Source organism: Halomonas koreensis, from assembly GCF_031451675.1.
In the GTDB taxonomy this organism is placed as follows: domain Bacteria; phylum Pseudomonadota; class Gammaproteobacteria; order Pseudomonadales; family Halomonadaceae; genus Halomonas; species Halomonas koreensis.
This window is the reverse complement of the sequence record NZ_JARWAK010000012.1, coordinates 54,516-109,852: the sequence shown is the minus strand read 5'-3', so window position 1 is coordinate 109,852 and position 55,337 is coordinate 54,516. Positions and strand designations below refer to the sequence as shown.

General features: G+C 70.5%; 54 protein-coding genes and 1 tRNA gene (2 of these 55 cut by a window edge). 26 read left to right on the top strand and 29 right to left on the bottom strand.

What is annotated here, in order from left to right:
- A protein-coding gene (gene rluD, locus QC818_RS14010; RefSeq protein ID WP_309653478.1) for a 23S rRNA pseudouridine(1911/1915/1917) synthase RluD crosses the window boundary here: on the bottom strand, positions 1-280 show its start. Its footprint begins 680 nt before the window's first position; only the first 280 of its 960 coding nucleotides appear in the window; the start codon lies at positions 278-280; its stop codon lies off the left edge, out of view.
- Between the two features lie 158 nt (positions 281-438).
- Here rluD and QC818_RS14005 point away from each other — a divergent pair, with 158 nt between their 5' ends.
- A complete protein-coding gene (locus tag QC818_RS14005; protein WP_309653477.1) occupies positions 439-1,248 on the top strand; it encodes an outer membrane protein assembly factor BamD in 810 nt (269 codons plus the stop codon).
- A 158-nt stretch (positions 1,249-1,406) separates the two neighbouring features.
- Here QC818_RS14005 and QC818_RS14000 read toward each other — a convergent pair whose 3' ends face one another.
- Positions 1,407-3,038, bottom strand: a complete 1,632-nt coding sequence (locus QC818_RS14000; RefSeq protein WP_309653476.1) for an NAD+ synthase — start codon at positions 3,036-3,038, stop codon at positions 1,407-1,409.
- 99 nt (positions 3,039-3,137) lie between these two features.
- On the opposite strand from QC818_RS14000, the gene QC818_RS13995 reads away from it, so the two are divergent.
- On the top strand, positions 3,138-3,395 hold the full coding sequence (locus QC818_RS13995; protein ID WP_309653475.1) for a PP0621 family protein: 258 nt from the start codon (positions 3,138-3,140) through the stop codon (positions 3,393-3,395).
- Positions 3,396-3,542: 147 nt separating this feature from the next.
- Here the strand turns inward: QC818_RS13995 and thiO are convergent, their stop codons facing one another.
- Complete coding sequence (gene thiO / locus QC818_RS13990; protein WP_309653474.1) at positions 3,543-4,643, bottom strand: glycine oxidase ThiO; 1,101 nt, start codon at positions 4,641-4,643, stop codon at positions 3,543-3,545.
- 94 nt (positions 4,644-4,737) lie between these two features.
- Between thiO and QC818_RS13985 the strand changes: the two genes are divergently transcribed.
- Complete coding sequence (locus QC818_RS13985) at positions 4,738-5,292, top strand: GspH/FimT family pseudopilin (protein ID WP_309653473.1); 555 nt, start codon at positions 4,738-4,740, stop codon at positions 5,290-5,292.
- Between the two features lie 31 nt (positions 5,293-5,323).
- On the opposite strand, the gene QC818_RS13980 is transcribed toward QC818_RS13985, so the two are convergent.
- The 18 genes from QC818_RS13980 to rplU all read right to left on the bottom strand — a co-directional run bounded on the left by QC818_RS13980 (position 5,324) and on the right by rplU (position 23,196).
- The gene (locus QC818_RS13980) at positions 5,324-7,417 is read right to left on the bottom strand and encodes a PilX N-terminal domain-containing pilus assembly protein (protein WP_309653472.1); all 2,094 of its coding nucleotides are present in this window, start codon (positions 7,415-7,417) and stop codon (positions 5,324-5,326) included.
- A gap of 38 nt (positions 7,418-7,455) precedes the next feature.
- On the bottom strand, positions 7,456-8,154 hold the full coding sequence (locus QC818_RS13975) for a prepilin-type N-terminal cleavage/methylation domain-containing protein (RefSeq protein WP_309653471.1): 699 nt from the start codon (positions 8,152-8,154) through the stop codon (positions 7,456-7,458).
- Positions 8,155-8,177: 23 nt separating this feature from the next.
- A complete protein-coding gene (gene pilV, locus QC818_RS13970; RefSeq protein ID WP_309653470.1) occupies positions 8,178-8,684 on the bottom strand; it encodes a type IV pilus modification protein PilV in 507 nt (168 codons plus the stop codon).
- A 10-nt stretch (positions 8,685-8,694) separates the two neighbouring features.
- The gene (locus QC818_RS13965) at positions 8,695-9,138 is read right to left on the bottom strand and encodes a GspH/FimT family pseudopilin (RefSeq protein WP_309653469.1); all 444 of its coding nucleotides are present in this window, start codon (positions 9,136-9,138) and stop codon (positions 8,695-8,697) included.
- Between the two features lies 1 nt (position 9,139).
- A complete protein-coding gene (locus QC818_RS13960; RefSeq protein WP_309653468.1) occupies positions 9,140-9,598 on the bottom strand; it encodes a type IV pilin protein in 459 nt (152 codons plus the stop codon).
- A gap of 345 nt (positions 9,599-9,943) precedes the next feature.
- Positions 9,944-10,897, bottom strand: a complete 954-nt coding sequence (gene ispH, locus QC818_RS13955; RefSeq protein WP_374710094.1) for a 4-hydroxy-3-methylbut-2-enyl diphosphate reductase — start codon at positions 10,895-10,897, stop codon at positions 9,944-9,946.
- A 144-nt stretch (positions 10,898-11,041) separates the two neighbouring features.
- Positions 11,042-11,497, bottom strand: coding sequence for an FKBP-type peptidyl-prolyl cis-trans isomerase (fkpB, locus tag QC818_RS13950; RefSeq protein WP_309653466.1), 456 nt, complete (start codon positions 11,495-11,497; stop codon positions 11,042-11,044).
- Between the two features lie 66 nt (positions 11,498-11,563).
- The gene (gene lspA, locus QC818_RS13945) at positions 11,564-12,088 is read right to left on the bottom strand and encodes a signal peptidase II (protein ID WP_309653465.1); all 525 of its coding nucleotides are present in this window, start codon (positions 12,086-12,088) and stop codon (positions 11,564-11,566) included.
- Positions 12,089-12,098: 10 nt separating this feature from the next.
- The gene (gene ileS, locus QC818_RS13940) at positions 12,099-14,933 is read right to left on the bottom strand and encodes an isoleucine--tRNA ligase (protein WP_309653464.1); all 2,835 of its coding nucleotides are present in this window, start codon (positions 14,931-14,933) and stop codon (positions 12,099-12,101) included.
- 9 nt (positions 14,934-14,942) lie between these two features.
- The gene (gene ribF / locus QC818_RS13935) at positions 14,943-15,965 is read right to left on the bottom strand and encodes a bifunctional riboflavin kinase/FAD synthetase (protein ID WP_309653463.1); all 1,023 of its coding nucleotides are present in this window, start codon (positions 15,963-15,965) and stop codon (positions 14,943-14,945) included.
- A gap of 105 nt (positions 15,966-16,070) precedes the next feature.
- Positions 16,071-17,054, bottom strand: a complete 984-nt coding sequence (locus QC818_RS13930) for a TPM domain-containing protein (RefSeq protein WP_309653462.1) — start codon at positions 17,052-17,054, stop codon at positions 16,071-16,073.
- Positions 17,055-17,056: 2 nt separating this feature from the next.
- A complete protein-coding gene (locus tag QC818_RS13925) occupies positions 17,057-17,668 on the bottom strand; it encodes a LemA family protein (protein WP_309653461.1) in 612 nt (203 codons plus the stop codon).
- A gap of 61 nt (positions 17,669-17,729) precedes the next feature.
- Entirely contained in the window at positions 17,730-19,253 is a 1,524-nt protein-coding gene (gene murJ, locus QC818_RS13920; RefSeq protein WP_309653487.1) for a murein biosynthesis integral membrane protein MurJ, read from the bottom strand.
- Between the two features lie 189 nt (positions 19,254-19,442).
- Positions 19,443-19,709: a 30S ribosomal protein S20 gene (gene rpsT / locus QC818_RS13915; protein WP_309653460.1), complete on the bottom strand. Its 267-nt coding sequence runs from the start codon at positions 19,707-19,709 to the stop codon at positions 19,443-19,445.
- A 433-nt stretch (positions 19,710-20,142) separates the two neighbouring features.
- The gene (gene proB / locus QC818_RS13910; RefSeq protein ID WP_309653459.1) at positions 20,143-21,282 is read right to left on the bottom strand and encodes a glutamate 5-kinase; all 1,140 of its coding nucleotides are present in this window, start codon (positions 21,280-21,282) and stop codon (positions 20,143-20,145) included.
- 37 nt (positions 21,283-21,319) lie between these two features.
- Complete coding sequence (gene cgtA, locus QC818_RS13905) at positions 21,320-22,507, bottom strand: Obg family GTPase CgtA (protein ID WP_309653458.1); 1,188 nt, start codon at positions 22,505-22,507, stop codon at positions 21,320-21,322.
- Between the two features lie 84 nt (positions 22,508-22,591).
- Positions 22,592-22,849, bottom strand: a complete 258-nt coding sequence (gene rpmA, locus QC818_RS13900; protein WP_309653457.1) for a 50S ribosomal protein L27 — start codon at positions 22,847-22,849, stop codon at positions 22,592-22,594.
- Between the two features lie 35 nt (positions 22,850-22,884).
- The gene (gene rplU / locus QC818_RS13895) at positions 22,885-23,196 is read right to left on the bottom strand and encodes a 50S ribosomal protein L21 (RefSeq protein ID WP_309653456.1); all 312 of its coding nucleotides are present in this window, start codon (positions 23,194-23,196) and stop codon (positions 22,885-22,887) included.
- 295 nt (positions 23,197-23,491) lie between these two features.
- Here rplU and ispB point away from each other — a divergent pair, with 295 nt between their 5' ends.
- Positions 23,492-24,499, top strand: coding sequence for an octaprenyl diphosphate synthase (gene ispB / locus QC818_RS13890; protein WP_309653455.1), 1,008 nt, complete (start codon positions 23,492-23,494; stop codon positions 24,497-24,499).
- Between the two features lie 84 nt (positions 24,500-24,583).
- Positions 24,584-24,660: transfer RNA gene (locus QC818_RS13885), tRNA-Pro, on the top strand.
- Positions 24,661-24,715: 55 nt separating this feature from the next.
- Here the strand turns inward: QC818_RS13885 and QC818_RS13880 are convergent.
- Positions 24,716-25,057 carry a YbjQ family protein gene (locus QC818_RS13880; protein ID WP_309653454.1) on the bottom strand — a complete coding sequence of 114 codons (342 nt, stop codon included), beginning with the start codon at positions 25,055-25,057 and terminating at the stop codon, positions 24,716-24,718.
- A gap of 112 nt (positions 25,058-25,169) precedes the next feature.
- The gene (locus QC818_RS13875; protein ID WP_309653453.1) at positions 25,170-26,588 is read right to left on the bottom strand and encodes a sigma-54 interaction domain-containing protein; all 1,419 of its coding nucleotides are present in this window, start codon (positions 26,586-26,588) and stop codon (positions 25,170-25,172) included.
- Between the two features lie 178 nt (positions 26,589-26,766).
- On the opposite strand from QC818_RS13875, the gene speB reads away from it, so the two are divergent.
- From speB to QC818_RS13855, 4 genes are all read left to right on the top strand, one after another.
- Positions 26,767-27,717, top strand: a complete 951-nt coding sequence (speB, locus tag QC818_RS13870) for an agmatinase (RefSeq protein WP_309653452.1) — start codon at positions 26,767-26,769, stop codon at positions 27,715-27,717.
- 66 nt (positions 27,718-27,783) lie between these two features.
- Positions 27,784-29,163 carry a YjiH family protein gene (locus QC818_RS13865; protein ID WP_309653451.1) on the top strand — a complete coding sequence of 460 codons (1,380 nt, stop codon included), beginning with the start codon at positions 27,784-27,786 and terminating at the stop codon, positions 29,161-29,163.
- A 49-nt stretch (positions 29,164-29,212) separates the two neighbouring features.
- Entirely contained in the window at positions 29,213-30,832 is a 1,620-nt protein-coding gene (locus QC818_RS13860) for a 5-guanidino-2-oxopentanoate decarboxylase (RefSeq protein ID WP_374710093.1), read from the top strand.
- 21 nt (positions 30,833-30,853) lie between these two features.
- Positions 30,854-32,302, top strand: a complete 1,449-nt coding sequence (locus QC818_RS13855) for an aldehyde dehydrogenase family protein (protein WP_309653449.1) — start codon at positions 30,854-30,856, stop codon at positions 32,300-32,302.
- 64 nt (positions 32,303-32,366) lie between these two features.
- Here the strand turns inward: QC818_RS13855 and QC818_RS13850 are convergent, their stop codons facing one another.
- Positions 32,367-33,128, bottom strand: coding sequence for a UTRA domain-containing protein (locus tag QC818_RS13850; RefSeq protein ID WP_309653448.1), 762 nt, complete (start codon positions 33,126-33,128; stop codon positions 32,367-32,369).
- Positions 33,129-33,421: 293 nt separating this feature from the next.
- Between QC818_RS13850 and QC818_RS13845 the strand changes: the two genes are divergently transcribed.
- Genes QC818_RS13845 through QC818_RS13820 form a run of 6 tightly spaced genes read left to right on the top strand, consistent with a single transcriptional unit; the run spans position 33,422 to position 38,892 of the window.
- Complete coding sequence (locus QC818_RS13845; protein WP_309653447.1) at positions 33,422-34,504, top strand: extracellular solute-binding protein; 1,083 nt, start codon at positions 33,422-33,424, stop codon at positions 34,502-34,504.
- Between the two features lie 58 nt (positions 34,505-34,562).
- On the top strand, positions 34,563-35,387 hold the full coding sequence (locus QC818_RS13840) for an alkaline phosphatase family protein (protein ID WP_309653446.1): 825 nt from the start codon (positions 34,563-34,565) through the stop codon (positions 35,385-35,387).
- Positions 35,384-36,217 (top strand): ABC transporter permease, encoded by an 834-nt coding sequence (locus QC818_RS13835; protein ID WP_309653445.1) that lies wholly within the window; start codon positions 35,384-35,386, stop codon positions 36,215-36,217. The genes QC818_RS13840 and QC818_RS13835 overlap by 4 nt, the downstream gene beginning before the upstream one ends.
- Complete coding sequence (locus QC818_RS13830) at positions 36,201-37,040, top strand: ABC transporter permease (RefSeq protein ID WP_309653444.1); 840 nt, start codon at positions 36,201-36,203, stop codon at positions 37,038-37,040. The genes QC818_RS13835 and QC818_RS13830 overlap by 17 nt, the downstream gene beginning before the upstream one ends.
- Positions 37,037-38,200 carry an ABC transporter ATP-binding protein gene (locus tag QC818_RS13825; RefSeq protein WP_309653443.1) on the top strand — a complete coding sequence of 388 codons (1,164 nt, stop codon included), beginning with the start codon at positions 37,037-37,039 and terminating at the stop codon, positions 38,198-38,200. The genes QC818_RS13830 and QC818_RS13825 overlap by 4 nt, the downstream gene beginning before the upstream one ends.
- The gene (locus QC818_RS13820; RefSeq protein ID WP_309653442.1) at positions 38,197-38,892 is read left to right on the top strand and encodes an HAD family hydrolase; all 696 of its coding nucleotides are present in this window, start codon (positions 38,197-38,199) and stop codon (positions 38,890-38,892) included. Before QC818_RS13825 ends, QC818_RS13820 begins: the two co-directional genes overlap by 4 nt.
- 12 nt (positions 38,893-38,904) lie before the next feature.
- Here QC818_RS13820 and QC818_RS13815 read toward each other — a convergent pair whose 3' ends face one another.
- A complete protein-coding gene (locus QC818_RS13815) occupies positions 38,905-39,501 on the bottom strand; it encodes a LysR substrate-binding domain-containing protein (RefSeq protein WP_309653441.1) in 597 nt (198 codons plus the stop codon).
- Complete coding sequence (locus QC818_RS13810; protein ID WP_309653440.1) at positions 39,468-39,785, bottom strand: LysR family transcriptional regulator; 318 nt, start codon at positions 39,783-39,785, stop codon at positions 39,468-39,470. Before QC818_RS13810 ends, QC818_RS13815 begins: the two co-directional genes overlap by 34 nt.
- A gap of 110 nt (positions 39,786-39,895) precedes the next feature.
- On the opposite strand from QC818_RS13810, the gene QC818_RS13805 reads away from it, so the two are divergent.
- The 6 genes from QC818_RS13805 (at position 39,896) to QC818_RS13780 (ending at position 46,927) form a co-directional block, all read left to right on the top strand.
- The gene (locus QC818_RS13805; protein WP_309653439.1) at positions 39,896-41,335 is read left to right on the top strand and encodes an aldehyde dehydrogenase family protein; all 1,440 of its coding nucleotides are present in this window, start codon (positions 39,896-39,898) and stop codon (positions 41,333-41,335) included.
- An 11-nt stretch (positions 41,336-41,346) separates the two neighbouring features.
- Positions 41,347-42,357, top strand: coding sequence for a dipeptidase (locus QC818_RS13800; RefSeq protein WP_309653438.1), 1,011 nt, complete (start codon positions 41,347-41,349; stop codon positions 42,355-42,357).
- 66 nt (positions 42,358-42,423) lie between these two features.
- Entirely contained in the window at positions 42,424-44,016 is a 1,593-nt protein-coding gene (locus QC818_RS13795; protein WP_309653437.1) for a BCCT family transporter, read from the top strand.
- On the top strand, positions 44,009-45,760 hold the full coding sequence (locus QC818_RS13790) for a hypothetical protein (protein WP_309653436.1): 1,752 nt from the start codon (positions 44,009-44,011) through the stop codon (positions 45,758-45,760). Before QC818_RS13795 ends, QC818_RS13790 begins: the two co-directional genes overlap by 8 nt.
- A complete protein-coding gene (locus QC818_RS13785; protein WP_309653435.1) occupies positions 45,757-46,524 on the top strand; it encodes a DUF3726 domain-containing protein in 768 nt (255 codons plus the stop codon). The genes QC818_RS13790 and QC818_RS13785 overlap by 4 nt, the downstream gene beginning before the upstream one ends.
- Before the next feature lie 16 nt (positions 46,525-46,540).
- Positions 46,541-46,927, top strand: a complete 387-nt coding sequence (locus QC818_RS13780) for a RidA family protein (RefSeq protein ID WP_309653434.1) — start codon at positions 46,541-46,543, stop codon at positions 46,925-46,927.
- A gap of 40 nt (positions 46,928-46,967) precedes the next feature.
- Here QC818_RS13780 and QC818_RS13775 read toward each other — a convergent pair whose 3' ends face one another.
- Both QC818_RS13775 and QC818_RS13770 read right to left on the bottom strand, forming a co-directional pair.
- Positions 46,968-47,420 (bottom strand): universal stress protein, encoded by a 453-nt coding sequence (locus QC818_RS13775; RefSeq protein ID WP_309653433.1) that lies wholly within the window; start codon positions 47,418-47,420, stop codon positions 46,968-46,970.
- Between the two features lie 185 nt (positions 47,421-47,605).
- Entirely contained in the window at positions 47,606-47,854 is a 249-nt protein-coding gene (locus tag QC818_RS13770) for a hypothetical protein (protein WP_309653432.1), read from the bottom strand.
- Between the two features lie 125 nt (positions 47,855-47,979).
- On the opposite strand from QC818_RS13770, the gene QC818_RS13765 reads away from it, so the two are divergent.
- A complete protein-coding gene (locus QC818_RS13765) occupies positions 47,980-48,780 on the top strand; it encodes a TlpA disulfide reductase family protein (protein ID WP_309653431.1) in 801 nt (266 codons plus the stop codon).
- A 257-nt stretch (positions 48,781-49,037) separates the two neighbouring features.
- A complete protein-coding gene (gene rapA / locus QC818_RS13760) occupies positions 49,038-51,971 on the top strand; it encodes an RNA polymerase-associated protein RapA (protein ID WP_309653430.1) in 2,934 nt (977 codons plus the stop codon).
- A gap of 88 nt (positions 51,972-52,059) precedes the next feature.
- On the opposite strand, the gene QC818_RS13755 is transcribed toward rapA, so the two are convergent.
- Positions 52,060-52,965: a TIGR01777 family oxidoreductase gene (locus QC818_RS13755; protein WP_309653429.1), complete on the bottom strand. Its 906-nt coding sequence runs from the start codon at positions 52,963-52,965 to the stop codon at positions 52,060-52,062.
- A 128-nt stretch (positions 52,966-53,093) separates the two neighbouring features.
- Between QC818_RS13755 and QC818_RS13750 the strand changes: the two genes are divergently transcribed.
- From QC818_RS13750 to QC818_RS13740, 3 genes are all read left to right on the top strand, one after another.
- Positions 53,094-54,137 carry an NAD(P)/FAD-dependent oxidoreductase gene (locus QC818_RS13750; RefSeq protein WP_309653428.1) on the top strand — a complete coding sequence of 348 codons (1,044 nt, stop codon included), beginning with the start codon at positions 53,094-53,096 and terminating at the stop codon, positions 54,135-54,137.
- Positions 54,134-54,508 (top strand): sirohydrochlorin chelatase, encoded by a 375-nt coding sequence (locus tag QC818_RS13745; RefSeq protein ID WP_309653427.1) that lies wholly within the window; start codon positions 54,134-54,136, stop codon positions 54,506-54,508. Before QC818_RS13750 ends, QC818_RS13745 begins: the two co-directional genes overlap by 4 nt.
- Before the next feature lie 99 nt (positions 54,509-54,607).
- Positions 54,608-55,337, top strand: partial view of a MerR family transcriptional regulator gene (locus tag QC818_RS13740; protein ID WP_309653426.1) — the 5' portion only. Its footprint extends 179 nt past the window's final position; 730 of the gene's 909 nt are visible here — the first part of the coding sequence; its start codon is at positions 54,608-54,610; its stop codon lies beyond the right edge, outside the window.

Sequence of the window (55,337 nt, the reverse complement as noted above, 5' to 3'; positions counted from 1 at the left end):
CCAGCACCTCGTCGTCCTCGTAGACCACGTCCAGCGGGATGTCCTCGGGCTCGAAGCGGGCATCGTCCTCGACCACGGCGGTCAGCGACAGCGTCTCGCCGCCGTAGACCTTGTCCTTGGGCCGCCCGGGGCAGCCGTCCAGGGTCAGGGCGCCATCCTTGATCCAGGCCTTGAGACGCTCCCGGGAGAAGTCGGTGAAGAGCTCGGCGGCGGCCTGGTCGAGGCGCTGGCCGGCCAGTTGCTCGGGGACGCGGTGCTGGGCTTCGAAGGTCTGGGACATGGGTGCGGCGATGGTCCGTCTGAGCTGTGAGGCGTTCCCCGGCGGCATGCCCCCGCGCTCGGCGCGATGACTGCGTTTTGCCACGAGGTGCTTTATAGTGGGCGGAATCGGGCCGATTCTAGCACGGCCATCCAGGGTTGTTTGACACGAGGATCACGATGCGCGTTATCACGACCGGACCCCGCCTGGCCGCCATGCTGCTGGCGAGTGCCCTGCTGGCCGGCTGTGCCAGCACCTCAGAGGAAGAGGCCCCCGAGCTCAAGGAGCGCCAGCTCTACGAGGAGGGGCGCGCCGCGCTGGAGGGCGGACGCTACACCACCGCCATCAACCGGCTCGAAGCCATCGACACCCGCTTCCCCTTCGGCGACACCGCCGAGCAGGCGCAGTTGGAACTGATCTACGCCTACTACGAGACCGACGACTGGGAGAGCGCCCGGGCGGCGGCCAGCCGCTTCATCCGGCTGCATCCGGACCACCCCCAGGTCGACTACGCCTACTACCTGCGCGGCCTGGCCGCCTGGCAGGCGGGCCGCTTCAGCCTCGAGGGGCTGCGGCTGATCGACATCTCCAAGCGCGACCTCGGCGCCAGCCGCGACGCCTACTCCGATTTCCGCGAGCTGGTGCAGCGCTTCCCCAACAGCCAGTACGCCCCGGATGCCCGGCAGCGTATCGTCTACCTGCGCAACGTCCTGGCGCGCCACGAGCTGCAGGTGGCCGACTTCTACCTGCGCAAGGGCGCCTACCTGGCCGCCGTGGAACGCGGCCGCTGGGTGGTCGAGCACTATCCGCAGGCCGAGGGCACCCGCGACGCCCTGGCGGTGATGGTCGAGGGCTACCTGGGCCTCGACATGGGCGAGCGCGCCCGCGAGACCCTCGAGGTGCTGATCGACAACGCCCCCGACCACGAGCGCCTGGACGGCCGCACCTTCGAGCCCCGCTACGTGGACGCCCCCGCGCTCTCGGCCTGACGGCTGCGGGCTGCGGGCTGCGGGCTGCGGGCTGCGGGCTGCGGGCTGCGGGCTACAAGTCTCCGGATAACCGGGACGATCGAAGCAACCGAAACACCCCATCGGCGTCGCCGATGGGGTGTTTTCTTACAGCTTAAAGCTTACGGCTTACGGCTTCGCTACTCGCCCGGCTGCCAACCGTTGACGATCGGGTAGCGCCGGTCGCGCCCGAAGCCGCGGCGGGTCACCCGCACGCCCACCGGCGCCTGGCGGCGCTTGTACTCGCAGCGATCCACCAGCCGCACCACCTTGTAGACGTCCTCGCGATCGAAGCCGGCGTCGATGATCGCCTCGGCGCTCATGTCGCCCTCGATGTAGCGCACCAGGATGGCGTCCAGGACGTCGTAATCTGGCAGCGAGTCGCTGTCCTGCTGCCCGGGAGCCAGCTCGGCGGAGGGCGGCCGCTCGATGACCCGCTCGGGAATCGCCGGCGACTGGGTGTTGCGCCAGCGGGCCAGGCGATAGACCCAGGTCTTGTAGACGTCCTTGATGGCGTTGTAGCCGCCCACCATGTCGCCGTAGAGGGTGGCGTAGCCCACCGCCATCTCGCTCTTGTTGCCGGTGGTCAGCACCATCAGGCCCTTCTTGTTGGAGATCGCCATCAGCAGCACGCCGCGGCAGCGCGACTGCAGGTTCTCCTCGGTGGTGTCCCGCTCGGTACCGGCGAAGCTGTCGGCCAGGGTCTCCATGAAGGCCTCGACCATGGACTCGATGGGCATGTTCTCGTAGTCCACGCCGAGCATCTTCGCCTGCTGGGCGGCATCCTCCCTGGAGATATCGGCGGTGTAGTGGTAGGGCATCATCACCGCCTGCACCCGCTGCGGTCCCAGGGCATCCACGGCGATGGCCAGCGACAGCGCCGAGTCGATGCCGCCGGACAGCCCCAGCACCACGCCCTGGAAGCCGCTCTTGTTGACGTAGTCGCGCAGCCCGGTGACCAGGGCGCAATAGAGGTTCTCCTCCGGCGAGACGTCCTCGTCCACCTCCCCGGCCTGGGGCACCCAGCGGCCCCGCTCGCGCACGAACTGCACCGGCATCAGGCCCACCGCCCAGTGCGGCGCCTGGACGCGCAGCTCGCCGCCGGCATCGACGCAGGCCGAGCCGCCGTCGAAGACCAGCTCGTCCTGCCCGCCGATCTGGTTGACGTAGACCAGCGGCAAGGCGACCTCCCGGGCGCGCTGCTCGAGCAGCGCGAGGCGCTCGGCGGGCTTGTCCTGGTGGAAGGGCGAGGCGTTCAGGGTCACCAGGATCTCGGCCCCGGCGTCCCTGGCCTGCTGGACCGGGGCCTCGGCCCAGATGTCCTCGCAGATCAGGATGCCGAGCTTGGCGCCCTTGTGCTCGATGACCAGCGGCTTGCGGCCCACCGAGAAGTAGCGCTGTTCGTCGAAGACCTCGTAGTTGGGCAGCGCCTGCTTGGCGTACTCGCCCAGCCATTCGCCGTCGTAGAGCACCCCGGCCAGGTTCCAGTTCTGCCCCTCGCGACGCCCTGGGTAGCCGACGATGACCATCACGTCGCGGGCCACCTTCTCGGCCAGGCGCCCGCGCGCCTCGCGCAGCCGCGTCTCCATGGAGGGGCGCAGCAGCAGGTCCTCCGGCGGGTAGCCGGTCAGGAACAACTCGGGCAGCACCACGATATCGGCACCATGCTCGATGCGCGCCTCGCGTACCGTCTCGATGGCTCGCTCGGTGTTGCCGGGAATGTCCCCGACCAGGGGGTCCAGCTGAGCCATCACCAGCGTCAGGTCTTGCATGGGCGTAGAAATCTCTCGAGAATCCTTTGATACCCGCATTGTCCCGCAAGGGCGGTCGAGTGGCAAAGGCGACCGACCCGCTTCAGGGAGTCACGAAGGATGAACCTCTTGCTGATCCGCCTGATCATCTTCGCCGTGCTGTTCTTCGCCGGCCTCAAGCTCTATCGCATGTATCGCGAGTGGAAGCTCGATCGCGAGCAGGCGGACGCCGCCGGCCCGGACGGCGGGCAGATGGTGCGCTGCGCCTGGTGTCAGGTACACCTCCCCGAAGATGACGCCCTGCGCGAGAAGGGCGAGTGGTTCTGCACCGCGGACCATCGCGACAAGTTCCTCGAGGAACGCAGGCGCGAGGACTGAGCGCCAAGCGGCCAAGCCGGATGGTGGCCGCGGCGCCTCCCGGGCAGCCAGGTGGGGGTTGTAGGAGCGCTCTTCAGAGCGCGATGGCGCCGCCCGGCGCCTGGCATGCCCAATGTGGCGTGATCCCCCCCGCACAACGCCTTTCCCCTAGCTCAGACTCACCCTCCCCTCCAGCCGATACGGCGCCGGATCGAGGATCGGCTCGCGCCCCAGCAGCTCGTCGACCAGCAGATGGGTCGAGGCCGGCGCCAGCACCAGGCCGTTGCGATAGTGTCCGGCGTTGACGTGCAGGTTCTCGAGGCCGGGCACGGCGCCGATGAAGGGCACGCCATCCGGTGAACCGGGCCGCAGCCCCGCCCAGTGGTGCTCCACCTCGCAGTCGGCCAGCCCCGGCACGATCCGTGTCGCCGAGGCATGCAGCGATTCCCGGGCCGCGTCGGAGGTCGTCTTGTCGAACCCCGCCTCCTCCAGGGTCGAGCCGGCCAGCACCCGGCCATCGGCGCGCGGAATCACGTAGCGACCGTCCATCAGCACGACGCGGCTCACCAGCCCCGGGGGCGCCTTGAACAGGATCATCTGCCCCTTCACCGGCCGCACCGGCAGCGCGACGCCGACATCGGCGAGCAGCGCCGCCGCCCAGGCGCCGCCGCAGACGATGACCTGATCGGCGGCCACCGGGCCTTGCGAGGTCTCGACGGCCGTGACCCGGTCGCCCGTCCGGCGGAAGCCCTGCACCTCGACGCCCTCCCGAAGGGTGACGCCCGGCATCGCGGCCAGCCGCGTGCGCAGGGCGCGGGTCAGGCGCGGATTGCGAATGCTGCCGAGGGTGGGCATCCACAGCGCCCCCTCGCAGCCCGGCGCGGCCCCGGGCTCCTTGGCATAGAGGAAGTCGGCCGATACCCGCTCCAGCGGCTTGCCCACCTCGCGCGCCCAGTCCATGGCGCGCGCCTCGTCGTCGACGCGCAGATAGAACAGCCCGCGCTGGCGGTATTCCGGATCCACCCGGGTTTCCTCGAGCAGCCGCAGGGCCAGCTCGGGGTAGCGCCCTTCCGACCAGCTGGAGAGCCGGGAAATCGGCGTGGAATACCGCCACGGATAGAGGGGCGAGACGATACCGCCCCCGGCCCAGGAGGCCTCGCGGCCGCAATGGCCGCGTTCGAACAGCGTGACCGAATGGCCGGCATCGGCCAGCTGCAGGGTCGTCATCATGCCGATGACGCCCCCACCCACGACGAGAAAATCGCTCACGAGGCGTGTCCACGTTGGCTGACAGTAGGAGTTCGGCGCCCGGCTAGGGTGGGAAGTACCAGAGGACGAAGCGGGATATCCGGGGAGGGCCACCATGCCGCCCGACGCCACCGAGGGGATTTACCTTACCCACAAGCCGGGCCGCTTGGCAAAGGCGCCCCCGCGCGGTTTCACCCTGATCGAACTGCTGGTGGCCCTGGCGCTGCTGGTCGTCCTCGCCACCTGGGCGGTGCCCGGCTTCCAGCGCCTGACCGCCCGCAACGAGGTCGCCGCCGAGGTGATGCGCATCAAGACCGCGCTGGCCCTGGCCAAGAACACGGCGGTGACTCGGCGGCAGGTCATCGCGGTCTGCCCCGTCGCCTCCGCGGGCGCCAGCGCATGCGAGCCGCATGACTGGTCCCGGCCGATCGCCATCGTCGATGGCCCCGCCCCGGCGGGCGATCTCAGCGGCACACGCATCCTGAGGCTGCTGGAGCCCAGCGACGGCCCGGTGATCACCTTCAACCGTGACTTCCCGGTCCGGTTCCGGGCCACGGGCTGGAGCCGGGGGCATAACGGCACCTTCACCGTCTGCGGCCGAGATCAGAGGGCCGTACGCATCGTTCTCAGCAACCTGGGCAAGACCAGGACCGAGCAGGCGACCTGCTGAGGCCACCCGCTCGGTCCCGGCCGAGAAGCGATCAGTTGACCAGGCGCTCCTCCCAGCCCTCCAGATAGTAGGAGTACTGCGTCGAATCGTTGCCGATGATCCAGGCTTCCCAGGCCTCCGTGGACATCAGCCCCAGCGCGGCATCGATGGCCTCCCGCTGGTGGATGGTGTCGTGATTGCCGCCGCCGTTGTTTTCGGCCCGGAACAGCTGGCACTGAAAGGCATCGTCGTCGGCATGATGGAAATAGGGGTAGACCACGCTAGCGCCATAGAAGTTATCACCGCCGCCACCGCCGATCGTATAGTCCCCCAGCACGATGATGATGCCCTTGAAGTCGGGATTGCCCTTGAACTGGGCATGGCCGTCGACGATCAGGATGCCACCCTTGTCCTCGTAGGCCTGAGCATCGTTCTCGGCCGTCAGCGTCCTGGCATCGGTGCTCGAGCAGCCCATGCAGTCGCGCTTGACCCCGATCACGTCGCTGGTGCCTCCATCGCCGTCATCATCGAGGGTCCCGTCATGGTTCAGGTCGACCACATCGTCGGTGTAGGCATCATTGGTCGGCGACGTTGTATCCAGATAGTAACAGGCCTCGGATGAGTCACTGGGGCAGACACTGATGAAGTCCCCGTCCGGGCTGGTGCCATCGGCCACGTAGTAATCCTGGCTGGAGGGAAAGTAGCTGGCGGCATACTCCACACCGATCGAGGCCGTGGTCGACCCGGAGGACGGGGCCACATGATACTTGGCGAAAAACCGCCCATCGTTCTCCATGACGCTGCTCGCATCCAGCTCCAGGTCGCTGCCCGACAGGCTGGCCGGGTTCACATCCTCATCAGGTTGTTCGCCAATGACACCTCCCATCAAGCCGACTTTATCGACCGATGATTCGTTTGTGCCATCACCATCACTGTCATAACTGAATGACTCGCTTCCGGTTGCGGCATCTTCGAACACGGCCGGGGCACGATAGACGATGCTGCCATCGCTCTGGTCGGCGGCGAAATTGGCCAGCAGGCTGTGATGGTCATTGGTGATGACATTGATGCCGACCGGCACCCCCCCTACGCCGTCATCATCATCGAAGGCGAAGTCGCGCGTCTCGGGGAAGACGAGGTTCTGTGCACTGAAGGAGGTGAAGTTGGCGTTGGGGTCGCGAAAGACCGCCGCGATGAAGTCATGGAAGGCCGCCGGATCGTTCAGGATGGCCGCCCCGGTATAGGAGGCCACCCCCCCCGTGTAGTTGCACATGGCATTGTTGTTGGGGCAGTTGAGGCCGTAGTCGACGGTCACCTCGTCATGATTGACCGCCAACTGGCTACCGATATCGCTGCCATCATTGGCGACCACCACATCCCGCGCATGATAGACGCCGACATCGGTGGCCCCACCGCTGTCGTCGGGGAAGTAGACGAAGATCACCTTGTCATCATCTGCATATTCATGCCCATCGACGGTATCCTTATTGAGAGTGCTGGTGTCGGACGACAGCAGGATCCCCTCGACCACCTCGTTGGCCTCCGCCAGGGAGCCCGTGTAGACCGCCGGTTCATAGGCGCCGTTGACTTCGACCACATCCTCGCCCTCGATCTCGCTGGAGTTCGAGGTCGCCTTGTAGGACGACACGCAGCCCGGGTTGAAGGCCGCCAGCTTGCCCAACCCATCGAGGCGCAAGAAGAAATCCAGCTCGCGCATGGCGACCAGCTCGCCGCTGTTGTCCCCCGAGTAGACGAGCCCCTGAGCCGTCAGCCTGCGCGTGAAGCCGACCGAGCCGGCGCCCGTGTCGACGATGATGCGAAAGTACACGCCGGGCTCGATCTCGTTCTCCCCGGACGTGAAGCAGACCGTCGCCCCCGCCTCGCACTCGAACAGCTCCGAGGCGAAGGTGCCCACGGTGGCATCGCTGAACTGCTTTTCCTGGATCTTGAGCGCCACCCGGGCGGCTCCGAACTCGGCCGCCCGGAGTGCTCGCTCGGCGGCGCGCTGATTGCCGGCCATGGCCTCTTCCAGCCGAGAGCTCTGCATGCTGGACAGGGATAGCATCAGAGCCATGGCGACCAGGACAAGCGATATGACCAGGGCCGCCCCTCTCTGCCTTTCCGGTACCTCTGCTCGATCACGCATGATCTCTCTCCCCATGGCGAAAGCGCTCGCCACCCGCCTCAGGTCCCGCCGGCGCCACTCGCGAAGACCGGCACCAGCTCCAGCCGGCTCATCAGTTCTTCCCGGCGAAAGGTGTTGAAGAGGAACTCCCGTTGCGACGCCGACGCCCCGGGCCATAGCTCTTCGGAAAGCGATACCCGGGTCTCCACCTGAAAGGTGCTCGTCGCCACCGAGGCCAGGTGTGCATAACCCTTCTTGGAAAAGGTCACGGCCTCGATCTCTTCCTGCAATACCTCGCTGCCGGAAGGAGTAACGGGACTGCCAGAGGAATCTTCTATGCTGGACACTCGATGGGCGCTAAGCACCACGTTGATGTCCTCGTCTTCTGCACCACACCAGAACGCGGTATCCAGCGCCTCGCTCGCCGTGTCGCCGCGATACCTCACCAGGTGCAAGTAGCTCCCCGAGCCGCAGTAGGGGTGATCCGGATATGACGGATCGAAGGAGATATAGATTTCCGGCTCCTCCTTCGTGGTGTCCGGATCGAGGCCATACACGACCGGCGAGACCCTCAGGTCGCGCGAAATGGAATCGGCGATGAAGCGCAGCGCCTCCTGACGCTCGGCTAGACGGTCCATGCGGGAGAAGGTGCTCTTCGCGGCCACGAAGATCTGGATCGCGCCGGCCACGACCAGCAGGCCGAGCACCAGGGCCACCAGCAGCTCGACCAGCGAAAACCCGCAAGAGCGCTTCTTCATTGCTAGAAACTCCCGTTCTCGGCCTAGCCTTCCGCCGGCAAGCCCAGGCGATATGTCAGCGTCGAGATATCCCCCTCGTCGCTTGCCAGGCGGTCATCGACCCATGACAGGGTGATGCGATACTCGCATGCCGACACTTCCGCGATATCGATCTTGGTGGCGTCGTCTTGCCATGGGATGGCCCAAGGCTTGGCGCCGGCCGGCGCCCACTCGGCTGCCCAGGCAGTCTCGATCGCATCCAGCTCCGAGTCCCCGGCATCATCGTCGGGACACTTGATCGCCCTGAGCGTGTTATCGGGCTCGCCGTAGTAGTCGTCGGAGGCCAGCAGATAGCCCCACAGCCTCTCGGCGACATCCTGGGCCGCCAGGGTCGCAATCGAGCGCTGATAGGAGACACTCGCACTCTGCAGGGCATTCACCTGCAGGGCGGCAAGCCCGAGCAGGCCCAGGCCCAGCACCACCAAGGCGATCAATACCTCGAGCAGCGTGAACCCTTCCTGTGATGCTGTCCGGCCAGAGGAGGACGTCATATCGAGCCTTTCAGTTGATATTGCCAGTCGGATAAACCTCGAGACTGTGGCTATCCCCTCCCAGCTGCACGGAAAGGGTACAGGGATCGGCACTACAGCTTTCCCGGCGACCCAGGGAGTTGAACACCACCTCATTCAAGCCGCTGAGGCTGACACGCCCATCCCTGGCTTCCCTGACCTTCAGGGTCTCGACCGCACTGCTGGCATCCGGCTGATACGTCACGCTGACGATCCAGGCTCCGGAAGCATCGCTGGAGACATCGGCGGTAACATCTTTCCGCCGCTTGGCGGCTTCACTCCGCGCGTAGTGTAGTGACGCCAGTATCTCGTTGTAGTCCGCCGCCAGGCGGTTGGTGGAGATCATCGAGTTGAACCCGGGCACCGCGAGCGTCGACAGCAACACCACCAGCGCCAGGGTGACCAGGAGCTCGATCAGGGTAAAACCGCGATTCATATCACTCCCAGCATTCGTCTTCGGTGGCCTCGGGCCCCTTGTCCCCGGTCTGATCCAGGGTGAATGACGGACAGGCTCCGTCACCGCCCTGGGGAGATCCCGAGGCCGGCTCGGCCTTGATCACGTAAGTACTGGCCGACGTGCTCGCGGCCACCGTATCGATCTCGTAGAAGCCTTCCTGTGACGTGACGGGGAAGGACACGCAGGCCGTGCCATCCGCCGCCGACGCATAGTTGTTGGTGACCGTGTAACAGCGTTCCAGACGCCCCGCCGTCTGCAACAGGCTGGACATGGCATCCGTCCGCCTGGCCTCCTGGACGTACCGCGTATAGCTTGGGTAGGCGATGGCGGCGAGGATGGCGACCACCGCCACCACGATCATCAGCTCGAGCAGCGTGAAGCCGCCCTGAGTCGCCGGCGGCCTGCGGCGGTTCGGGGTCCGTAAGCTCTGTCGGGTCACGCGGCTCGTCTCTCCCTGCGGGTGTCACTGTGTTTCAGTATGTATCAAGTCGGCGAACTCCGACAGCCTCGTCTCACACGCTTTCTGCCCATCGGGTTAGCGATGACTCACCCGTGGGACGCAAGCGGCCTGGGTCGCCCAGCTCAGGCCAAGAGCCCCCGCCGTGACCGCCTCGCCGGCCGCCCCTGCCCGCGCCACTTGGAGGCGGCCTTTCCATGCTGATGGCGAATCCGTCCAGGAACGGAGCGGGCGGCGGCCACGAGCCGTGCATTGGCCGCATACGAAAGCGCCGCCATCGCGGGGCGATGGCGGCGCTCGGGTTCGACGGCAGGGCCGGGCGAGTCGTCAATCGCTGGCGATGACGCGCTCGCGCAGCTCCCGGGGCATGGAGAAGGTGATGGTCTCCTCGCGGCCGGCGAGCTCTTCCGGGGCGCTGGCGCCGAGGGACTGGAGGCGCTCGATCACCCCCTGCACCAGCACCTCGGGGGCGCTGGCCCCGGCGGTGACCCCCACGGCGCCGACATTCTCGAGCCAGGCCGGGTCGACCTGGTCGGCGTTGTCGATCAGGTAGGCCGGGGTGCCGACCCGCTCCGACAGCTCGCGCAGCCGGTTGGAGTTGGAGCTGTTGGGGCTGCCCACCACCAGCAGCAGGTCGCTGGCGGCGGCCAGTTCGCGCACGGCGTCCTGGCGGTTCTGGGTCGCGTAGCAGATGTCGTCCTTGCGCGGGCCCTGGATCTCGGGGAACTTGGCACGCAGGGCGTCGATCACCCGGGCGGTGTCGTCCATGGAGAGGGTGGTCTGGGTGACGAAGGCCAGCCGGCTCGGGTCCCGGACCTCGAGGTTGGCCACGTCCTCCTCGTCCTCGACCAGGTAGATGCGTCCGCCATGGGAGGTGTCGTAGCGGCCCATGGTGCCTTCCACCTCGGGGTGCCCCTGGTGGCCGATCAGGATGCACTCCTGGCCGCGCCGGGCGTAGCGCAGCACCTCCATATGGACCTTGGTGACCAGCGGGCAGGTGGCGTCGAAGACCTTGAGCCCGCGCCGCTCGGCCTCCTCCTGCACGGCCCGGGACACGCCGTGGGCCGAGAAGATGACGATGACGTCGTCGGGCACCTCGTCGAGCTCCTCGACGAAGACGGCGCCCCGCTCGCGCAGGCTGTCGACCACGAAGCGATTGTGCACCACCTCGTGGCGCACGTAGATCGGCGGATCGAAGACGTCCAGGGCGCTGTTGACGATATCGATCGCGCGGTCGACGCCGGCGCAGAAGCCGCGGGGATTGGCCAGCTTGATTTGCATGGTGTTGGGTTGCATGGGGGCCTTGCCTTGATGCCGCAGCACCGTTGCATTGGATAAATCGAGAGGCACCGCTATCGCGCTGCAAGCAGCGCTCCTACACGGAATCTCGATGATCCGCCAGACGTGCTTGCAACGCGATGGGGCTCAGTGGGTGGTGGCGGGCTTCACCTCCAGCACCTCGACCTCGAAGGTCAGGGTACGCCCGGCGAGGGGATGGTTGAAGTCCACTTCCACCCGCTGGTCCTCCACGGCCTTGATCACCCCGGGCAGCTCGCCGCCGGCGGGGTCGGCGAAGGACATCACCATGCCCACCTCGGGCGCGTCGGACTCGAAGTCCTCACGCTTGAGCACCTGGATGTTCTGGGGATTGTGCTGGCCGAAGCCGTGCTCGGGGGCGATCTCGAAGCTGCCGGACTCGCCGGCGCCCATGCCCTTCAGGGGCTGCTCGAACCCCGGCGGCAGGTTGCCGTCGCCCACCTGGAAGGTGGCCGGTGCCTTGTCGCGGGTGGAGTCCACCTGGGTGCCGTCCTCGAGCCTGAGGGTGAAGTGCAGGGTGACTTCCATGCCGTCGTCGATGCGCAGGCCTTGTGAATCGCTCATGGGATCTCTCGAAGCGTGTGTGCGGGGCGCGTGCCGCCTTGGAGGGCGGAACGCGCGCCGGGTTCCTCAGGATGGGCGCCGGGCGCGGCGTCGCTCGCCGATGGTCGACTCCCAGATCAGCCCGATGGCGCCCAGGGTGATGCCGATGTCCGCCACGTTGAACGCCGGGTAGTACCAGCCGGCGGCATGGAAGGACAGGAAGTCCACCACATAGCCGTGCACCAGGCGATCGTAGAGATTGCCCAGGGCCCCGCCGATGATCAGCGCCAACGAGGCGGCCAGCAGGGTCTCCCCCGCCTTGAGGCGCTTCATCCACAGCGTCAGGCCGATGCTCGCCGCCACCGCGATGGCGGCGAACAGCCAGCGCTGCCAGCCGGGATGGTCGGCCAGGAAGCTGAAGGCCGCACCGGTGTTATGCAGCAGCGTCAGATCGAAGAACGGCAGCACCGCCACCGGCTGGGCGTAGGCCAGCAGGCTCGAGGCCAGGGCCTTGGTGCCCAGGTCCAGCGCCACCCAGGCCGCCGCCAGCCATAGCCAGCGCAACGGCCTGTGCATGGGCGCCGCGGCGGCGCCCTTCGGGGTCTCGGGCATGGCGGCACCCTCAGGCATAGCGACGGGTCTCGCCGGGGCCGTCCGGCAGGTTGCTCACGCAGCGCCCGCACAGGTCCTCGTGTCCCTCGTGGGCACCGACGTCCTCGCGATGGTGCCAGCAGCGCTCGCACTTCTTGTGCGCGCTGGCCGCCACGGCGACCTTGAGCCCCTCGAGCTCGGTGGCCTCGGCGCTCTCGCCCTGGGCCAGCGGCGCCAGGTGGACCTCGCTGGTCAGCATCACGAAACGCAGCTCGTCGCCCAGCCGGTCGAGGGTCGCGCGCAGGGCGTCGTCCACGTAGAGGGTGACCTCGGCGGCCAGGCTGCCCTTGATGGTCTTGGCGTTGCGGGCGTCCTCCAGGCACTTGTTGACGGCCTGCTTGATCTCCAGCACCCGCTCCCAGAACTCGCGCCCCATGTCGCCGTCCTCGGCCAGGGTGTCGAGCCCGGCGTAATACTCCTCGAGCAGCACGCTCTCGCCGCGCCGGCCGGGGATGTGCTCGAAGATCTCCTCGGCGGTGAAGGACAGGATCGGCGCCACCCAGCGCACCAGCGCCTGGACGACATGGTACAGCGCGGTCTGGGCGCTGCGCCGAGCCACCGAATCAGCCTGGGTGGTGTACTGGCGATCCTTGATCACGTCCAGGTAGAAGCCGCCCAGCTCCCGGGCGCAGAAGCCATGCACCTGCTGGTAGACGTCGAGGAAGCGATATTCCTCGTAGGCCTGCCGGATGCGCGCCTGCAGCTGGGCGGCCCGGTCGACCACCCACTGGTCCAGCGCCAGCAGCTCGTGGAAGGCCAGGCCGTCACGCTCCGGCTCGAAGCCGTTGAGGTTGGCCAGCAGGAAGCGCGAGGTGTTGCGGATGCGCCGGTAGACGTCGGCGGTGCGCTTGAGGATCTCGTCGGAGACCGCCATCTCGCCGCCGTAGTCGGTGGAGGCCACCCACAGGCGCAGGATGTCGGCGCCCAGCTTGTCCATCACCTCCTGGGGCGCCACCACGTTGCCCATCGACTTGGACATCTTGCGGCCATGGGCGTCCACGGTGAAGCCGTGGGTCAGCAGGCCCTTGTAGGGCGGATGGCCGTCGATGGCGCTGCCGGTGAGCAGCGAGGAGTGGAACCAGCCGCGATGCTGGTCCGAGCCCTCCAGGTAGAGGTCCGCCCGCGGGCCCTGCTCATGGCCGTGGGGGTGCGAGCCGCGCAGCACGTGGCGATGGGTGGTGCCGGAGTCGAACCACACGTCCAGGGTGTCGGTGACCTTGTCGTAGTCGGCGGCCTCCTCGCCCAGCAGTTCGGCGGGATCGAGCCGGAACCAGGCGTCGATGCCCTCGGCCTCCACCCGCTTGGCCGCCTCTTCCATCAGTTCCACGGTGCGCGGGTGCAGCTCGCCGGTGGCCTTGTGCAGGAAGAACGGGATCGGCACGCCCCAGTTGCGCTGCCGCGAGATGCACCAGTCCGGGCGGTTGGCGATCATCGCGTGCAGGCGCGCCTGGCCCCAGGCCGGAGTGAAGCCGGTGGCCTCGATGCCGGCCAGCGCCTTGTCACGCAGGGTGCGGCCGTCATGGCCTTCCAGGTCCATGCCCACGAACCACTGGGCGGTGGCGCGGTAGATCACCGGCGTCTTGTGGCGCCAGCAGTGCATGTAGCTGTGGGTGATGGTCTTGTGCGCCATCAGGGCGCCGACCTCGTCGAGCTTGGCGACGATCTGCAGGTTGGCCTTCCAGATCAGCTGGCCGCCGAAGAACGGCAGGTCGTCGGCGTAGACGCCGTCGCCCTGCACCGGGTTCTCGATCTCGCTGAAGTCCATGCCGTGGGCGCGGCAGGTGACGAAGTCGTCCACGCCGTAGGCCGGGGCCGAGTGGACGATGCCGGTGCTGCCCTCGTCGATGGCCACGTAGTCGGCGAGATACACCGGCGAGCGACGCTCGTAGAAGGGGTGCGAAAACTCGATGCCGTCGAGCCGCTCGCCGGTGGCGGTGGCGACGATCTCGCCCTCCAGGCCGAAGCGCGCCAGGCAGGACTCCGCCAGCTCCTCGGCCAGCAGCAGCAGGCGGTCGCCGGCGTCGACCAGGGCATAGGTGAACTCCGGATGGACGTTCAGCGCCTGGTTGGCGGGGATGGTCCAGGGCGTGGTGGTCCAGATCACCACCGCGGCGGGCTTGGGCAGCGCCTCCAGGCCGAAGGCCGCGGCCAGCCTGTCGTCCTCGGCGCAAGGGAAGGCCACGTCGATGGCGTCGGACTGCTTGTCGGCGTACTCCACCTCCGCCTCGGCCAGGGCCGAGCCGCAGTCGAAGCACCAGTTGACCGGCTTGAGTCCCTTGAAGACGTAGCCGCCCTCGACCATCTCGGCCAGGGCGCGGATCTCGCCGGCCTCGTTGGCGTAGTCCATGGAGCGATAGGGGTTGTCCCAGTCGCCGATCACGCCCAGGCGCACGAAGTCGGACAGCTGGCCCTGGATCTGCTCGGCGGCATACTCACGGCACAGCTCGCGGGCCTTGGCCGGCTCGAGGTGCTTGCCGTGGTTGGTCTCCACCTTGTGCTCGATGGGCAGGCCGTGGCAGTCCCAGCCCGGCACGTAGGGCGCGTCGTAGCCGGCCAGGTTCTTCGACTTGACGATGATGTCCTTGAGGATCTTGTTGACGGCGTGACCGATATGAATGCTGCCGTTGGCGTAGGGAGGGCCGTCGTGGAGCACGAACAGCTCGCGGCCGCGGCGTTCCTCGCGCAGGCGATGGTAGAGGTCCAGCTCCTGCCACTTCGCCACCCGCTGGGGCTCGCGCTTGGGCAGCATGCCGCGCATCGGGAAGTCGGTTTCGGGCAGGTTCAGAGTGTGCTTGTAGTCGCTCATATCCTGGGGTCAGCCGTCGTCGTGGTCGGCGGGCAGCCCCGCCGAGGAATCGGTGGTCACGGCTTCGCGCGCCAGCGGCGCCGATGCCAGAGGAAGAGAGTCGTCCGCCTCGGCGAAGAAACGCCGGGCACGCGCCTGGTCGGCGCGGATCTGGGTCTTGAGGGCCTCGAGGCCATCGAACTTCACCTCGCCGCGCAGCTTGGCGCAGGGCAGCACCTCGAGGCGCCGGCCGTAGAGGTCGCCGTCGAAGTCGAAGAGGTGCACCTCGAGCACCGGGCGATGGCTGCCCACGGTGGGCCGCCAGCCGATGTTGGCGACCCCCGGGAGCCGGCGCCCGTCGGGCAGCCCGGCGATCACCGCGTAGACGCCCTGCAGGGCCAGCGCCCGCGGCGGCTGGGGCAGGTTGGCGGTGGGCACGCCGATGGTGCGGCCGAGCCGGCGGTCGGGCATGACCCGGCCACCGAGCCGGTAGGGCCGCCCCAGCATGCGGGCGGCCTGCTCGAAGTTGCCGCTGGCCAGCAGGGTGCGCACCCGCGAGCTGGAGACCCGCTCGCCGTCGAGCAGGAAGGTGCGGGTGTGCTCGACACCGAAGCCGCACTCGGCGCCCGCGCCTTCCAGCAGCGCGAAGTCGCCGCGGCGGTCGCAGCCGAAGCGGAAGTCGTCGCCCACCACCAGGTGGCGCACCCCCAGGCCCTCGACCAGCACCCGGTCGATGAACTCCCGGGCGGTGAGGCCGCGCAGGGCCTCGTTGAACGGCAGGCAGAGCACCCGGTCGGCGCCGTGCTCGGCCAGCAGCTCGACCTTGTCGCGCAGCCGGGTCAGCCGGGGCGGGGCCTGGTCGCCGGCGAAGAACTCGCGGGGCTGGGGCTCGAAGACCACCACCGTCACCGGCAGGCCCTGAGCCCGGGCTCGCTCGCGCAGCTGATCGAGGATCGCCTGGTGGCCGCGGTGCACGCCATCGAAGTTACCGATGGTCGCCACGCAGCCCCGGTGCTCGTCGCGCAGGTTGTGCAATCCTCGAATCACTTGCATGGGCGTCATCGCGCTGTGGGTAAAGTGGTCGATTATAACGGACCGGCGGCCCCTTGACAGCCGGCGCGGCTTGGTCATTGCCTGGCGGCGGGAGAGGAGGGAGCCTCAGGGCCCCCGAACGACCTCCTCGAAGGCGAACGCATAGGCGTCCAGCGCCTCGGGCGCCAGTCGCCACCGGTTGCCCGGGCCGAAGCGCACCGCACGGTGCATGGCGGCGAGATCCAGCCGCCAGGCGCCGTCCTGGCGCACCAGGAAGTAGGGCGGGCAGCGTCGCGCGTTCGGTGCGGCCAGCAACACCGCCCGGCGCCCCTCGCGGGAACGGCGCTCGTCGACCACGGAGCAGGCCGCCAGGCTCTTCGCCACGTTGTCCATCTGGGCCGGCGTCATCACCCAGTCGGCGAGCATGTCGCGGGTCGCACGGCTGTAGATCTCGAGCTCTGGATTGTCGTTGCGTGCCGCCATGGCCTGCCGATAGGTCGCCAGCACCTCCCGGGGCGGGGCACCCTCCTCCACCGCCACCCGCTCGTCGCCGGGCGCGGCACGCCCCTCCCCCATCCGGGCCGGCAGGCGCGCCCCGGCCCCGCCGCTGCCGGCGATGGCCGGCACGGCGTCTCCGCCGGCCTGGGCGATGATCAGCTCGGTGCTGGCCTGGATGCCGTCGGCCACGCGATCCACGGCGAAGAACTCGGTCATCTGGCGCGCCTGCAGGTAGGCGACGAAGGCGTCGGAGAAGCGCCCCTCCAGGCCGTAGCCCACCTCCAGGCGGACCTGGTTCGCCGCCGGATCCAGCACCAGCAGCAGCCCCCGACCGTTCTCGCCCCCCACCCCATGACGCTCGACGTACTCGACGGCGAAACGGTCCAGATCGTCGAGGCCTCGATCGACGACCACTCGATAGTCGATGCCATGATGCTCGCGCAACCAGGCATGATAGGTCGCCAGCCGCCGCCGCTCGGCCGCCGACAGCAAGCCGGCCCGATCATCGACCAGGCCGGGGGAGCCGGCCCCACCCGGGGCCGCGACCCGCCATCCGAGAGCCGTGAGCCCGAGGAGCAGCAGGACGATGCCGGTCGCCGGCAGAGGGCGCATGACTAGAGCGCCACCTCGGGCGAGCCCCCGGCACCGGGGCCTGCCTCGAAGTAGTCCCGCGGCGCCAAACCCAGGGAGCCCGCCACCCAGCGCCCCAGGAAGCCGCGAAGGGCGGCGTTGTAGTCGCGAACCGCCGCGTTGTAGCGCAATCGCGCCACATTGACGCGATTCTCGCTGCCCTCGAGCTGAGCCTGGAAGCGCAGGAACTGGTCGCCGCTGCGCAGGCCGGGCATCGCCATCAGGCGCGGCATCACCACGGCCAGCTCCCGGGACAGCGCCGCCTCCAGCCGGGCGAGCTGGGCGGCCTTGCCGTCCTGGCCGTCCGCCAGCCCCTCCCGCAGGGCCTCGGCCCGCTCGCGGGCCAGGGCCAACAGGGTCTCGCTCTCGTAGCGCATGTGCGCCCGGAGGCTGCGCGCCAGGTTGGGCACCAGGTCGGCCCGGCGCTGCAGGCTGCTCTCGACGTCGGCCCAGGCCGCGTCGACCGCCTCCTCCTGGGCCACGAGGCGATCATGGGTCATCACCAGCGTGACGATCGCCGCCACTCCCACCAGTAAAAACAACAGCAACCGCACGCTGCCGCCGTCCACCCCTCGCTGTCGTCTTGCCGGCGCCATGCTCCCTCCCAGCTTCGACGTCATCCTGTGACCAGCATAGCGGGCCGAGGAAGCAGGGGAATCACCCGGTCATGCGGAAGTGCCGCGGCCGCACGCCGAGGGCCGCCAGCCAGGCGAAGTAGGCCGCCGCGCCGGCCAGCACCAGCGCCGCCAGCCAGCCGGCACGCCACCACAGGGTCGCCTCCAGCCAGCGGTGCCACTCCGGCGCCAGCCAGACCAGGCCCAGCCCCATGACCGCGCAGCCGCCGATCAGCTGCACGGCATAGCGCCCCCAGCCGGGCTGGAAGTGCAGCACGCCCTGGCGGCGCAGCAGCAGGCCCAGCAGGCCGGCGTTGAGGAAGGCCGACAGCGAGGTGGCCAGCGCCAGCCCGGCATGGGCCAGCGGCCAGATCAGGATCAGGTTGAACACCATATTGGCGACCATCGCGACGATGCCCACCTTGACCGGCGTCTTGGTGTCCTGGCGGGCGAAGAAGCCCGGCGCCAGGACCTTGATCAGCATGAAGGCCACCAGCCCGAGGGCATAGGCGCGCAGGCTCATCGCCGCCATGGCGATGTCGTGATCGGTCATCGCGCCGTAGTGGAACAGGGTGATCAGCAACGGCTCGGCGAGCAGCGCCAGCGCCAGCGCCGCCGGCATGCCCAGCAGCAGCACGGCGCGGATCGCCCAGTCGAGCATCCTGGCGAAATGCTCGCCGGACTGCTCGGCGTGGCGCTTGGACAGCGCGGGCAGGATCACCGTGCCGATGGCGATGCCGAATACGCCGAGCGGCAGTTCCATCAGGCGATCCGAATAGTACAACCAGGAGACGCTGCCCGCCGCCAGCAGCGAGGCCAGCACGGTATCCAGCAGCAGGTTGACCTGGGAGACCGAGACCCCGAACAGCGCCGGTGCCATCAGCTTGAGGATGCGCCGCACCCCCTCGTGGGCGAAGGCCGGCCAGGGGCGCGGCATCAGCCCCAGGCGCGCCAGGAAGGGCACCTGGAACAGCAGCTGGGCGCCGCCGGCGATCACCACGCCCCAGGCCAGCGCCATGGCCGGTTCGTCCATCAGCGGCGTCAGCCCGATCGCCGCGCCGATCAGCGACAGGTTGAGCAGCACCGGGGTGAAGGCCGGGACCGCGAAGCGATTCCAGGTGTTGAGCACGCTGCCGGCGAAGGCGGTCAGCGAGATCAGCAGCAGGTAGGGGAAGGTGAGGCGCAGCATGTCGGCGGTGAGCGCCAGCTTCGCCGGATCGCGGCCGAAGCCGGGGGCGAACAGCCACACCAGCCAGGGCGCGGCCAGCATGGCCAGCGCCGTGATCAGCAGCAGCACCGCGGCGAGGCTGCCCGACACCGCGTCCAGCAGCTCGCGCACCTCCTCGCGGCTGCGCCGGGTGGCGTACTCCGAGAGCACCGGCACGAAGGCCTGGTTGAAGGCGCCCTCGGCGAACAGCCGGCGCAGGAAGTTGGGCACCTTGAAGGCGACGAAGAAGGCATCGGCGCCCTGCCCCGCGCCGAACAGCGCGGCGATCACCACGTCCCGGGCCAGGCCCAGCACCCGCGAGAGCATGGTCATGGCGCTGACGATCAGCCCCGAGCGCATCAGGCCGCCGGAGGCCTTCGGGGTCGGCGGGCCGGAGGACGCCGGGGCGGGCTCGGTGGCGGGACGGGGGTCGGTATCGGTCACGGCGCGCTCCCTTGCCGGAGAGGATCGGGCACAAAAAAACCGGCCGAAGCCGGTTTTTCGTCGGCGTGCCCGCACTGGGCGGGCACCCGGAGGCGTCCGGCGTGCTTACGCGGCCAGGGCCTTGATGCGCTTGTTCAGGCGGCTCTTCAGGCGAGCGGCCTTCTTCTTGGACAGCGCGTCCTTGTCGGCGATGCGGTCGATGACCGGCTGGGCACGCTTGAAGGCGTCCATGGCCTGGCCGTGATCGCCGGTCTTGATGGCCTTGATCACGCTCTTGACGTAGGTGCGGACCATGCTGCGCTGGCTCGCCTTCAGAACACGACGGCCTTCTGCCTGACGGGCGCGCTTACGGGCTTGCTTGCTGTTAGCCACTGACTGTCTCCTTGGAGAAAGTTGTCACCGCCTGCGTGGGCGGCTTTGATAACGGTTTGATCCAACAGGGAAATAAAAAAATCCCCGTCGGCCTGGCCATCCGGCCGATCGCGTGTCGGGACGCGATCGCTCACGGGCCGTGTCTGAGAGGATGGCGTATCCTATCACGTGGCGACAGGGCTTGCCAGCCTTGTCAAGGTCGGGCGCCCCGCCACGCCTGACCAAGAGGCTGACGATTTACGTCATGAGCGAAGAGAGGCTGGCCGTCGCCGGAACACAGTCACCGCAGTTTACGAAACAAGTAAATGAGGATGACGCCCGAGCTGGCGCACCAGGACCGCCGGCGGCCAGGATCGCTAGGTTCGTTCCCGACGAACCCACGCACTTCCCACTTCCCTGTGGGTCGTCGAGCGCAATAGAAAATCGGCGCCTCTTAGAGCACCACCAGGTTGTCGCGGTGGATAAGCTCCGGCGCTTCCATGTAGCCGAGGATGCTCTCGATCCGATGGCTGGGCTGGCCGAGCAGCCGGCGGGCCTCCTCGGCGCCGTAGTTGACCAGCCCCTTGGCCACCCGGTGGCCGGCCTCGTCGACGCACAGCACCATGTCGCCGCGCACGAAGTCGCCGGCCAGCGACTTGACCCCCACCGGCAGCAGGCTGGAGCCGCGCCCGCGCAACACCCTGACCGCGCCCTCGTCCAGGGTCAGGCTGCCGCGCACCTGCAGCTGGCCCGCCAGCCAGCGCTTGCGCGCCGCCATCGGCGCCCGATCGGGGGTCAGCAGGGTGCCCAGGCGCTCGCCGTCGGCCAGCCGGGTCAGCACCGCGTCCTGGCGACCGCTGGCGATCACCGTGACCGCCCCGGAGCGCGCGGCCAGCCGGGCGGCGCGCACCTTGGTGGTCATGCCGCCGCGCCCCAGGGCCCCGCCGCCGCCGGCCACCTCGGCCAGCCGGGCGTCGTCGGCCCGCCCCTCGGCGATCAGCCGGGCGTTCGGGTCATGGCGGGGATCGGCGTCGAACAGCCCCTCCTGGTCGGTGAGGATCACCAGGGCGTCAGCCTCGAGCAGGTTGGCCACCAGCGCGCCCAGGGTGTCGTTGTCGCCGAAGCGGATCTCGTCGGTGACCACGGTGTCGTTCTCGTTGACCACCGGCACCACCCGCAGGTCGACCAGGGTGCGCAGCGCCGAGCGGGCATTGAGGTAGCGCTTGCGGTTGGACAGGTCGTCGTGGGTCAGCAGCACCTGGGCGGTGGTCAGGCCGTGGCGCGCGAAATGCCCCTCGTAGCATTCGGTGAGGCCGTTCTGGCCCACCGCCGCCGCGGCCTGCAGGGCATGCACCGCCGAGGGGCGCGCCTGCCAGCCCAGGCGCACCATGCCCGCGGCCACGGCGCCGGAGGACACCAGCACCACCTCGACGCCGCGCCGGTGCAGGGCGGCGATCTCGTCGACCCAGCCGCCGATGGCGGCCTCGTCGAGGCCACGGCCGTCGTTGGTCAGCAGGGCGCTGCCGATCTTCACCACCACGCGGCGCATGCCCCTCAGGGCCTCGCGGCCGGGTACCTGCTCGTTACTCTCCATCCGTTCCTCGGCTCAATGCGACCCAGCCGCCCCGGGCTCACGGGGCGTATTCGACCTCGACATCATAATCGTCGTCATCGAAGTCGTCGTCATCCTCGTCGTCCCGCTTGCGCTTGCGGCCCAGGCGGGCCTCGGTGCGCGCCACGGCCTCGTCCTCCATGCGCCGGCGCATCTCGCGCTCGCGCTCGGCGGCCTCCTCGTCCTCGTGCTCCAGCCGGCGCTGCTCGGTGAGCCAGCGATGGGCGGCCTGCACCAGGGCGTCGGTGCCCTCGCCGCTGATCGCCGAGACGCGGAACACCGGGCCCTCCCAGCCCAGCCGGCGGACGATCTCGTCGGCCACGGCCTCGCGCTCGTCCTCGGGCAGCAGGTCGAGCTTGTTGAGCACCAGCCAGCGCGGCAGCTCGGCCAGCGTCGGCGAGAACTCGCCGAGCTCGTGGGCGATGGCCTCGGCGGCCGCCACCGGGTCGGACTCGTCGAAGGGCGCCACGTCGACCACGTGGAACAACAGCCGGGTGCGGGTCAGGTGCTTGAGGAAGCGCAGCCCCAGGCCGGCCCCCTCGGAGGCGCCCTCGATCAGGCCGGGGATGTCGGCCATCACGAAGTGCTCGTGCTGGCCGAGCTTCACCACTCCCAGGTTCGGCACCACAGTGGTGAAGGGGTAGTTGGCGACCTTGGGCTTGGCCGCGGAGACCGCGCGAATCAGCGTCGACTTGCCGGCGTTGGGCAGGCCCAGCAGGCCGACGTCGGCCATCACCTTCATCTCGAAGCGCAGGTGACGGCGCTCGCCCTCGGTGCCCGGCGTGGTGCGCCGGGGCGCCCGGTTGGTGGACGACTTGAAGTGGATATTGCCGAGCCCGCGGCGGCCGCCCTGAGCCACCGGCACCACCTGGCCGGCCTCGGTGACGTCGGCGATCACCTCCAGGGTGTCCTCGTCGATCACCGTGGTGCCCACCGGCACCTTGACGTGCAGGTCCTCGCCGGCGCGGCCGCTCATCTGCCGCCCCTGACCGGGCTGGCCGTTCTGCGCCTTGTAGAAGCGCTGGTACTTGAAGTCGATCAGGGTGTTGAGGGCATCGTCACCGATCAGGTAGACGCTGCCGCCATGACCCCCGTCGCCCCCGTCGGGGCCGCCCTTGGGCACGTACTTCTCGCGGCGGAAGCTCAGGCAGCCGTTGCCGCCCTTGCCGGCTTCCACGATGATCGAGGCTTCGTCGACGAACTGCATCTGTCACTCTCCTGGCGGCCATGCCGCCATGATACAAGAAGGCCCCGCCATGGCGGGGCCTTCTCGCTGCAGGTCCGGGCGGTCTCAGGCGGAGACGACGCTCACGAACTTGCGGTTCTTCGGACCCTTGGTCTCGAACTTGACCACGCCTTCGTCCAGGGCGAACAGGGTGTGGTCCTTGCCGATACCGACGCCGGCGCCGGCGTGGAACTTGGTGCCGCGCTGGCGGACGATGATGTTGCCCGGGGTCACGGCCTGACCGCCGAACAGCTTCACGCCGAGGCGCTTGGATTCGGAATCGCGACCGTTACGGGTGGAGCCGGCTGCCTTCTTGTGAGCCATTGCAAATACCTCGCTCGTTCAGGGGGAACTGACGCTTACGCGGAGATCCCGGTGATCTTGACTTCGGTGAACCACTGACGGTGGCCCTGACGCTTCATGCTGTGCTTGCGGCGACGGAACTTGATGATGCGGACCTTCTCGCCGCGGCCGTGCGCGACGATCTCGGCGGACACCTTGGCACCGTCGACGGTCGGGGCGCCGACCTTGACGTCGTCGTCGCTGCCCACCAGCAGGACCTCATCGAACTCGATGGTGTCGCCGGTCGGCACTTCCAGCTTCTCGAGCTTGAGAGTCTGGCCTTCCTGAACGCGGTACTGCTTGCCACCGCTCTTGATAACTGCGTACATGCTCGTCTCTCCGGTACTCATCGGGGTGGGCTCTTCATCGACCTGCTTCGAGTGGCGCCCCTTTCGGCAACCATCTGGCAGGGAGCGAGATGAGTGGGTCGCGGATTATAACCGCAGGATCCGCGCCATACAAGCCGCCGCCCACCCCGTCGCCGGGCGGCGACAAGGCGCCCCTCACCCGGGCGCCCCGCGCCTTGACGCCCCACGGGGGGCCCCATAGCATGGCCGACAATCCCGGCCGGCGCCCGCCCCGCGCGACGCCCGCCACCTCCACCCTTTCGCCGATGTCGCCTCCATGCCTGCCAACCCTTCGTCGCCCAAGCTCGAGACCGCCGTCCCCGCCACCCCCATCCATGCCGTCGTCGCCGAGGACTTCAGCGCCGTCAACCGCACCATCCTGGCGCAGCTGGCCTCCCGGGTGCCCCTGGTGGAGACCATCGGCCAGTACATCATCGAGAGCGGCGGCAAGCGGCTGCGCCCGCTGCTGGTGCTGCTGGCCGCCCGCTCGCTGGGCTACGCGGGCGACCGCCACGTGACCCTGGCCACGCTGATCGAGTTCATGCACACCTCGACCCTGCTGCACGACGACGTGGTGGACGAGTCGCACATGCGCCGGGGCAAGGCGACCGCCAACGACGCCTGGGGCAACGCCCCCTCGGTGCTGGTCGGCGACTTCCTCTATTCGCGCTCCTTCCAGATGATGGTGGACGTGGGCTCGATGCGCATCATGGAGGTGCTCTCGGCGGCCACCTGCACCATCGCCGAGGGCGAGGTGCAGCAGCTGACCAACGTCGGCAACCCCGACGTCGACGAGGCCGCCTACTTCGAGACCATCCAGGGCAAGACCGCCATGCTGTTCGAGGCCGCCTCCCACAGCGGCGCCATCCTCGCCGAGGCCACGCCCGAACAGGAGGCCGCCCTGCGCGACTACGGCCGCTACCTGGGCCTGGCCTTCCAGCTGGTCGACGACCTGCTCGACTACCAGGGCGACGCCGAGGCCATGGGCAAGAACGTCGGCGACGACCTGGCCGAGGGCAAGCCGACCCTGCCGCTGATCCAGGCCATGGCCGCCGGCACCGCCGAGCAGGCCAAGGTGATCCGCCAGGCCATCCGCGAGGGCGGCCTGGAGCGCCTCGACGAGGTGCTGGCCATCGTCGACGAGACCGGCGCGCTCGACTACACCCGCGCCCGGGCCGAGGAGATGTCCGCCAAGGCCCTGGCGCAGCTGGACGCCCTGCCCGCCTCCCCGTATCGCGAGCGCATGGCCGACCTGGCCCGCCTGGCGGTGGAGCGGCAGACCTGATCGCCCCGACAGGCAAAGGGGCTTGCGTCCCGGCGACGTTTGCGTATAATGCCCATCCGTCGCCGGCACACAAGGCGAAAAAATCGGAGTATAGCTCAGCTTGGTAGAGCGCTGCCTTCGGGAGGCAGAGGTCGTAGGTTCGAATCCTGCTACTCCGACCACCGAATCCCCAAGGGCCCCGCGAGACATCGCGGGGCCCTTTTCGTTGCCCTGCGCTCAGCCCCGCGCCACCTTGACCGCCGTGCCAGTGGCCACCAGGAACAGCATCGACTTGCCGCCGCCGGAGATCTCGCTGTAGTCGAGGTCCACGGCGATCACCGCGTTGGCGCCCAGCGTTTCGGCCTCGCGGCGCAGCTCGTCCAGGCAGGCGATGCGGGCGTCGCGCAGGGCATCCTGGGACGACTTGTTGCGGCCGCCGAAGAAGTCGCGCAGGCCGGCGAACATGTCCTTGAAGACGTTCATGCCGAACACGCACTCGGCGGAGACGATGTCGAGATGCTCGGTGACGCGGTAGCCCTCGAGGTGCGAGGAGGTGGTCAGCAGCAGGCGGTCGGACATGGGCGGTTCCCTCTTCTCAGGATCAACAGCGGCCGGCGCCACGGCGGTGCCGGCGAACCTCCTCAACGTAGGCGGCGCCCCCGTCCCGCGCAACGCCGGACGCGCCACGCGCTCAGGCATCGCGCCCGATGCGCAGGCCGTGCTGTCTGAGCTTGCGCACCACGCTGGGCTGGCTGATGCCGAGGCGCTCGGCGATGGCATAGGTCGAGGGCAGCTCGCCGCACAGCGCGGCCAGGATCTCGCGCTCGATGCGCGCCAACGCCGAGCGCAGCGTCTCGCCGTCGCCCAGCGGCGTGGCTGCGCTCGCCTCGGCATACGCCGGCGAGCCGGCCATCGTGGCCGACGGCGCCGATGCTTCCCCGGCAGCCCGGGCCCGGATGACGTCATCACCGGCCGCCAGCCAGGCCCGCTCCAGCCAGTTCTCCAGCTCACGCACGTTGCCCGGCCAGTCGCGGCCCATCAGCTCCTGCCAGACGTCGCGGCCCATCAGCTTGTCACGCCCGTAGCGGGCGTTGAGGCGCCGGAGCTGCCGCTCGACCAGCCCGGGGATGTCCTCGCGGCGCTCGCGCAGCGGCGGCAGGGTCACGGGGATGACATTGAGGCGGTAGTAGAGGTCGAGCCGGAAGCGGCCTTCCTCGACGCCGCGGGCCAGGTCCTGGTTGGTGGCCACCACCAGCCGGAAGTCGACCCGCCGGGGCCGGGTGTCGCCCAGCCGGGTGACGGTGCCGTCCTGGATGACCTTGAGCAGCTTGGTCTGCATGGCCAGCGGCAGCTCGCCGATCTCGTCGAGGAACAGGGTGCCGCCCTCGGCCTGCTCCAGCAGGCCCGCCTTGCCGCCCGGCGCAGCCCCGCTGAAGGCGCCCTGGCGGTAGCCGAACATCTCCGACTCGAACAGGCTGTCCGGGATGGCGCCGCAGTTGACGTCGATGAAGGGGCCGTCGTGCCGGGCGCTCCAGCGATGCAGCTGGCGCGCGAAGGCGGTCTTGCCCACCCCCGACTCGCCGAGCATCAGCACCGTGGCATCGGTGGGCGCGACCCGCTTGAGCAGCCGAGCCACCTCGCGCATCACCTCGCTGCGCACCTCCAGCTCGCCCAGCTCGGCCTCCAGGCGGGCTTCCTCGCCGCCGCCGCGACGCAGGTGATCGCTGAAGCGCCGTTGCAGCAGGGCGTACTCCTCCTGGAGGAGCTGCAGGTCGGTGAGATCCATGGAGCGGCTGACCACCGCGGCCAGCCGACCGGCCTGGAACACCGGATGCGCCTGGGCGATGACCCGCCGGCCGGTGCCGGTCTCCTGCATCAGCTGCGCCGGACGGCCGGTGCGCATGACCTCCAGGCTGATCGACGGCTTCAGCACGCCCTGGGCCTCCAGGGCCTGGACGGTGGTGCGGCACAGGGCCTCCCGGGACATGCCATAGACCGCCGCCGCCGCCGGGCTGACGTCCCGCACCCGGCCGTCGGCGTCGACCACGAAGAAATGGTCATGGGCGGTCTCGATGATGGTCTGCAGGATGCGGCTGTCGAGTTCGCTCACGGGCCCTCGCCTCGATGCAGGAATGAATCACTGATACAGCAGTGTATCACCCAAGCGACCCTGAGCGATTCATTATTGCATCGACCCAGAAAAACCCACGCCGTATCAAGCCTCTAAAGATGGCACGCTTCCTGCTAGGGAAGACGCAGGACATTCCCCTGACGACGGAGCCCGACAGATGAGCGACTTCAACCAGCCCCTCGGCGGCAACGAGATGCCGCGCTTCGGCGGACCGGCCACCATGATGCGCCTGCCCACCCAGGACACGGCCGCCGGCCTCGACGCGGCCTTCATCGGCGTGCCCATGGACATCGGCACCTCCAACCGTCCCGGCACCCGCCTGGGCCCGCGCCAGATCCGCGACGAGTCGCGCATGCTGCGCCCCTACAACATGGCCACCCGCGCCGCCCCCTTCGACAGCCTGCAGGTGGCCGACATCGGCGACGTGCCGATCAACACCTTCAACCTGCCCAAGAACCTCGACATCATCACCGACTTCTACGACGAGGTGCTGTCCCACGGCTGCGTGCCCCTGACGCTGGGCGGCGACCACACCCTGACCTGGCCGCTGCTGCGCGCCATCGCCAGGAAGCACGGCCCGGTGGGCCTGATCCACGTCGACGCCCACGCCGACGTCAACGAGCAGATGTTCTGCGAGGAGGTCGCCCACGGCTGCCCCTTCCGCCGCGCCCAGGAGGAAGGACTGCTCGACGCCGGTCGCGTGGTGCAGATCGGCCTGCGCGGCACCGGCTACGCCGCCGACGACTTCGATTGGTGCCGCGACCAGGGCTTCCGCGTGGTCACCGCCGAGCAGTGCTGGTACCAGTCCCTCGAGCCGCTGATGGCCGAGGTCCGCGAGCAGATGGGCGACGGCCCGGTGTACATCTCCTTCGACATCGACGGCCTGGATCCGTCCGTGGCCCCGGGTACCGGCACCGTCGAGATGGGCGGCCTCACCTCCCAGCAGGGCCTGGAGATCGTGCGCGGCGCCCAGGGCCTCAACGTGGTCGGGGGCGACCTGGTCGAGGTGGCCCCGCCCTACGACACCAGCGGCAACACCGCGCTGATGGGCGCCACCCTGCTCTACGAGATGCTCTGCGTGCTCCCCGGCGTCAAGCACCGCGACTGATCCCCGCCGACGCACCGGCCCGGCAGGGCCGGGCCACACCCATTACAAGACCAACAGGGAAATCCCATGGCCGACTCCTTCGACACGACCCTCGCCAGCCATGCCGCGCCCTTGAGCCGCGCCGGCCTGCTGAAGTTCCTGATCCCCTCGCTGCTCGGCATCTCGCTGTTCCTGGTGCCCTTCTCGACCGGCGACACCATCAACATCGGCATGGGCCTGATGGCCGACGGCCTCAAGGCGCTGCTCGGCGACGCCCTGCCGGCCATCGCCACGGTGGTGCTTTGCCTGTCGGTGCTGCTGACGGCCTACGTCAAGCTGGCCCGGCCCGCCTGGGCCCGCGAGGGCGCCCTGCACGAGCTGTTCGACGTGGCCCCGCTGTGGCTGGCCATGCGCGGCCTGGGCGCGGCGTTCGCGCTGATGACCTACTTCCAGGTCGGCCCCGAGGTGGTCACCGCCTCCTTCACCGGCGGGGTGATGCTCAACGACCTGGCCCCGGTGCTGCTGACCTTCTTCTTCTTCGCCGCCATCCTGCTGCCCTTCCTGGTCGACTTCGGCTTCATGGAGTTCATCGGCAGCCTGGTGCGCACGCCCTTCCGCCGGATCTTCGGCCTGCCGGGGCGCAGCGCCATCGACGCCACGGCCTCCTGGATGGGCTCCGGCACGGTCGGGGTGCTGATCACCACCCAGCAGTACGAACAGGGCTTCTACAACGTCCGCGAGGCCTCGGCCATCGCCACCAACTTCTCGATCGTCTCCATCGCCTTCGCCCTGCTGGTGACCAGCTTCATCGGCATCAACCACCTCTTCATCCCCTTCTACCTGACCGTGGTGGTCGCCGGCCTGGTGGCCGCGGTGATCGTGCCGCGCCTGCCGCCGCTGTCGCGCAAGCCGAACACCTATCACGAGCCGGCGGGCTGCCGGATCGCCGAGGAGAACACCGGCGACCAGAACCTGCTGCGCTACAGCCTGGGCATGGCGGTGGCCCGTGCCGAGACCGCGCCCGGCCCGCTCAAGCTGGCCCGGCTCGCGCTGTTCAACGTCGCCGATATCTTCTTCGGCCTGCTGCCGCTGGTGATCGCCATCGGCACCGTGGCGCTGGTGCTCGCCGAGTTCACGCCGCTGTTCACCTGGCTGGCCACGCCCATGGTGCCGGTGCTGGAGTGGATGCGGATTCCCGAGGCCGAGGCCGCCGCCCCGGCGACCCTGGTGGGCTTCGCCGACATGTTCCTGCCGGCGGTGCTGGCCAGCGACATCGAGAGCGAGCTGACCCGCTTCGTGATCGCCTGCCTGTCGCTGACCCAGCTGATCTACATGTCGGAGATCGGCGCCCTGCTGCTCAAGTCGAAGATCCCGCTCAAGCTGTGGGAACTGGTGGTCATCTTCCTGCTGCGCACCGCCATCACCCTGCCGATCATCGTCGTGATGGGCCACTGGCTGGTCGGCTGAGGGGATCCCCATGAACCGCGAGAGCCTGAACCCTGAGAGAGCAACGCCCATGACCTGCGCCCAGCTGCTGATCCGCCTGCTGCGCGACGCCTACGGGGTGGAGACCGTCTTCGGCATCCCCGGGGTGCACACCATCGAGCTCTACCGCGAGCTCGCCGGCGGCGAGGCCAGCGGCCTCCGCCACGTCACGCCGCGCCACGAGCAGGGCGCCGGCTTCATGGCCGACGGCTACGCCCGGGCCACCGGCAAGCCCGGGGTATGCTTCATCATCACCGGGCCCGGCATGACCAACATCGCCACCGCCATGGCCCAGGCGCTGGCCGACTCGGTGCCGATGCTGGTGATCTCCAGCGTCAATCGACGCGACACCCTGGGCCGTGGCCAGGGCCGGCTCCACGAGCTGCCCAGCCAGCAGCAGCTGCTGGCCGGGGTGTCGCGCTTCAGCCATACCCTGCTCGACCCGGACGGCCTGCCCGAGGCGCTGGCCCGCGCCTTCGCGGTGTTCGAGGGCGCGCGCCCGGGGCCGGTGCACATCGAGATTCCCATCGACCTGTTCGACGCCCCGGTCACCCCGCCGCGTCGCGTCGCGCGCCCCGCCCTGGCCAAGGCCACCCCGGATCCCGGGGCGCTCGCCGAGGCCGCCGCCTGGCTGGAGGACGCCTCGCGTCCGCTGGTGCTGCTCGGCGGCGGTTGCGTGGACGCCCCCGAGGCCGCCCGCTCACTGGTCGAGTCGCTGGACGCCCCCGCCGTCACCACCATCAACGCCAAGGGCCTGCTGGGCCGCGACCACCCGCTGGACCTGGGCGCCAACGCCTCGCTGCCGGCGGTGCGCGAGTTGGCTCACGACGCCGACGTGGTGCTGGCCATCGGCACCGAGCTCGGCGAGACCGACTACGACGTGGTGTTCGACGACGGCTTCGTGCTCGGCGGCCGGCTGATCCGCATCGACGTGGATGCCCAGCAGCTGGCCCGCAACCAGGCCGCCGACCTGGCCCTGGTGGCCGACGCGGGTTCGGCCCTCGAGGCCCTGGCGGCGCGCCTCGCAGGCCCCCGTCGGGCTCGCGGCGGCGCCGAACGCGCCCGGGCCGTGCGGGAGGCCCTGGGACTCGAGCGGGATCCGGCCTTCGCGCCCTATGCGCCGCTGTTCGAGACCCTGCGCGAGGCCCTGCCCGAGGCGATCCTGGTCGGCGATTCCTGCGCCACCACCTACGCCGCCAACCACCTGGTCGCCCAGCCGGCGCCGCGGCGCTTCTTCAATGCCTCCACCGGCTACGGCACCCTGGGCTACGGCCTGCCGGCGGCCCTGGGCGCCAGCCTCGCCCGCCCCGACCTGCCGGTGGTGGCGCTGGTCGGCGACGGCGGCGTGATGTTCACCCTGCCGGAGCTGGCCTGCGCGGTGGAGGAGCGCCTGCCGGTGGTGATCCTGCTGTGGCACAACCAGGGCTATGAGGAGATCCGCCGCTTCATGGACGACGCCGGGGTCACCCGCCTCGGCGTCGACATCCAGGCGCCGGACTTCCCGGCCGTGGCCGGCGGCTTCGGCTGCCCGGCCGCCCGCGTCGCCGACCCCGGCGAGCTGGCCGAGGCCCTCGCCGCCCGCCCCGCCGACGGCCCGCTGCTGATCGAGGTCGACGCCGCGGCCTGGGCCGAGGCCGTCGCCCATGCCTGATTCCGGATTCGGAGCCTTATCGTGCAACGACTGACCGAGCAGTTTATCGACAATCACTGGATTCCCTCCCGGGGGAAGCGATCCCTGGCGGTGACCGATCCCTATCGCCAGTGCCGGATCGCCGAGGTCACCACCGGCGCCCCGGCCGACGTCGACGCCGCGGTGGCCGCCGCGCGCCGCGCCCTGCCCGACTGGCAGGCGCTGGGCGGCAGCCACCGGGCCGATTACCTGGAGGCCTTCGCCGAGGCCCTCGTCGAGCGGCGCGAGGCGCTGATGCGCCTGTCGGCCACCAATAACGGCAAGGCGCTGGCCGAGGCCGGCATCGACCTGGACGACGCCATCGCCTGCTACCGCTACTACGCCGGCCAGGCCCGGGCCCTGGAGGCCCGTCAGGGCCGCCGCGTCGAGCACGCCATGGACGGCGTCGAGGCGCATGTCTACGAGGACCCGGCCGGCGTGGTCGGCCTGATCACGCCCTGGAACTTCCCGCTGGTGACCAGCGCCTGGAAGCTCGCCCCGGCGCTGGCCGCCGGCTGCACGGTGGTCTTCAAGCCCTCCGAGGTCACGCCGCTGCCCGAGCAGGCCGTCGCCGAGATCGCGCTCGAGATCGGCCTGCCGGCCGGGGTGCTCAACCTGGTGCACGGCGACGGCGAGGGCATCGGCGCCCCGCTCACCGCCCACCCGGGGGTGGACAAGCTGTCCTTCACCGGCAGCAACGCCGTGGGCGAGAAGGTCATGCGCGCCGCCGCCGAGGGCGTGCGGGGCGTATCCCTGGAGCTCGGCGGCAAGTCGCCGATCCTGGTGCTCGACGACGCCGAGGTGGAGGCCGCCGCCGACTGGGTGATGGCCGGCATCTACTTCAACTCCGGCCAGATCTGCTCGGCCACCTCGCGGCTGATCGTCCACGAGTCCTTGGCCGAACCCCTTTACGCGGCCCTGGCCAGCCGCATCGACGCCCTCCGCCTGGGCGATCCGCTGGCCGACGACACCGACATGGGCCCCATGACCAGTGCCCGCCAGCGCGCCGCCGTGGAAGGCTACCTGGCGATCGCCGCCGAGGAGGGGCTCACGGCGGTGCGCGACGCCCGCCACCGCGAGCCGCCCGCCCGGGGCGAGTTCGTCGCCCCGACCCTGTACCGCGACGTTCCCGTCGACAGCCGGCTGTGGCGGGAGGAGATCTTCGGCCCGGTGCTCTGCGCGCGAAGCGTGGCGAGCGAGGACGAGGCGATCGCGCTGGCCAACGACAGCGCCTTCGGCCTGGCCGCCACCGTGATCGCCGGCGATGCCGAGCGAGCCCGGCGGGTCGGCCGGGCGCTGCGCGCCGGCAGCGTCTGGGTCAACGGCGAGCAGCTGGTGCTGCCGGAGGCCGGCTGGGGCGGCTTCGGGATCAGCGGCATCGGCCGCGAGCTGGGGCCCTGGGGCCTGGCCGGCTACCTGGAGGTCAAGCACCTGATCGGCCCGGCGGACTGACGGCCGCCGACCATTCGGATCGCGCCGCCCCGGCCCTTGGGTCGGGGCGGCGTCGTTTCCGAGCCTAGTCTCGCCCTTGCGGCGCGGCGCTGAGCGTCAACTCGATGGCGTCGTGGCGCCAGTACTCGTCGTCGCAGTCCACGGCACGGCCGTTCTGGTCGTGATTGATGCGGGTGATGCGCTGGGCCGGGCTGCCGGGCGCGGCCCGCAGCGCCTCGGCGGCCCGTTCGTCGAGCACGGTGGTGCCCAGTTCGAAGCTGACCCGGCCGACGCGGATGGCGTATTCGCGACGATAGAGATCGGTGAGCGAGCACGCCGCCAGGTCATGGTCGAGGATGCCCGGAAAGCACTCGCGGCGCAGGTGATGCGCCACGTAGAGCACCGGCCGCCCGTCGATCCGCCGAGCCCGGACGATCCGGTAGACCGGCGCGCCTTCCGCCAGCCCCAGGCGTCTCGCCACCAGCGCCGGGGCCGGCACCTCGCCGGCCTCGAGCAGCGTCGTCTCGGCGCGGCGCTGCTGGGACTCGACCATCTCGCGAAACGGCAGGCACGCCAGCAGGTCGTAGCGCAGCCGCGGCGGCGAGACGAACCAGCCGCGCCGATTCTCCCGATAGATGCGCCCCTCGGCCTCCAGCTGGGTCAGCGCCTCGCGCAGGGTGATCCGGGTGGTGGCGAAACGCGCCATCATCTGCCGCTCCGAGGGCAGCCGGCCGCCGACCGGCGGCTCCTCCGCCAGCATGGCCAGCAGGGCCTGGTGCAGGCCGCGCGCCTGGGGCGTCAGGACGGCATCCGGCGCGGAGGAACGACACTCGGCGGAAGGGGGCATGGCAAGGGCTCGCTGGCTGGACTTCTGGTCTAGATCAATATTGCCATGACAGGGGAGATGGCAAAACGGCGACAGTCTAGCGAAGGCCGGATGTCAGCCTGATGACAGCCGGCGCACGCCGGGAAAACCGGGAAAACAAGGGGGGGGGGGGTAGCGGACACGACCCTGCCATCGAACTGACACCGAGCCGTCATGTTCGGCGCCTAGAGTGCGCCCTGTCGGCCAAACTGAACTAGACCAGATGACCGGCTTCCCGAGTATCGCCACATCCGTTCACCGCATGGAGCCTCGCCGTGAAACCGTCTCGTCCGCTGCTTACCCGTCTCGCCCTGGGCTGCGCCCTGGGCACCACCCTCGTCGCCGGCCCGGCCCAGGCCGCTGACCGCGAGCTGTCCGCCCTGATCGAGGCCGCCCAGGCGGAAGGCCGCGTCGACAGCGTCGGCATGCCCGACACCTGGGCCAACTGGCAGGACACCTGGGCCGACCTGGAGGCCGAGTACGGTCTCGCCCACATGGACACCGACATGAGCTCCGCCGAGGAGGTCGCCAAGTTCAAGGCCGAGGGCGAGAACGCCACCGCCGACATCGGCGACGTGGGCTTCGCCTTCGGCCCGATCGCCGTCCAGCAGGGCGTCACCCAGCCCTACAAGCCCACCACCTGGGACGAGATCCCCGACTGGGCGAAGGACGAGGACGGTCACTGGATGCTGGGCTACACCGGCACCATCGCGCTGATGATCAACAAGGACCTGGTGCCCGAGGCGCAGCGCCCCGCCGCCTTCGCCGACCTGAGCGAGGGCGACTACGCGGTCTCGGTGGGCGCCGTGGGCCAGGCCTCCCAGGCCAACAACGCCGTGCTGGCCGCCGCTTACGCCAATGGCGGCGACGAGGGCGACCTCGCTCCGGGGCTGGCGGTGTTCGCCGAGCTGGCCGAGCAGGGGCGCCTCTCCCTGGCCGAGCCGAGCATCGCCAACCTGGAGAAGGGCGAGGTCGAGGTGGCCCTGCTGTGGGACTTCAACGCCCTGAACTACCGTGACCGGATCGATCGCGACACCTTCGAGGTGGTGATCCCCGCCGACGCCTCGGTGACCTCCGGCTACGCCACCATCATCAACCGCCACGCCCCGCACCCCAATGCCGCCAGGCTGGCCCGGGAGTACATCCTCTCCGACCAGGGCCAGTTCAACCTGGCCGAGGGCTATGCCCGGCCGATCCGCGCCGAGCACCTGACCCTGCCCGAGGCGATCGCCGACAGGCTGCTGCCCAACGAACAGTACGCCAACGCCCGGCCGATCCAGGACTTCGCCGCCTGGGAGCAGAGCGCCCGCGAGCTGCCGCGCCAGTGGCAGTCCCGGGTGCTGATCCACCAGCAGTAATCCCGCGCCCCGTCCACCATCGCCGCTTCCCGCCCCGGGAAGCGGCCCGGAGTCCGTCATGTCACACCGCGTGATCCTGGTCGTCCTCGACGGCCTCAACCATGCCGTCGGCCGGCATGCCATGGGGCACCTGCATGCCCTGTGCGAGGCCGGCCGCGGCAGCTACCACAGCCTGGAATGCGAGCTGCCCGCCATGTCGCGGCCGCTCTACGAATGCCTGCTCACCGGCGATCGGCCGGTGGATTCCGGGGTGGTCCACAACCAGGTGGTGCGTCGCTCCCGCGGCACGAGCCTGTTCGACCTGGCGGTGCGCCAGGGCCGGCGCACCGCGGCGGCGGCCTACCACTGGGTCAGCGAGCTCTACCTGGCCGCCCCCTTCGACCGCACCCGGCACCGCTTCCACGAGGACGCCGAGAGCGCCATCCAGGCGGGCCTCTTCTACTGGCAGGACCACTACCCCGACGATCACCTGTTCAGCGACGCCGAGGCCCTGCGCCGTCGCCAGGATCCCGACTTCCTGCTGGTGCACAGCATGAACATCGACGACGCCGGCCACCGCCACGGCGGCGACTCGCCCCAGTACCGCAACGCCGCCCGCCACGCCGACATCGCCCTAGCCGACTACCTGCCCGGCTGGCTGGCAGAGGGCTACCAGGTGATGGTCACCGCCGATCACGGCATGAACGCCGACCGCTCCCATTCCGGCACCCTCGTGGAGGAGCGCCGGGTTCCGCTGTGGACCTTCGGCGAGGCCTTCGCCCACCGCCCGGTGGAGCGCCTGGAGCAGACCCGGCTGTGCGGCTCCCTGGCCAGCCTGCTGGGCCTCGGCCACGACAAGCCCCACCACCCCGAGCTGCTGGCCGGCGGGAGCGCGACGTCATGAGCCGCCTCTCCCCCGCGTTGCTGTGGCTCGCGCCCTTCGCGGTGGTCTTCGCGGCCTTCCAGCTGGCGCCGCTGGCCTGGGTCGGCGTGAGCGCCTTCCGGGTCGGCGACGGCTGGGGCCTGGACCACTTCCGGGAGATCGCCGGCTCGCCCTTCTTCCGCCAGGCGATCTGGCGCAGCCTGGAGATCTCGCTGGTCTCGAGCCTGCTGGGCCTGGTCATCGCCACCCTCACCTGCCACAGCCTGACCCGCACCGACGGCCGGCTGCGGCGGCTGATGGTGGCCTTCACCAACATGACCAGCAACTTCGCCGGCGTGCCCCTGGCCTTCGCCTTCATCATCCTGCTGGGCGCCAACGGGGTGCTGACCCTGGCCCTGCAGCGCCTGGGGGTGATCGAGGACTTCAACCTCTACTCGAAGGCCGGGCTGATCGTCATCTACACCTGGTTCCAGATCCCGCTGGGCATCCTGCTGCTGTTTCCCGCCTTCGGCGGCCTGCGCCCGGACTGGCGGGAGGCGGCCAGCCTGCTCGGCGCGGGGCGTCTAGGCTACTGGTGGCACGTCGGCCTGCCGGTGCTGTGGCCGGCCCTGGCCGGCACCCTGACCATCCTGCTGGCCAACGCCATGGGCGCCTATGCCACCGTCTACGCCCTGGTCAACACCAGCTACAACCTGATGACCATCCGCATCGCCAACCTGGTCTCCGGCGACCTCTTCCTGCAGCCGAACCTGGCCAGCGCCCTGGCACTGGTGCTGGTGGCGCTGCTGGCGGTGGTCACCCTGATCCAGCAATGGCTGCTGCGCAGGAGCTACCATGTCGCCGAACGCTGATCTCGCCCTGGCGCGGCCCGGCGCCCGCCGCTTGACCCTGCCCTCCGCCCACGGCCTGGTGGTGGTCGCGGTGTTCACCCTTCTGGCGCTGCCGCTGGTGGCCACCCTGGGCTATGCCCTGGCGGCGAGCTGGGGCGCCAGCCTGCTGCCGGACGCCCTGACCCTGAGGTGGTTCGCCGAGCTGTGGACCACGCCGCGGTTCCTGGCCGCCTTCGCCCGCTCGCTGCTGGTGGCCACCGGCGCCCTGGCGCTATCGCTGGTGCTGGTGGTGCCGGTGGCCTTCCTGGCGCATACCCGCTACCCGCGCCTGGACGCCTGGATGAACGGCCTGATCCTGATGCCCTTCGCGGTGCCACCGGTGGTCTCGTCGGTGGGCCTGCTGCAGCTCTACGCCGGCGGGCCGCTGCCGCTGGTGGGCACGCCCTGGATCCTGATCCCCACCTACTTCACCATCGTGCTGCCCTTCATGTACCGGGCCATCGCCAACGGCCTGCGCGCCATCGACGTGGCGGCGCTTCAGGACGCCGCCCGCCTGCTGGGCGCCGGCCCGCTGCAGGCCTTCTTCCTGGTGGTGCTGCCCAATATCCGGGTCGGGGTGCAGATCGCCATCTTCCTGTCGTTCTCCTTCCTCGCCGGCGAGTTCGTGTTCGCCAACATGCTGGTGGGCACCCGCTTCGAGACCCTGCAGGTCTACCTCAACAACATGCGCGGCGAGAGCGGCCACTTCACCAGCGCCCTGGTCATCACCCTGTTCGCCTTCACCCTGCTGCTGACCTGGCTGGGCAACCGCCAGGCCGGCCATGCCAAGGACACCGCCCCATGACGCCTACCATGACCACCGGCGCCCTGCCCGGCGCCCCCGTGTCGATGCCCTTCACCCGCGACGACGTCCCCGAGCGGGACGGCCTGATCCGGGGCCTGCGGCGCGACCGGCAGGCCGCCCGGGGCTACCTGCGCCTCGAGGGCCTGGCCAAGCGCTTCGGCACCACCCGGGTCTTCGAGGGCATCGACGCCGAGATCGCCCGGGGCGAGTTCGTCACCCTGCTCGGCCCCTCCGGCTGCGGCAAGTCGACCCTGCTCCGCGCCCTCGCCGGCCTGACGCCCCTCGACCGGGGGCGGCTGGTGGTGGACGGCCGGGACATCACGGCGCTGCCGCCCCAGCGGCGCGGCATCGGCATGGTCTTCCAGCACTATGCGCTCTTCCCCAACCTGCGGGTCGAGGACAACGTGGCCTTCGGGCTGCGCATGCAACGGGTGCCCCGGGAGGAGCGCCAGCGCCGGGTCGAGGAGGCGCTGCGCCTGGTGGAGCTCGCCGACCAGGCGCGCAAGTATCCCCACCAGCTCTCCGGCGGCCAGCGCCAGCGGGTCGCCCTGGCCCGCGCCCTGGTGGTCGAGCCGCACATCCTGCTGATGGACGAGCCGCTGTCGGCGCTGGACGCGCGCATCCGCCGTCACCTGCGCGACCAGCTCCGCGACATCCAGCAGAGCCTCGGCCTGACCACCCTGTTCGTCACCCACGACCAGGAGGAGGCCCTGCTGATGTCCGACCGGATCCTGTTGATGCACGAGGGGCGCATCCTCCAGCAGGGCGACGCCGAGGCCCTCTACACCCGGCCGGCGAATCGCCATGCGGCGGGCTTCATGGGACACTACAACCTGCTCGAGGCCGAGCGGGCCCGCCCCCTGGTGGGCCGCCCGAGCGCCGTCCCGCGGATCGCCCTGCGACCGGAGGCGCTCTACCTGGTGCCCGACGAGGACGACGGCCCGGCCCGCGGGACACTTCCCGTGCGTCCGGGCCCGGGCTGCCCGGGCATCATCCGCCGACGCCGGCTGCTGGGCAGCGTCGTGCGCTACGAGGTGGACTGCCAGGGGATGCGCCTGAACGTGGACGAACTCAACCGCAGCACGCGCCACCTGCTGGGCGAGGGAGCCGGGGTGACGGTGCACGCGGATCTGGACGAGGTGCAGGAGCTGGACGCATGAGCGCGACACCCGAGGGGCTGAGCCTGGCCCTGTTCGACCTGGACGACACCCTGCTCGACGGCGACATCACCGGACTGTGGAACCAGTGGCTGATCGAGCGCGGCTGGATCGCCGACGCCGCGACCCACCGCGCGACCTGGGCCGCCCACATGGCCGACTACGCCGCCGGCACCCTGGACTTCGAGGCGCACCTGACCTTCCTGCTGGCGCCCCTGACCGGCCGCCCGGTGCGCGAGGTGGCCCAGGAGGTGACGGCCTGCCTGGAGGCTCGGGTGCTGCCGCGGCTGTTCCCCGGCGGGCGGGCGCGGCTCGACTGGCACCGCCGCCAGGGCCACCGCACGCTGATCATCTCCGCCTCGACGGCCCAGCTGGTCGCCCCCCTGGCCCGGCGGCTGGGCTGCGACGCCGCCCTGGCCACCGACCTGGAGGTGGTCGACGGCCGCTACACGGGCCGGGCGGCGGGCACCCGCACCTTCCGCGACGGCAAGCTGCGCGCCCTCAGCGAATGGCTGGACGGCGCCGCGGTGCGCGAGTCCTGGGGCTATTCGGACTCCCGCAACGACCTGCCGCTGCTCGAGGCCGTGGACCGGCCGCACGCCATCCACCCGGACGCCACCCTGGCGGCGGTGGCCAGGCAGCGCGGCTGGGCGATGCCCTGCTGGCGCGAGGCGGCGCCGGCCGCCCGGGGCTGATCCCCGCCGGACTCAGTCCGCGGCCCGCTCGCCGAGCGCTTCGATCACGAAGGCCTCCATGGCCTGGGCCGCCGGGGACAGGCTGCGGTTCCCGGCGCGCAGCAGGCCCAGCTCGCGCTCCACCCACGGGTCCTCCAGCGGGATGAAGCGCAGCCGCTCGTATTCCTCGGGAAAGGCCAGCCGCGGCAGGGTCGTGATGCCGATCCCCGCCACCAGCATGGCGGTCAGCGAGATCATGTTGGAGATGTCGAAGGCGCTCTGCGCCAGCAGCGGCTCGGCGTCGGTGCCCTCCAGCAGCCGCGAGGTGCCGTTGCGGATCAACACCTGCCCCTGCAGCGCCTCCCAGCCCAGCGCCGCCTGGTCCGCCAGGGGGTGGTCATCCCGGCATACCACGCCCACGGCATCGCGCATCAGCGGGGTGAAGGCCAGGTCGTCGTCCCGCTGCCAGAGGCTGGTGATCCCCAGCTCGACCTCGCCGCCGGCGACCAGGCGGCGGACGAAGTCGGCGTTGCCGTCCTGCAGGCTGACCTTTAGCGCCGGATAGCGCAGGATGAAGTCGTTGAGCAGCCGCGGCATCAGGCGGCTGGCCACCGAGGGCACCGCCGCCATGTCGACATGGCCGGCCTGCTTCTGGACCTGGGCTCCCGGCTCAGGCGGTCGTGCTGGTTGATCAGCTCCCGGAAACGCGGCAGGCAATAGGCCCCGAAGGGCGTGAGGGTCGCCTTGCCGCCCTTCTCGAACAGCGGCTCGCCCAGGCGCTGCTCCAGCTCGCGCACCGCCATGGAGACCGCCGGCTGGGTGCGATGCAGCTGGCGAGCGGCGGCATGGAAGCCGCCGGCGTCGACGATGGCCAACACATAGCGCAGGGGTTGGATCTTGAGTTCCGGCAGCATGGCGCCTCCCCGTCGATGGTAAGAAAACCTGATCATCGAATCTTTATTATTGATTATCCTTATATTGGGCCCTCGCCTAGCATGACGGCAACGTCTCACAGGAGGTCCCCATGTCCCACGTTCATTCTCTCTACATCGACGGCACCTGGATCGACGGCCAGGGCAGCGTCACCAACCTCAACCCCTCCGACACCCGCGACGCGATCGGCGAGTATGCCCAGGCCGATGTCGCCCAGGTGGGCGAGGCCATCGCCGCGGCCCAGCGCGGCCTGGCCGAATGGCGCCACAGCGGCCTCGAACAGCGCTACGGCGTGCTGATGGCCATCGGCGACGAGCTGATCGCCCGCAAGGACGAGCTCGGCCGCCTGCTCGCCCGGGAGGAGGGCAAGGCGCTGGCCGAGGGCGTCGGCGAGGTCTATCGCTCCGGCCAGTTCTTCCACTACTACGCCGCCGAGGTGCTGCGCCAGATCGACGAGCGGGTCGACTCCGTGCGCCCGGGCATCGAGGTCGACACCCGCCGCGAGCCGGTGGGCGTGGTGGGCATCATCAGCCCCTGGAACTTCCCCATGGCCACCGCGGTGTGGAAGATCGCCCCGGCGCTGGCCTTCGGCAACGCGGTGATCTTCAAGCCGGCCAACCTGGTGCCGGCCAGCGCCTGGGCGCTGACCGAGATCATCAGCCGCCAGGCGCTGCCCGCCGGCACCTTCAACCTGCTGATGGGCCCGGGTTCGAGCGTCGGCGACGCGCTGATCTCGAGCCCCGAGATCGATGCCCTGAGCTTCACCGGCTCCCTGGACGTGGGCCGCCGCGTGGCCGCCGCCACCGCCGGCAACCTGGTCAAGTGCCAGCTGGAGATGGGCTCCAAGAACGCCCTGATCGTCGCCGACGACGCCGACCTGGACCTGGCCGTGGAGGCCGCCTTCGCCGGCGCCTACTCCGGCACCGGCCAGAAGTGCACCGCCTCCTCGCGCCTCATCGTCACCGAGGCGGTCCACGACGCCTTCGTCGACAAGCTGATCGACAAGCTGAAGACGGTCCGGGTCGGCCACGCCCTGGAGGACGGCGTGCACATCGGCCCCGCCGTGGACGCCCGCCAGCTGGAGTCCAACCTGGCCTGGGTCGAGCGCGCCCGCGCCGACGGCGCCACCCTGGCCTTCGGCGGCGAGCGCCTGGAGCGCGACACCGACGGCTTCTTCATGGCCCCGACGCTGTTCGTCGACACCACCAACGACATGGCCATCAACCGCGAGGAGGTGTTCGGCCCGATCGCCTGCGTGATCAAGGTCCGCGACTACGAGGAGGCGATCGCCACCCTCAACGACACCCACTTCGGCCTCACCGCCGGCATCATCACCGACTCCCTGAAGCTCGCCAGCGACTTCAAGGCTCGCGCCGAGACCGGCTGCGTGATGGTCAACCTGGCCACCGCCGGCACCGACTATCACGTGCCCTTCGGCGGCCGCAAGGATTCCAGCTTCGGGCCCCGGGAACAGGGCCGCTACGCCCGCGAGTTCTACACCGTGGTCAAGACCTGCTACGTCAAGGCCTGAGGAGGCGCCCCATGTCCCAGGAAATGCCGATCGTCGACGGCCTGCAGTACTCCAACTGGTCGCGGAAGATCTTCGAGCAGATGCGCGAGGGCGGCGTCGACGCCGTCCACGCCACCCTGGTCTATCACGAGAACACCCGCGAGACCCTGTCGCGCCTGGGCGAGTGGAATCGCCGCTTCGAGGCCCATGGCGACCTGATCATGCCGGTGCGGCAGGCGGGCGACATCGAGCGCGCCCGCCAGGCCGGCAAGGTGGGCATCTTCCTCGGCGCCCAGAACTGCTCGCCCATCGAGGACGACATCGACATGGTCGCGGTGATGCGCGACCTGGGGCTGCTGATCATGCAGCTGACCTACAATAACCAGAGCCTGCTGGCCTGCGGCTGCTACGAGGCCGAGGACAGCGGCATCACCCGCTTCGGCCGCCAGGTGATCCGCGAGATGAACCGGGTGGGCATGGTCATCGACATGTCCCACAGCGCCGAACGCTCGACCCTGGAGGCCGTGGAGCTCTCCGAGCGGCCGGTGATCATCTCCCACGCCAACCCGGCCTCCTTCCATCCGGCCAAGCGCAACAAGTCGGACAGGGTGCTGGCGGCGATCGCCGAGTCCGGCGGGCTGCTCGGCTTCTCGGCCTACCCCTTCCACCTCAAGAACGGGCCGGACTGCAGCCTCGAGGACTTCTGCGACATGATCGCCCGCACCGCCGACCTGATGGGCATCGAGCACATCGGCATCGGCACCGACCTGTGCCAGGCCCAGCCCACCTCGGTGCTGGAATGGATGCGCAACGGCCGCTGGTCGAAGGAGATGGACTACGGCGAGGGCAGCAAGGCCAACGCCGACTGGCCCCGCCCGCTGCCTTGGCTGCGAGACAGCCGCGACTTCCCCAACCTGATCGCGGGCCTGCGCCGGCGCGGCTTCGACGAGGCCTCGATCCGGCGCGTCATGGGCCAGAACTGGATCGAGCTGCTGGAACGCGCCGCCGTCCCGGCCGCGGCGACCGAGGAGGCCGCCGCCTGACGCTCCGCCCCGCCATCGGACAACAACAAAGGCCCCCGAAGGGGGCCATCCGCAGAGGCCAACGACATGACACAACACAATATCGCCACCCCGGCGGCCGCCGAGGCGCCGCGGGAGCACCGCCTGGGCGACCCCATCGTGCTGACCCTCAGCGTGGGGTTCATCCTGCTGTTCGTCGCCCTGTCGCTGTATGACATCGACATGGTGGCCGGCGCCATCGGCGCCGGCTTCGCCTGGACCGCCGCCACGCTCGGCTCCTACTTCCAGCTGCTGCTGCTGCTGACCTTCTTCATCGGCATCGGCGTGGCCTTCTCCCCCGCCGCCAGCGCCAAGATCGGCAACCGCGCCACCCCGGAGATCAGCACCTTCAAGTGGCTGTCGATCATCATGTGCACCCTGCTGGCCGGGGGCGGCGTGTTCTTCGCCGCCGGCGAGCCGGTCTACCACTTCGTGGTCACGCCGCCGGCGTTCTCCACCGAGGCCGGCACGCCCGAGGCGGTCGCCGGCGCCCTGGCCCAGTCCTTCATGCACTGGGGCTTCCTGGCCTGGGCGGTGCTCGGCTCGCTGACCGCGGTGGTGCTGGCCCACTCCCACTACGACAAGGGCCAGCCGCTGCAGCCCCGCACCCTGCTCTACCCGGTGCTCGGCGAGCGGGTCATGGCGGGCTGGTTCGGCGGCGTGGTCGACGCCCTGTGCGTGATCGCCGTGGTCGCCGGCACCGTGGGCCCGATCGGCTTCCTGGCCACCCAGGTGAGCTTCGGCCTGCACGAGCTGTTCGGCGTCTCCGAGGGCTACGGCACCCAGCTGGTGATCCTGGTGGCCCTGGCCGGGGTCTACGTGACCTCGGCGGTGACCGGCATCCATCGCGGCATCCAGCTGCTCAGCCGCTTCAACGTCTTCCTGGCGCTGGCCATCGCCGCGGTGATCTTCGTCTTCGGCCCCACGCTGTTTCTCACCAACGCCTACACCCAGGGCGTCGGCGAGTACCTGACCTCCTTCTTCGCCATGGCCACCATGACCGCCGAGACGGCGCCCGACTGGTGGATGCAGTGGTGGACGGTGTTCTTCTTCGCCTGGTTCATCGGCTACGGCCCGCTGATGGCGATCTTCGTGGCGCGCATCTCCCGGGGGCGCACCATCCGCCAGATGATCCTGGCCGTGGCGGTGATGGCGCCGATCGCCACCACCGTCTGGTTCACCCTGCTCGGCGGCTCCGGCATCCACTACCAGCTGACCGGCGCCATCGACCTGACCGAGGCGCTCAACAACTTCCAGTTCGACGTGGCCACCCTGACCGTGGCTCAGGCGCTGCCCGGCGGCACCCTGATGGCGCTGGCCATCCTGGTGCTGACCACCATCTTCGTCGCCACCACCGGCGACTCCATGAGCTATGCCATCGCCGTGGTGGGCTCCGGCCACGACCGCCCCAGCACCCTGGTGCGCGCCTTCTGGGGCATCGCCATGGCGCTGATGGCGGGCATCCTGCTGTACATGGGCGCCGGGCAGATCAGCGTGCTGCAGCAGTTCATCGTGCTCACCGCCATCCCGGTGTCGCTGGTGCTGCTCCCGTCCCTGTGGACCGGCCCCCAGGCCGCCTATGCCATGGCCCGTGCCCAGGGCCTGTCCACGCGCCGCAAGCTGGAGCAAGCGCATGACTGAGTTCGCCTACCCGACCGCCGCTCCGGTGCCGCTGCGCCCCGCCGAGGAGGTCATGGACCTGGAGCGGCTGGGCAGCCTGCCGGCCAGCCGCCTGAGCTTCGTGCGCAGCCTGGTCCGCCAGATGGCCCGCCAGCGCTGGCAGATCAGCCGCGCTCGCTTCGACCTGGACGCCCAGGGGCACGGCATCGCCATCTATCGGCTGCAGACGCCCCAGGGCCGCTATCACGGCGTGATCTTCTCCCAGCACCTGGAGCCTGAACAGCGCTCCGACCGGGTGATCGCCCAGGCCTGGGACGTCACCTTCGGGGTGGTCGAGGGCGACGTGGACGACGCCCTGCTCGAGCAGATGGCCGCCAACGTGCCGCTGCAGGAGGCCGGGCGCCAGCACCCGCGGCTGCTGGTGCTGTCCCGGGCCAACCGCAGCCTGCGCAACTTCGCCCACTTCGTGGAGGCGCTGTCCGCCGGCGAGCAGCCCGACCCGGCCTGGCTGACCCGGGTCGGCTACCTCTACCGGACCACGGCGGTCTACGGCAACGGCAAGTTCGGCATCGCCGACTTCGTGCGCCTTCAGGACAACCCCGACTTCCAGCGCCCCTTCTCGGCCCAGATGCTGGCGGTCTACCTGCTGCGCCACTTCTCCATCGAGCAGGTGGAGCATATCGCCCGCCGCCGGGCCCCCGAGACCGCGGTGCCCATGGCCACCGAGCTGCGCCGCTACCTGGGCATCGGCAACTCCACCGGGCTCGGCATGGCGCCCTTCCTGATCAATCACCCCCAGCTGATCCAGCAGTGGGTGACCTGTCGGGAGACCGCCCTGTCCCTGGCCCTGGCGCAGACGCCGGACGAGGACAGCCGCCGTCGGCTGATCGCCCTGACCCGGCGCGCCATGCGCCACCTGTCCCAGACGGTGGCCGAGGACGCCGACCAGGGCGCGCGCAACGCCGCCGTCGTGGTGGCCCTGCCGGAGGTCATCGCCTGGCTCGAGGAGGTGCCGCTGGAGCCGGACCTCTGGCAACAGCTGGTGGCCTGGAGCGCGCGCACCCTGCCCCTGGAGGCCCAGGAGCTGGTCAACACCCTGCTGATCGAGCTCTACCCGGAGCGGGTCGACCCGCTGGAGGACCGGATGGGCACCGAGGAGGGGCTGGAGCTGACCCCGGACATGCCGCTGGTGCGCCTCAAGCAGCTGATCGAGACCCACTACGACTGGGCCCTGGCCGAGGACTTCGAGCGCCCCGAGGCCTGTCACTGGTTCTGGTATCGCTCCGCCGAGAAGGAGGAGCCGCGGCTCGGCGTGCGCGGCGAGGAGCCCGGCTCCGAGAAGGAGCTGCCGCTGGCCATCGCCCCCCGGGTCCACCACACCCACGGGGTGCTCTCCGAGTTCCTGGAGGCCAACCCCCGCGCCCTGGTGGTGGAGTTCCTGATCGCCCACCCCCGGCATAAGGATATCGTGCGCCGCATCCAGACCATGGTGGAGACGCCCTACGGCGAGATCCGCGCCAACCTCTGGCACCGGGACATGAAGCCCATGCACCTACTGCGCACCAAGCTGGCCTTCTTCGGCGCCAGCCGCTTCGATCCCAAGTCGGATCGCTGGGTACGCATCACCCTCTTCCAGGGCGCGCCCCTGGTCGAGGAACTCAACGCCGAGCCCCGGGACCTGGCCGACTTCGACGACTGGAGCTTCCCGCTGGAGCCCGAGGGCATCGGGCAGGCACAACCGCAAGGCGCAGGAGAGGCATCATGAAGGCGTCCTACAACGAGCTGCAGGGCCTGTGTCGCAAGGCCTTCATCGGCATGGGCTTCGAGGAGGGCGACGCGGCGGACGCCGCCGACATGGTCGCCTGGATGCAGTGCTTCGGCCTCGGCGGCCTCGCCGCCCTGAACCGCGGCCTGGACTTCCTGCTCGACGAGGATCCCGACGAGCTGCCCAGCGTGCTCTACCAGGACGGCGACCTGGCGGTGATCGACGGCCATGGCCAGAGCGTGCTGAGAAGCTCCACCCTGGCCCTGGAACTCGGCTTCGCCAAGGCCCGGGCCCGGGGCCTCTCGGTGACCAAGATCCGCCACTGCCACAACCGCCAGCTGATCATGGGCTACCTGGCTCGGCTGGCCGGCCGCGGCATGAACGTCACCGCCTTCTGGCGCAACGTCCAGCAGCCGCTGACCGAGCAGGTGGTGGGCTTCCGGGCCAACGGCTCGGCGCCGGAGATCCGCGTCTACGCGGTGCAGGAGGTGCCGGAGGAGAACGAACCCAACGACGGCATCACCCTGGTGATGGCCAACCACGTGGACCTGCTGCCGGCGATGCGCTCCGACTACCGCTACGACCTGCTGGCGCGCCACGACGAATCGGACCTGCTGGCCTGCCGCAACCAGGCACTGAAAGAGGGCATCGAGGTCGACGAGGCCGTCTGGGAACGCCTCAAGCACCTCGCCACCCGCATGCTGGTGGAGGCCACCGACGCCTCCCGCGAGGGCGCCGGTGCCGGCACCCACGACAACGACTGAGACGAGACACCGAGCGATGATTCACCCCGTAAGCACCGATCTCTTCGCCGCCAAGGCGCCCCTGGAATGGGCCGTCGTCGGCAACGGCATCCTGTTCACCGCCCAGATCCCCATCGGCGCCGATGGCCAGGTGGTGGAAGGCGGCATCGAGGCCCAGACCCGCCAGACCCTGGACAACCTGATCCACACCCTGGAGAAGGCGGGCGCCGGCCCGGAGGCGCTGACCCAGGTGCTGATCTACGTCACCGCCCGGGAGGACCTGGCCACGGTCAACCGGGTCTACGCCGAGTACGTGCGCGAGCCCTACCCCAACCGGGCGGCCATCATCGTCTCCGGCTTCGCCCGGGAGGAGATGCGCGTCGAGATGGTGGCCTACGCCGCCGTCGACCCGGGCGCCGACTGAAGGGGCGGGCGCCCCGCCAGGAGGCTCCCCGCGCCGGCGCTCAGGCCACGGTGATGACCGTGCAGTCGGCGACGTGACTGACCTTGTGGGAGACGCTGCCGACCAGCATGCCGCGGATATCGCTCAGCCCGCGGCTGCCCATGACGATGGCGTCGACGCCGAACTTGCGGGCCTCGTCGACGATGCAGTGAGCCGGCGGGCCCTGGCGGATCAGCGCCTCCACGTCGAGCCCCTCCAGGTCGACCCGGTCGCGCACCCGCTTCAGGGCCTGTTCGGCGTCCTGGCGCATCGCGGCGGCCAGCTTCTCGCGATCCTCCTCGGTGAAGGGCTCCGGGGTGCCGCCGGTGAACAGCCCCATGTTGCCGGGCGGGAACTCGGCGACGGCGAGCAGGATGAGGCGGGTCGAGGCGCCCCTGGCCAGCTGGGCGGCCACGCCCAGGGCCTTGGCGGAGTGGGCGGAGCCATCGACGGGCACGAGCAGCGACTGGTACATGGTGATCCCCTGGCGGACGACGAGACGGGAGGGCCGGGCCCGCCCGATGGCCTGCGGTCGCGGCGGCCGAGGGTGGCCGCTCACGACCCCGATCGCCCCGGCCGGCACGCCCGCCGGGGCCCTGTCATCAGCCTAGCCGCTTGCGGCCGGCGGGCCAGCATCCGGGCGCGCCGGCTTGATCCCGATCAAGCCCCGGGGCAGTCGTCGTCGCCCTCGGCCAGGCGCCGTGCCCGGGCCTTGCGAGCCTTGTTGCGCCGGTACAGCCGCACCAGGGCGATCCACAGGGCGGCGGCCACCATGGCGGCCAGGGTCCAGCCCTGCCAGGGACGCGCCGCATCGCCGAGCACGGTCTCCAGGGTGATGATGAGGATGAAGCCGAGGGCCTGGCTGGCGATGGCCAGGGCCCGCAGGGTATCGAAGGCCTGTCGTGCCATGAGCGCTCCCGCTGGCAAGCTGCCGGATGACAGCCCCGCCGGCCGGCAGTAGGCTTGGCGGGACGAAGTCGCCCAGTGTACCCGGTCCGGCATCACGCGCCGACCCTCCCGAGAGATCTCCCGCCATGGACGCCATCGCCCTGGGGCCCGTGCTGCTGCCGCTGCCCCGCCTCTACGCCCTCGCCTGCGCCCTGCTGCTGCTCGCCGCCAGTGCCTTCCTGCTCGGCCTGCCCCGGGCGCGGCACGCGCGCTGGTTCAACGGCCTGGTGATCGCCTGGCTGGTCGGCGCCCGGCTGGGGCATGTCGCCCTGAATCTCGCCGCCTACCAGGCCGCGCCCCTGGACGTCCTCAAGCTCTGGCAGCCGGGCTATCAGGGCGTCGCCGGCCTGCTGGCGGCGATGGCCTGGAGCGCCTGGACGCTGCGCGACCGCCTCGGCGCCCTGCTCGGCGCCCTGGGGCTGAGCCTCGGGGCCTCGCTGCTGTGGCTGGCGCTGGCGATCTGGTCGCCGCTGGGGGGCGGCCCGGCCCTGCGCGAGCTGCCGCCGCTGGCGCTGGAGAACCTCGACGGCGAGACGGTCCGGCTGGACGAGCTGGCCGGCGAGCGCGTGATCCTCAACCTCTGGGCCACCTGGTGTCCACCCTGCCGCCGCGAGCTGCCGCTGCTGGCCGAGGCCGACGCCCGGGACGATGTCACCGTGGTGGTGATCAACCAGGGCGAGGCGCTGCTGCCGGTCGCCCGCTACCTCGACGAGCGGGGGCTGGCCTTCGCGCACGCCCTGCTCGATCCCCGCCAGTCGCTGATGGTGGAAAGCGAGGCGCCGGGGCTGCCCACCACCCTGCTGTTCGACGCCCGGGGCCGGACGCGCGCCCAGCACGTGGGCGAGCTGACCCGGGCGACCCTGGACGGCTGGCTGGACGAGCCATGACCACCCGCCAGGGCCCGCATGGCGCCGGCCCCGGCGGCTTGGGACGGCCCGGTGACGACGACTGAGCGCGCCCCGCCTCGCGCCAGGCTCGGACGCCGCGCTCCGCGTCGCCGATGCCCGACCGGGCCGCGAGCCACGATTGCCCCGGCCAGCCCTTAAGCCGCGCCGGGGATTGCTGTAAGATACCGCGCCCTGTCGCCGAGGGCCGGGCGTGGCCAGCGGCGCGAGACCAGATCCCCAGCATCCCCCGAGGCACCATGAGCGACTTCTCTCCCGGCCAGCGCTGGATCAGCGATGGCGAGGCCGAACTCGGCCTGGGTACCATCCTCAACTGCGACGCCCGCAGCGTCACCGTCCTCTTCGGCGCCAGCCAGGAAACCCGCACCTACAGCAGCCAGCACGCCCCCCTGACCCGGGTGGTCTTCGGCAGCGGCGACCGCATCCAGTGCGCCGAGGGCTGGCTGATGACCGTGGACGACAGCAAGGAGGCCGGCGGCCTGATCGTCTACATCGGCGAGGACGACCAGGGCGAACTGTGCGAGCTGCCGGAGTCGCGGCTCGCCGACACCATGCAGTTCGACCAGGCCCGCGACCGGCTGCTGACCGGCCAGGTCGACCGCAACGACTGGTTCGACCTGCGCTTCCGCACCCTGCACCACCATCATCGCGTCGAGCAGAGCCCGGCGCTGGGCCTCGCCGGCCCGCGCATCGACCTGATCCCCCACCAGCTCTACATCGCCGACGAGGTCGCCCGCCGCCAGGCGCCCCGGGTGCTGCTGGCCGACGAGGTGGGCCTGGGCAAGACCATCGAGGCCGGCCTGATCCTGCACCGGCTGCTGCTGGCCGGCCGCGCCGAGCGGGCGCTGATCCTGGTGCCGGCGAGCCTGACCCACCAGTGGCTGGTGGAGCTGCTGCGCCGCTTCTCGCTGGAGGTCACCCTGCTCGACGAGCGCCAGAGCGAGGCCCAGGGCCCCGGCAACCCCTTCGAGGCCGGCCAGCTGGTGCTGGCCAGCCAGGACTGGCTGTTCGCCAACCCCCACCGCCAGGCCCAGGCCGAGGCCTGTGACTGGGACCTGCTGATCGTCGACGAGGCCCATCACCTGGAGTGGTCGGAGGACGAGGTCGGCCCCGGCTACGCCTGCGTCGAGCGCCTGGCCGGCGCCGTGCCGGGCATGCTGCTGCTCACCGCCACCCCGGAGCAGATGGGCCAGGCCAGCCACTTCGCGCGCCTGCGCCTGCTGGACCCGGACCGCTACCACAGCCTGGCCGTCTTCCAGGAAGAGGAGCGCCACTACGTCGAGGTCGCCGCCGCCATCGACGCCCTGGAGCGCCTGCCCGGCGAGCCCGCGGATCGCGAGGCGGTGACCGCGGTGATCGACGACCCGGACAGCGCCGCCCTGCTGGATACCCTGGCCGACGACGAGCGCGACGACGCCCAGCGAGCCGCGGCCCGGGGCCAGCTCCGCGAGCAACTGCTCGATCGCCACGGCACCGGGCGGGTGATGTTCCGCAACAGCCGCCGACACGTCGGCGGCTTCCCCGAGCGGCGCCTGCACGTCGAGCGCCTCGAGCTGCCCTCGTCCTATCGGCGGGTGCTGCGCCGCCTGGCCCGTGACGAGGACTACCTGGACGAGCTGCTGATCGAGACCGGCCTCGACCATCCCGACGTGCTGGTCTACCTGGACGCCATGTACCGGGCGCTGGCCGACGACCCGCTCAACGCCGAGCCCTGGTGGCAGCTCGACCCCCGCGTGACCTGGCTGCTCGAGCGCCTGACCGGGCTCGGCGACGACAAGGTCCTGGTGATCGCCCACGACCGGGAGACCGCCGAGGGGCTGGCCGAGGGCCTGCGGGTGCTGGGCGGGGTGCACGCCCCGGTGTTCCACGAGGACCTGTCGCTGGTGGAGCGCGACCGCGCGGCGGCGGCCTTCGCCGACGACGAGGAGGGCTGCCAGGTGCTGGTGTGCTCGGAGATCGGCTCCGAGGGCCGCAACTTCCAGTTCTGCCGCCACCTGGTGATGTTCGACCTGCCGCTGAACCCGGACCTGCTGGAACAGCGCATCGGCCGCCTAGACCGCATCGGCCAGCGCCACGCCATCGAGCTCCACGTGCCGGTGTTCGCCGGCAGCCCCGGCGAGCAGCTGCTGCGCTGGTACCGGGAGGGCATGGACGCCTTCAGCGCGCCCCACGGCCTGGGCGGCGAGCTCTACGAGGCCTTCGGCGACGACCTGGCCGACGCCCTGCTCGACGAGGAGAGCCTCGACGAGGTGATCGCCGAGACCCGAGCGCTGTTCGATGCCCGCCTGGCCGAGCGCGACGCCGGGCGCAACCGCCTGCTGGAGCTCAACGCCTGCCGGCCGGAGCGGGCCCAGGCCGTCGTCGAGGCGGTCCGCGAGCAGGACGCGGACCGGGCCCTGCCCCGCTACGTCGACCAGGCGCTGGACATCTTCGGCGTCGACGCCCGGGACCTGGGCGGCGACATCCAGCACCTGACGCCCAGCCCGCAGATGCTCGACGGCCTGCCGGGCCTGGTGAAGGGCGAGGACGGCTTCCCGGTGACCTTCTCCCGCGAGCGGGCGCTGGCCCGGGACGACGTCCAGCGGCTGACCTGGGAGCATCCGCTGGTCCGCGAGATGATGGGCCGCATCCTGGGCGGCAACATGGGCAATACCGCCCTGGCGCTGCTCAAGCATCCGGCCATTCCCGGCGGCCGGCTGATGACCGAGCTGGTGTTCCGCACCCACTGCCCGGCGCCCAAGCGGCTGCACCTCAACCGCTTCCTGCCGCCCACCGCGGTGCGGGTGCTGCTCGACGAGTCCGGCGCCAACCTCACCGCCAAGGTCTCCTTCAGCGGGCTCTCCAAGAACCTGCAGAAGGTCAAGAAGGCCGTGGCCCGGGACCTGATCAAGAGCCGCCACGACCAGCTGCGCGACCTGCTGGACCGTGCCGAGGCCGAGGCCGAGCGGGAGCTGCCGAGCATCGTCGAGGCCGCCCAGGCCCGCATGCGCGAGACCCTGGACGCCGAGCTGACGCGCCTGGAGGCCCTGGCCCGGCGCAACCCCGCGGTGCGCGAGGCGGAGCTCGCCGCCCTGCGCGAGGAGCGCGCCGCCCTGGACGCCGCCATCGAGGGCACCCGGCTGCGCCTGGACGCGGTGCGGGTGATCGTCACCATCGACGAGAATTCCCGCTAGGCCCGCGCTCCCTCGCACGGCCATACCAGGAGCCCCCGCCGGCGGCATGCCGGCGGGGGCTCGTCGTTTCAGGGCCGTACGCGTCGGCTCAACCGAGGATATCGGCCAGCGCCTCGTCGAGGGTAGGGAAGCGGAACGCGAAGCCGGCCGCCTCCAGGCGCGCCGGGCGCATGTCGGCGCCGGTCAGCAGCAGCCGCGACATCTCGCCGAAGGCGATCTCCAGCACCTTGCCGGGCACCGGCAGCAGGGCCGGCCGGCGCAGGTGGCGCGCCAGGGTGCGGGTGAACTCGGCATTGGTCACCGGGTGCGGGGCGCTACCGTTGAAGGCGCCGTCGAGGTCGTCGCGCTCGAGCAGGAAGCGGATCATCTCCACCAGGTCCCGGCGGTGCACCCAGGGCATGTACTGGTGGCCGTCGCCGAAGCGTCCGCCCAGCCCCAGGCGGAAGGGCGGCAGCATCTTCTGCAGGGTGCCGCCGCCGGCGTCCAGCACCAGGCCGAGGCGCAGCACCGCCAGGCGGGTGCCGTGGGCCGTCACGCCGCGGGCGGCCGCCTCCCAGCGCTCGCAGAGGCGGTGGGCGAACTCGTCGTGGGGCGGCGTCTCCTCGGTCACCGGGCGCGCCCCCTGGTCGCCGTAGTAGCCCATGGCCGAGGCCGACACCATCACCCCCGGAGCCCGGCCATGGGAGGCCTCGAGCTGCTCGCAGAGCTGCACCAGCTCGCGGGTGGCATTGAGCCGGGAGTCGACCAGGCGCTCCTTCTGGGCCTCGCTCCAGCGCCGCGCGGCGATGGACTCCCCGGCCAGGTTGACCAGGGCATCCGGCGGCACGTCGACGAAGTCCAGGGCCGAGCGCCGCACGTCACAGGCCTCGGGCAGCCGGCGTCTGGCCCGCTGCGGGTCCCGGGACACCACCTGGACCCGGTGCCCGGCCTCGAGCAGCCGCGGGCACAGGGCCTGGCCGACGAAACCGCTGCCTCCGGTGATCAGTACGCGCATGCCGAACCTCCCTTCGATGATGGCCGCCGTCGCGCCGCCGCGCGGGGCGATTCACGGAGTCGTGTTATACAGCTGTTGTACACGTCTGCTAGTCTAGCGGTAAATCCCGTTCGCTGCATGAGACCGCCATGACCTCGACGACCGCCCCCCACGCCGTGATCGGCGCCGGCATCGCCGGCCTGGCCTGCGCCCGCGCCCTGGCGGACGCCGGACGCGACGTGGTCGTCCTCGACAAGGCGCGCGGCCCCGGGGGCCGGATGTCCAGCCGGCGGCTCGGGGAGACCGCGATCGAGCTGGGCGCCCAGGGCTTCCGGGCCTCGCATCCGGCCTTCCGGGCCGAGGTGGACGCCTGGCGGCGGGCGGGCGTGGCCGCGCCCTGGCCGGCGGCCCTGTGGCGGCTGGAAGACGGTCGGCCGCGCCGCCGGACCGACGGCCGCCCCCGCTTCACCGGCCGCCCGCGGATGAGCGCGGTGACGCGCCACCTGGCGACGGGCCTGGACCTGCGGCCCGGCACCCGCGTCGAGGCCCTGCGGCGCGCCGCCGAGGGCTGGCGACTGGTGGACGCCGCCGGCGAGGTCCACGGCCCCTTCGCCACGGTGGTCCTGGCCCTGCCCGCGCCCCAGGCCGGGCGCCTGGTCGCGCCCCACGACCCGGGCCTGGCGGCCGCCTGCCGCGCGGTGCCCCAGCGGGCCTGCTGGGCGGCCTGGGCGCGCCTCGAGGCGCCCCTCGCGCTGCCCGGGGCCGAGGCCGACTGGCCGCTGCTGGAGCTGGAGACGGGGCCGTTGCGGCGGGTGATCCGCCATGGCTCCAAGCCGGGCCGGGCGGCTCGGCCCGAGCTGCTGACCCTGCTGGCCGACCTCGACTGGAGCGAGCGCCACCTGGAGGCCGCCCCCGAGGCCATGGCCGACGGGCTGCTCGAGGCCCTGGCGGCGGCCCTGCCCGACGTCGCCCTGCCCCGGGTGCGAGCCCGGGGCGCCCACCGCTGGCGCTACGCCGAGCCCGCCGCGATCCCCCCGGGCGAGGACTTCCGGCTCGGCGAGCGCGGCCTGGCGCTGTGCGGCGACGGCTGGCGCGGCGCGCGCATCGAGGACGCCTGGCTGTCCGGCCACCACCTGGGCGAGGCACTGTGCCATCGCCCCCCCGAACCACTCGCGGAGATCCCAAGACCATGAGCGATGCCCTGATCCTGCTGGCCCACGGCTCCAGCGACCCCCGCTGGCGCGCCCCCTTCGAGCGCCTCGCCGAGGCCCTGGCCGAACGCCTCGCCACGCCGCTGCGCCTGGCCTACATGGAGCTCTGCGACCCATCGCTGGAGGACACCGTGGCCGAGCTGGCGGCGGCCGGCGTCGAGCGGGCCGAGATCCTGCCGCTGTTCTTCTCCGCCGGCCGCCACCTGCGCCGCGACGTCCCCGGCCAGGTGGCGGCGCTGGGCGAGGCTCACCCCGATCTCGCCCTGACCCTGCTGCCGCCGGTGGGCGAGCACCCGGCCTTCGCCGAGGCGCTGGCGACGGTGATCGCCGAGCAGGCCGGGGAGGCGCGCTGAGGCGCACGTGTTGTACATGCCGCCCCTTTTGTACAAAATTACACTCTGAGCGCCGGCATCGTCCGGCCCCGTCCCCCCACCACCGAGGCAGAGGCGCGCATGAGCGATCAGGCGAACCATCCGGCCGACACGCCGCTCTATCCGATCCGAGAGGTCTCGCGCCTGACCGGCGTCAACGCCGTGACCCTGCGCGCCTGGGAGCGACGCTACGGGCTGATCCAGCCGCGCCGCACCCCCAAGGGCCACCGCCTCTACGCCAAGGAGGACATCGCCCGGGTCGAGCGCATCCTGCAATGGCTCAATCGCGGCGTGCCGGTCAGCCAGGTCCGCGAGCTCCTCGAGCAGCCGGAGGCGGTGGAGGCGCCGCCGCCCGCCGCCGGCGACTGGCAGAGCCAGCGCCAGCAGCTGATCGCTGCGGTCGAGGCCCTGGACCTGGAGCGTCTCGAGGCGCTGTTCAACCAGGCGCTGGCGCTCTACCCGGTGACCCCCTGCCTCGAGGAGCTGTGGCAGCCGGTGATCCGCGACCTCGAGGAGCGCTGGGACGACCGCCTCGGCGCGGACCTGCAGCGGCGCACCCTGGAGGCCTTCCTGCGCACCCGCATCGGCACCCGGCTCTACCATGCCAACGCCCAGGCCGGCGGCCCCCGCCTGCTGGTGCTGCCGCTGCCCGACGACGGCCCGCTGTGGGGCCTGCTGGCCGCCCTGGCGGCGGCGGACCGGGGCTTCCGGGTGCAGTGGCTGGACGCCGCCCCGCCGCTCCAGGAGCTGCCCCTGGCCGCCGAGCGCCTGCACGCCGATGCCCTGCTGCTGACCAGCGGCAAGGCTGAGA

Excerpts from the sequence above, each read along its gene's own strand:
- QC818_RS14005 (WP_309653477.1), top strand. The coding sequence starts at position 439 with ATGCGCGTTATCACGACCGGACCCCGCCTGGCCGCCATGCTGCTGGCG.
- QC818_RS14000 (WP_309653476.1), bottom strand. The coding sequence starts at position 3,038 with ATGCAAGACCTGACGCTGGTGATGGCTCAGCTGGACCCCCTGGTCGGG.
- QC818_RS13995 (WP_309653475.1), top strand. The coding sequence starts at position 3,138 with ATGAACCTCTTGCTGATCCGCCTGATCATCTTCGCCGTGCTGTTCTTC.
- QC818_RS13985 (WP_309653473.1), top strand. The coding sequence starts at position 4,738 with ATGCCGCCCGACGCCACCGAGGGGATTTACCTTACCCACAAGCCGGGC.
- QC818_RS13980 (WP_309653472.1), bottom strand. The coding sequence starts at position 7,417 with ATGCGTGATCGAGCAGAGGTACCGGAAAGGCAGAGAGGGGCGGCCCTG.
- QC818_RS13975 (WP_309653471.1), bottom strand. The coding sequence starts at position 8,154 with ATGAAGAAGCGCTCTTGCGGGTTTTCGCTGGTCGAGCTGCTGGTGGCC.
- pilV (WP_309653470.1), bottom strand. The coding sequence starts at position 8,684 with ATGACGTCCTCCTCTGGCCGGACAGCATCACAGGAAGGGTTCACGCTG.
- QC818_RS13965 (WP_309653469.1), bottom strand. The coding sequence starts at position 9,138 with ATGAATCGCGGTTTTACCCTGATCGAGCTCCTGGTCACCCTGGCGCTG.
- ispH (WP_374710094.1), bottom strand. The coding sequence starts at position 10,897 with ATGCAAATCAAGCTGGCCAATCCCCGCGGCTTCTGCGCCGGCGTCGAC.
- fkpB (WP_309653466.1), bottom strand. The coding sequence starts at position 11,497 with ATGAGCGATTCACAAGGCCTGCGCATCGACGACGGCATGGAAGTCACC.
- lspA (WP_309653465.1), bottom strand. The coding sequence starts at position 12,088 with ATGCCCGAGACCCCGAAGGGCGCCGCCGCGGCGCCCATGCACAGGCCG.
- ileS (WP_309653464.1), bottom strand. The coding sequence starts at position 14,933 with ATGAGCGACTACAAGCACACTCTGAACCTGCCCGAAACCGACTTCCCG.
- ribF (WP_309653463.1), bottom strand. The coding sequence starts at position 15,965 with ATGCAAGTGATTCGAGGATTGCACAACCTGCGCGACGAGCACCGGGGC.
- QC818_RS13930 (WP_309653462.1), bottom strand. The coding sequence starts at position 17,054 with ATGCGCCCTCTGCCGGCGACCGGCATCGTCCTGCTGCTCCTCGGGCTC.
- QC818_RS13925 (WP_309653461.1), bottom strand. The coding sequence starts at position 17,668 with ATGGCGCCGGCAAGACGACAGCGAGGGGTGGACGGCGGCAGCGTGCGG.
- murJ (WP_309653487.1), bottom strand. The coding sequence starts at position 19,253 with ATGCGCTCGGGGCTGATCGTCAGCGCCATGACCATGCTCTCGCGGGTG.
- proB (WP_309653459.1), bottom strand. The coding sequence starts at position 21,282 with ATGGAGAGTAACGAGCAGGTACCCGGCCGCGAGGCCCTGAGGGGCATG.
- cgtA (WP_309653458.1), bottom strand. The coding sequence starts at position 22,507 with ATGCAGTTCGTCGACGAAGCCTCGATCATCGTGGAAGCCGGCAAGGGC.
- rpmA (WP_309653457.1), bottom strand. The coding sequence starts at position 22,849 with ATGGCTCACAAGAAGGCAGCCGGCTCCACCCGTAACGGTCGCGATTCC.
- rplU (WP_309653456.1), bottom strand. The coding sequence starts at position 23,196 with ATGTACGCAGTTATCAAGAGCGGTGGCAAGCAGTACCGCGTTCAGGAA.
- ispB (WP_309653455.1), top strand. The coding sequence starts at position 23,492 with ATGCCTGCCAACCCTTCGTCGCCCAAGCTCGAGACCGCCGTCCCCGCC.
- QC818_RS13880 (WP_309653454.1), bottom strand. The coding sequence starts at position 25,057 with ATGTCCGACCGCCTGCTGCTGACCACCTCCTCGCACCTCGAGGGCTAC.
- speB (WP_309653452.1), top strand. The coding sequence starts at position 26,767 with ATGAGCGACTTCAACCAGCCCCTCGGCGGCAACGAGATGCCGCGCTTC.
- QC818_RS13865 (WP_309653451.1), top strand. The coding sequence starts at position 27,784 with ATGGCCGACTCCTTCGACACGACCCTCGCCAGCCATGCCGCGCCCTTG.
- QC818_RS13860 (WP_374710093.1), top strand. The coding sequence starts at position 29,213 with ATGACCTGCGCCCAGCTGCTGATCCGCCTGCTGCGCGACGCCTACGGG.
- QC818_RS13850 (WP_309653448.1), bottom strand. The coding sequence starts at position 33,128 with ATGCCCCCTTCCGCCGAGTGTCGTTCCTCCGCGCCGGATGCCGTCCTG.
- QC818_RS13840 (WP_309653446.1), top strand. The coding sequence starts at position 34,563 with ATGTCACACCGCGTGATCCTGGTCGTCCTCGACGGCCTCAACCATGCC.
- QC818_RS13835 (WP_309653445.1), top strand. The coding sequence starts at position 35,384 with ATGAGCCGCCTCTCCCCCGCGTTGCTGTGGCTCGCGCCCTTCGCGGTG.
- QC818_RS13830 (WP_309653444.1), top strand. The coding sequence starts at position 36,201 with ATGTCGCCGAACGCTGATCTCGCCCTGGCGCGGCCCGGCGCCCGCCGC.
- QC818_RS13825 (WP_309653443.1), top strand. The coding sequence starts at position 37,037 with ATGACGCCTACCATGACCACCGGCGCCCTGCCCGGCGCCCCCGTGTCG.
- QC818_RS13820 (WP_309653442.1), top strand. The coding sequence starts at position 38,197 with ATGAGCGCGACACCCGAGGGGCTGAGCCTGGCCCTGTTCGACCTGGAC.
- QC818_RS13815 (WP_309653441.1), bottom strand. The coding sequence starts at position 39,501 with ATGGCGGCGGTGCCCTCGGTGGCCAGCCGCCTGATGCCGCGGCTGCTC.
- QC818_RS13810 (WP_309653440.1), bottom strand. The coding sequence starts at position 39,785 with ATGCTGCCGGAACTCAAGATCCAACCCCTGCGCTATGTGTTGGCCATC.
- QC818_RS13805 (WP_309653439.1), top strand. The coding sequence starts at position 39,896 with ATGTCCCACGTTCATTCTCTCTACATCGACGGCACCTGGATCGACGGC.
- QC818_RS13800 (WP_309653438.1), top strand. The coding sequence starts at position 41,347 with ATGTCCCAGGAAATGCCGATCGTCGACGGCCTGCAGTACTCCAACTGG.
- QC818_RS13795 (WP_309653437.1), top strand. The coding sequence starts at position 42,424 with ATGACACAACACAATATCGCCACCCCGGCGGCCGCCGAGGCGCCGCGG.
- QC818_RS13790 (WP_309653436.1), top strand. The coding sequence starts at position 44,009 with ATGACTGAGTTCGCCTACCCGACCGCCGCTCCGGTGCCGCTGCGCCCC.
- QC818_RS13785 (WP_309653435.1), top strand. The coding sequence starts at position 45,757 with ATGAAGGCGTCCTACAACGAGCTGCAGGGCCTGTGTCGCAAGGCCTTC.
- QC818_RS13780 (WP_309653434.1), top strand. The coding sequence starts at position 46,541 with ATGATTCACCCCGTAAGCACCGATCTCTTCGCCGCCAAGGCGCCCCTG.
- QC818_RS13775 (WP_309653433.1), bottom strand. The coding sequence starts at position 47,420 with ATGTACCAGTCGCTGCTCGTGCCCGTCGATGGCTCCGCCCACTCCGCC.
- QC818_RS13770 (WP_309653432.1), bottom strand. The coding sequence starts at position 47,854 with ATGGCACGACAGGCCTTCGATACCCTGCGGGCCCTGGCCATCGCCAGC.
- QC818_RS13765 (WP_309653431.1), top strand. The coding sequence starts at position 47,980 with ATGGACGCCATCGCCCTGGGGCCCGTGCTGCTGCCGCTGCCCCGCCTC.
- rapA (WP_309653430.1), top strand. The coding sequence starts at position 49,038 with ATGAGCGACTTCTCTCCCGGCCAGCGCTGGATCAGCGATGGCGAGGCC.
- QC818_RS13755 (WP_309653429.1), bottom strand. The coding sequence starts at position 52,965 with ATGCGCGTACTGATCACCGGAGGCAGCGGTTTCGTCGGCCAGGCCCTG.
- QC818_RS13750 (WP_309653428.1), top strand. The coding sequence starts at position 53,094 with ATGACCTCGACGACCGCCCCCCACGCCGTGATCGGCGCCGGCATCGCC.
- QC818_RS13745 (WP_309653427.1), top strand. The coding sequence starts at position 54,134 with ATGAGCGATGCCCTGATCCTGCTGGCCCACGGCTCCAGCGACCCCCGC.